Below are 49,003 nucleotides of genomic sequence, written 5' to 3' on the forward strand. Positions count from 1 at the left end.
CACCGCTGTTGATTTCCGCAAAAGGCTTCGCTTTCCTAGGGGCACTGCTGGAGCCTCCTCGGCTACGCCTGCGGGGTCTCCACCTAGCGCTATCTCCCTCAGGAGTCTTCGCCTTTTGCTCCAATCACCAGCTAGGCGTTGCGGGGTCTCAACATTGTCGCTACTCCCATGCATGAGTCTTCGCCTTTTGCTCCAATCACCAGCTAATTACCACTGCAAATTATTTGCATCTTTCAAACTAAAAAACCACCCACATATCTAATGTGAGTGGTTCCCAATTATTTTAAGTTCTCCGGATTTAATCCTTCAAGCTCTGAGATGACAAACTTCCCATCTTTTCTGATTAGAACATCATCAAAGTAGATTTCTCCTCCGCCATATTCAGGACGTTGGATCATTACCATATCCCAATGAATATCGGAATTATTGCCGTTCCAAGCATCTTCATATGCCTGACCAGGTGTGAAATGGAAGCTTCCGTCAATCTTTTCGTCAAATAGGATATCCTGCATCGGATGTTGGATATAAGGATTAACACCGATTGCGAACTCTCCAATAAAACGAGCACCTTCGTCAGTATCAAAGATTTTATTGATACGGTCAGAATCATTTGCTGTTGCTTCTACGATTTTTCCGTCGCGGAAAGTCAATTTCACATTTTCATATGTGAAGCCTTGGTATGGAGATGGTGTATTATACGTAATTGTACCGTTAACAGAATCCTTCACAGGAGCTGTATATACCTCACCATCTGGGATATTCATTTCACCTGCGCATTTGATGGCAGGAATATCTTTAATGGAGAATGTTAGATCTGTACCTTCTCCGGTAATTCGTACCTTGTCTGTTTTATTCATCAACTCAACAAGAGCATCCATCGCTTTGCTCATTTTGCCGTAATCAAGGTTACAAACATCGAAATAGAAGTTCTCAAAACCTTCCGTACTCATTTTTGCAAGTTGCGCCATGCTTGCATTTGGATAACGAAGAACGACCCATTTCGTTTTAGGAACACGGATGTCACGGTGTACTTTCTTTCCTACCGTGCTGCCCTGGATTTTTTGTTTGTCATCAGGTACATCAGACAATTCTGCGATGTTGTCGCCAGATCGAAGTCCGATATACGCATCCATGTTTTTCATGACATTTGCTTCAAAATCTGCTTTCATGCTATATTGTTCTTCTTGAGCTCCCATTAATAGGGCGCGGTCTACCTGGACATCTTTTAATGATACGAATGGATATCCGCCAGCTTTATATGCTTCATCAACAAGTGCTACGACAAGTTCTCTTTGCAGTCCAAAGTTTTCGATTAATACCTTTTCACCTTTTTGAAGACGAACAGAATAGTTAATTAAGTTTTTTGCAAGTGTTTGAATCCGAGGATCCTTCATTGTATTGCCCCCTAAGAAAATGGTTATATAACATCACTATTGTAACCGATTACGCGTATTTTGTTGAATTTTTTGTCTAAAAATATTAGTAATATTTTTTAAATTTTTGAAGGGATTTTCCTTTTGTCCTAGAATAAAACAGAGTATAGAATGTTTAAACTGTAGTAAGTGGGGTAAATAGTAAGTATGTATGTCAGCAGCCAGGAGGTGTCACGTTGAGTGAATTGCTTTACATTAGCGCAATTATTGTAGCTATTGCTTTTTTGATATTAGTTATTTTTGTTTCAAAAACACTTCTTTCCGTGCAAGGCACTTTAAATCAAGTTGCCGGTACATTAGGTGGTATTGAAAAACAGATGCAGGGGATCACATCCGAGACAGAGCAGATATTACATAAAACCAATGTATTAATGGACGACATTCAAGACAAGTCGCAACAACTTAATACGGTTGTAACTGCTGTAAAGGATGTTGGAACTTCCATTCAAGGATTTAATCATTCCGTTTCACGTTTATCTAATAATGTTGCACAACAACTAGATCAAAACCAGGATAAGGTGTCGCAAGTTGTTCAGTGGTCCAATGTAGCAATGGAGCTTGTTGACAAATGGAATGAGAGAAAACAGAAAAACAAAATTAACAAAATTTGAGGAGGAATCGGAAATGAGCGAAGAGAACAAGAAAGAGATGAACACGAACACTGACGGTATTAATACGAAGGACTTTTTAATCGGTACACTTATTGGTGGAATTGTGGGAGCTACAACTGCATTGTTCCTGGCTCCTAAATCCGGTAGAGAGCTTCGTGAAGATATCACGGACCAGGCGACTCAATTAAAAGAAAGAACAGATAACTGGAAGGTTCAAGCTACTGAATATACAACTGAATTAGCTGAAACTGCCAAAGATAAGAAAAACCAGTTGACTAAGGCCATTACTGATCAAACACAACAAGTGATGGATAAGGTAAAACAATTACGAGATAAAAATGGGGATGTATCCATGGAGCTGCAAGAGCAGGTTCAAGATATCATCTCAGAAGCCGCTACTGCTATTGAAACGGAATCTGATGAGATGACGGATGAAGTGAAGAAGCGACTAGAAGATACAAAAGCTGCGTTAGAAGACGTAGAGAAAAAGCTATCTGCAAGCGAAGAGGATAAAGAAGAAAAATAAGCAATCTCATAACTTGAGAATAAAACGGCGAAGTGTTATGATAACTTCGCCGTTTTTAATTTACATAAACATATAGGAAAGGGTGTAATAGTATGAGTAAAACCATCGTGCAATCTGTAGAAGAATTCGATCGAATCGTCCAAGAAAATGAGACTTTCTTATTTTTCAAAAACAGTACAACATGTCCAATCAGTCATGCTGCATTCGAAGAATTCGAGAACTATGTAGCAGATCAAAATCAAGTTCCATGTTTCTATTTGAATGTCCAAGAAGCTAGACCGCTTTCCAATCACATCGCTGAGACATTTGCTATTAAGCATGAATCACCCCAAGCTTTGTTATTTAAAGATGGAAAAGTTGCTTGGAATGCATCTCACTGGAAGATAACTTACTCTTCCCTTCAAGAGAATGTAAAATAAAACGAACGTGCGACTATGCACGTTCGTTTTATTTGGACTAATACATGCTTATTCCTTATCTTTTATGTTGGCTTCTAGAACTTTGCTTTTCCACTCGATGTCTAATTCATCTCCATGATCGATAAAGTCATAGAAGGAGGCTTCCGTTCCATTTTTCTTTAGCTTAAAGGATCCAGCCCCTTGTGGTCTGTCTACGTCTACGAATCGGAACATATCTTGGAAAATGAATGGCTCCTTGCGTCTGACCATCACTTGTAAATGGTCGCCTCTATTTAAAATATCCTCTTCTATAAGCAACTGCCCATTTCGAAAAAATTCAAGCAACACCTTACTCAAAACAATTTTTTTCCCTTTGTAAATTACTGCTATTTCTTGTTTTGTTTCATACTGCTGAACAATCGAAAGCATTTTAACTGTAGGTGTGCTTCCTTTTTCCCATATGATACTGTCATCATTTGAAAAATGATCATTTAAAGACGCTTGTTTCCCATTCTTCTTAACTTGGATAGAAAAGGGTGATAGGTTAGTTTTTTCATCATTTATGAATAGGTAAAACGGCTCTAGATCTTTCTCGGCAATTTCACAGCTTTGTACAAGGAGCTCTCCTATGGTATCCGGATAAGTGTAAGTAACCTTGTCACGGTCTGCGAGTGGTTGTTCTAAAGCAGTAGGTTGACCGTTAAGGAGTATGTTGGGATTGATTGTTTTAGAGTGGCCGTTCACAGTTACTGAAATGGTAGGTAACGCTGAACCTACAACCTCCGTGATAGTTAGAGCGGCTGATTTTCCATCCACGCCTTTTTCCACCAAAATGACATCGCCGTTTTCAATTGGATCGAAGCTTTGAGCAGTTTGTCCGTTTCTTGTTATCTTAGGTGCTTCTCCAAAACTTCCTGGACATGTCATACTCTTTCCATTCACTTCTACCATTAATGCCAATCCTGGCTTTCCAACCAATTTGTTAATGCTGATCCCAGCAGCTAATAGGCTGTCTCCAATGGTCAATTTTTTTACATCAAATAAACGAACGGGAAGCTCATTAACAGTAACAGAAACATATTCTATTGGTTTTTCCTTTGCGGAAATGGCAATCCCTACAGGAGTGATAAACTCAGGTCCTTGTACAGGAATGTCTGTTTGATCCAATTGCTGTATCGCATCTACTCCACGTATCGCCACTCGATTTTCGGGTAAGCCCAGTTTTTCTGCGATGAGAGAAGGCAAGGAAGGGGTTAGGCTTCCTCCTCCCACAAGCATGACTGCCTTGGGTGCTATCTGGTTATTTTGCCTCTTTATTTCCTTTGTGATAGAGGTGGCGAGTTTTTCAATGGATGAGAATATCTGATCTACCATTTCCTGTTTGGATAAAGTTTGTTGAAAGCCAAGTATATCGGTAAAAGTAATTTCCTCATGATGGAGCAAGTCTCGTTTTGCCTGTTCAGCCTGTGGAAAGTCCAATAGAAATGCATCACTCAACCCTTCCGTAATTTCGTCTCCCGCAACAGGGACCATTCCGTATGCAGTGACGGTCCCATCCATAGAGATTGCGACATCTGATGTACCAGCACCAATGTCTACTAAGGCAACATTCAATCTTCTCATAGAAGGAGGAATGAGAGCATTAATAGCCGCAATTGGTTCAAGTGTCAGGGCCTCAAGTTGAAGATTAGAGCGTTGGAGGGCTGAAATCAATGATTCTACTACAATTTTAGGCAAGAAGGTCGAAATGATTTCAACTGATGCTTTTTCCCCTCTTTGATCGAGAAGGCTGCCTATTTCTTCTTCATCTAGATAATAGCGGAGGACCGAATATCCTACACAGAAATATTGATTTGCTGCGTCAATTTCACTTTCTTGGAGTAATTTCCTTTGCGCTTCTTGGACAGCAGAAAGTTCTAATAAGAATATATCGTCTTCCGTAAAAAAGGTCTTTCCTTTAATGTCTTGTATCGCGTAAGCTGTTTGAGTCTTTAATGCTCGTCCTGCTGCTGCGACGCATACTTTTTTTAACGGTCCATGTTTTTCTTCTAACTTTTCTTTCACATATGTAATTACTTTAGAAACTGCCAAAATATCATGTATTTGACCATCTAACATGGCCCGTTCTTCGTGTTCTTTTACTACTATATCCTTGATGCAGAACTTACTCTGATCCTGTTCTAACAGTAGGCCAACTACTGATCTTGTTCCAATATCTAATGCGAAAATCAAAAAAGATTCACCATCCCTATCTAGCATCATATAATACTTTACCGCTTAAAAGCGTTTAATTAATAAAGAAAAAATTCGTGACAATCAGAAAGTCATCGTTTATAATAACTAATTAATAGAAATGTACCATAACTCGGTACTGTTATAAATACAGAAAGGATGAAATTATATGAGTCATAACGAATTAGACGCCTTGCGAAAACAAGTCGAAGAACTAAACTTACAACTATTAGAGGTTATCAACAAGCGCGGTGAGCTTGTCCAAGAGATTGGAAAGCTTAAAGAGGCGCAAGGTGTGAATCGATATGACCCAGTCCGTGAAAGAAAAATGTTAGACTTAATCACGGAACATAACGATGGACCTTTCGAAACATCCACTTTACAGCATATATTCAAAGAAATATTCAAAGCAGGTCTTGAACTGCAAAAAGACGATCACAGAAAAGCTTTGCTCGTTTCTCGTAAGAAAAAACCGGAAGATACGGTTGTTGAAGTAAAAGGAGTTAAAATTGGCGATGGATCTCAAAACTTCATCATTGGCCCTTGCGCCGTTGAAAGTTATGAACAGGTTGCCCAAGTGGCCCAAGCGGCAAAAGCACAAGGAATAAAACTTCTTCGTGGTGGAGCATTTAAGCCAAGAACATCTCCATACGACTTCCAAGGACTTGGATTGGAAGGCTTAAAAATTTTAAAACGTGTTGGTGATGAGTATGATATGGCAATCATCAGTGAAATCATCAACCCAGCTGATATTGAAGTCGCATGCGATTATGTTGACGTCATTCAAATCGGTGCGCGTAATATGCAAAACTTTGAGCTATTGAAAGCAGCTGGTGCAGTGAAAAAGCCGGTTCTTCTAAAAAGAGGACTTGCAGCTACGATCGATGAGTTCATCAATGCAGCTGAGTACATTATCGCTCAAGGTAATGATCAAATCATCTTATGTGAGCGTGGAATTAGAACTTACGAGAAAGCTACACGTAACACATTAGATATCTCTGCTGTACCAATTTTAAAGAAAGAAACTCACTTACCTGTATTCGTGGATGTAACACATTCCACTGGTAGAAAAGATCTTTTATTGCCTACTGCAAAAGCTGCACTTGCAATTGGTGCAGATGGAGTGATGGCTGAAGTTCATCCTGATCCGGCAGTGGCACTTTCCGACGCGGCACAGCAAATGGACATCGATCAGTTCAATGAGTTCATCACGGAATTGCGCAGCCACTACGCATACAAATCATAATAAGATTTCACCAAAGACGAGCGGACAGAACGCTCGTCTTTGTCTGTTTTCATAAGTTTTCATAAAAAATTTACATTTAGCAAAAGATATAAGCAGGAGTATAGTAAATTCATTGCTTGTCTGCTAAGAATAACGTATGATTATTAGATAAATGCGTTATTTTGCCAAATTTATCTTATTGGCTGTGTTATGGAATTTGTTGATGTATCCTAGCTGTTGATTGGAGCAAAAGGCGAAGACGCAAGTGGGAGAGTAGCGGCAATGTTGAGACCCCGCAGGCTTTCCGAGGAGGATCAAGGTCGCCCTCTAGATAAGCGAAGTCATTTGCGGAAATCAAAAGCGGTGTTTTACAAAACATATTATTAAATATTGCCTTACATAGATGCATGTATATAGAAGGAGAGTGTGTGTGAATGAATGTAACAATTTATGATGTTGCCAGAGAAGCGAACGTTTCCATGGCAACGGTTTCCCGAGTAGTAAACGGAAACCCGAACGTAAAACCAACCACAAGAAAAAAAGTATTAGAAGCGATTGAACGACTTGGATATCGTCCAAATGCAGTAGCAAGAGGGCTTGCAAGCAAAAAAACAACAACAGTAGGAGTTATCATCCCTGATATCTCCAATATCTTCTATGCAGAGTTAGCTCGCGGAATTGAAGATATTGCAACGATGTACAAATACAATATCATCCTAAGCAACTCCGACCAAAATGTGGACAAGGAATTACACCTGTTAAACACGATGCTAGGCAAACAAGTAGATGGAATTGTTTTCATGAGTGGGAATATAACAGAAGAGTTGGCAGCTGAATTTGAAAGATCACCAGTTCCAATTGTATTGGCTGCATCCATTGAAAGAGACAATAAGGTGCCATCCGTAACCATTGATTATGTACAAGCCTCATTTGATGCTGTAACCGCATTAATTGAAAAAGGGCATAAACGAGTGGGCTACGTGTCAGGACTTTTTGAAGAACCAATCAATGGAGAGAAAAAACTGACTGGTTATAAACGCGCACTAGAAGATGCGGGTCTTTCTTATGATGAGGAGATTGTTTTAGAAGGTGACTATTCGTACGATTCGGGTATAGAAGCGGTCGAAAAACTTATTGCATTAAAAGACCGCCCAACTGCGATTTTTGTTGGAACGGATGAAATGGCTTTAGGAGTCATTCATGGTGCTCAGGACAACGGATTGAATATCCCGGAAGACATTGAAGTAATTGGATTCGATAACACTAGACTCGCTACAATGGTCCGTCCACAACTCTCTACAGTTGTACAACCGATGTATGACATCGGGGCAGTAGCAATGAGACTATTGACGAAATTCATGAATAAAGAGAAAGTGGAAGACCAAACTGTCGTACTTCCGCATAGAATTGAATTTAGACGCTCAACAAAATAAATAAACTGTCGATATAGATAGTAAAAGAAGAGGACAACCACCAAAAAGTTTGTCCTCTTTCTTTATCTGAAAATGTCAATGAATTGATTAATCCAACTTTCCACAGTTGACTAGAGTGTAAGGTGAAAGACTCTTACGGGGGAGTAACGGTAGCTTGAGACCCCACAGGCGAAGCCGAGGAGGCTCAAGCACCGTCCCGCGGAAAGCGGTCATCTGAAACGAAAGGAAACTGGAAGTTAGTGAGATAAGTCAATAAAATCACAAACAAGAGCGTTTAAGGTCAGGGGAGAAAGTATGAAAAAGTTTGATATGTTAACACCTATAGGTCTCATTCTCGGTTTAGCAATGATATTATACGGCATCATAAGCAACTCTGGTTTCAGCGGTGCAAGCAGCTTCTTACATTTTCCCTCCTTTCTAATCGTAATTGGAGGAACACTAGGAGCGCTACTAATTACCTTTAACCTAAAAGAATTGAAAGTAATGCCAACCGTGATTAAAGCAGCATTTTCCCGACAAGAAAATGAATTGCCAAACTTAATTGAGACATTTGTCCGATTATCAGATCGAGCCAGAAGAGAGGGGCTTTTAGCTCTGGAGGCGGAGCTTGAAGATGTAGAAGATGATTTTATTAAAAAAGGCGTCCTGCTTGCAGTGGATGGTGTGGAACCAGAAGTGATCCATGACATCATGAATGCTGAAATCTCAGCAATGGAAGAAAGACATATGAAGGGAAGAAGCATCCTGGAAAAAGCAGGGGATTATGCTCCTTCATGGGGGATGATCGGAACGTTGATTGGATTGGTCCTAATGTTGAAAAACTTAAACGATCCTACCACCCTTGGTCCAAATATGGCCATTGCTATTCTGACAACGTTGTATGGAACACTTTTAGCAAATCTTGTACTTCTCCCGATGGCTAGTAAACTTGCAAATAAGACAGAAAAAGAAGTGTTTTTAAAACAAATTATTATTGAAGGGGTTATCGGCGTTCAATCTGGACAGAATCCTAAAATTTTGGAGGAAAAACTATCTGCTTTCCTTTCCAATCAAGATCGGGAGAGAAAAGAAGAACCTGTAGCTGAAACTTTGGAGGAGAACTTTCAATGAAGCGCCGTAAAAGAAAGGTGTCTGTGGAAAGTGGTGCACCAAAGTGGATGGTCACGTTTTCCGACCTCTTTATGCTTGTTTTAGTATTTTTCATTTTATTATTTTCCATGTCACAAATAGACTTGGTGAAATTTAAAGCTGTAGCAGAGTCGTTCAAGCAAGTGAACATCTTGGATTATAATCCTTCCGCTGTACCATTTGAGCACCCGACTGATTTCTCTGTAAATACAGAATCGACCAATAACCAAGAAGATGTTTCGAAAAATCAGGAAGAAGCGCAGGAGAATGAAGACAGTTTGCAAGAACTGCTAGTTGAAGTGCAAACATTTTTAGCTGAAAATGACCTCGAGGATGTAGTGGTAGCCAACAGGACAGAGCGTGGGATTGTCCTTGTGCTTGAGGAAAAAGTTTTATACGAGACGGCTGAAGCAAGAATCCTTCCTATTGCGTATCCTTTTCTTGATAAAGTAGGAACATTATTAACAAAAATTCCTAATTTGGTTAAAGTAGAAGGTCATACCGATAACAGGCCGATTTCAACAGAAAAGTTCCCTTCTAACTGGGAATTATCTGCAGCGAGGGCGAGTAGTGTCATTAGATACTTGGTTGACTCACATGACTTGGATCCTGAGCGATTTATTGCCGTAGGTTATGGTGATACAAGGCCGATTGTAGAAAATACGTCAGATGCTAACTACCAGAAGAATAGAAGAGTAGAAATCGTCATTTCCGATCCTCAAAAAGAAGAAAATGTAAACTAAACATGCGAAAAAACCAGCTCTTCACGCTAATCGGCGTAGTGCTGGTTTTTCTTTATCCAATCTGTGAATTATTATCAGTTCGCAGATGACTTATGGGATATAGAGCTTTTGAAAGGAGCTGTTTATTTTTCTCCGTAATTTCCTGTTTTCGTGGAATGGGTTTATACAGATCCTTAGGGTCTTCCCATGTGGAAGGTAACGCAACAGGTGCCTTGTCTTTCCACTCGTTTATCCAATCTTCTGATAATGACCCGTGCATATTATTCTTTTCCATCATCTCTAGCCAAATATGAGACCATGCCCTCGGAACGACTCTCCAAATATCATAGCCGCCTCCTCCAACACCAATCCATCGACCTTTGCAATATTGATGGGCTATTTTATGAGCAAGCTTTGGAATCTCTCGATACACTTTAATAGAAGTGGACAGATGGGTAAGTGGATCATAGTAATGGGCATCAGCACCATTTTGCGTCAAAATGACATCTGGTTTAAAGAAATTGGCCACTTCTGTAAGTGACTGTTCATAAATCTCCAAGAAAGAGTCATCCTCTGTAAAGGCGTCGATGGGAATATTGAATGAATATCCATATCCATCCCCTTGGCCCCGTTCATTCACATTGCCTGTCCCAGGGAATAAATATCGCCCCGTTTCATGGATAGATAGGGTGCAGACATTTGGATCCTCGTAGAAAGCCCACTGCACACCATCGCCATGATGGGCATCCGTATCTACGTAGAGAACTCTTGCTCCATACTTTTCCTGAAGATACTTAATAGCCACAGCAGTGTCGTTATAAATACAAAACCCTGATGCCTTTCCACGGAAACCATGATGCAGCCCGCCACCTAGATTTAAAGCATGTTCGGATTTTCCTGTCATGACTTGATCGACAGCTGTTAACGTTCCACCGACAAGCAGTGCACTTGCCTCGTGCATATTAGGAAATATAGGTGTATCTTCTGTACCGAGCCCATAGTTGTTTGCTTTTTCTTTAGACAATAACCCTTTTCCCGCCAATTTAACAGCCTCAATATAGCGCGGATCATGTATGAGCGCTAATTCCTCATCAGTAGCCATTCTTGGTGGAATAATATCTTGACTAGAGAGCAGGTTGCTCTTTTGTAGCAAGTCATAAGTGAGTTTAACTCTTAGTTGGTTAAATGGATGGTTTTCACTGAACTTATAGGTCTGAAAATCATCCGAATACACAAAGACTGCTTTTTTCATGAGGTTACACCCGGCAAGTTCGGCCACAGCACTTCATAGCCTTCTTCCTGCAGGTCATGAATGACTCCTGTAGGATTCATCGTCTGAACCCGGAAGACAAGAATTTTAAACTGCTCATCTTGATGAGGGTAGACAAGCACACTAAGGATATTTAGTTTTCGTTTCTTTAACATGGAGGTTACTTCTGCAAGCTTCCCGGCAATATTTTCGACTTTTACTTCGAACTGTGATGCTGGCTGATTTGCTCCTGTTAACTGTACAAATGTATAGAGCAGGTCCGTTTCTGTAACAATTCCTACGAGTTTTGATTCTTGTACGATTGGAAGGCAACCAATCTTATATTCATAAAAAGTCGCGGCAACCTCCTCAACGAAATCCAGGGGGTGGCCTGTTAATAGATTTGTTTTCATTACTTTGGAAAGAGGCTGTTGTAGGTCCTCTTGGGCACTATTTTCATATAATGCTGACTGGAGTCCGTTTCGAACATCCCTATCAGATATTATCCCAACCAACTGCTGATTATTATTTACAATAGGAATATGACGGATATTCTTTTCTTCCATAAGATGAAGAGCTTGCTCCACCGTATCTGTGGGCTGTAATATATGAACATCTTTCTTCATAATTCTTTCTACAATCATGGTCTTTCCTCCTTGTAAAACAAGTTACGTTTAACACATTATATGCTAGTACATAAAACGGTTGTGAAAGCGAAGTTGATCGAATCTCTGTACAGATTCCTGGTCAATATTTTTGCCGATTCTGGCCATTAAACAGTTTGCAGGATGGGAACTGATTTCAGGATCGTCGGTTGCATAGTATTCCAAACCACCGGCATTCATCATTTTTTCCATTACTTTTCTATATTCCCAAACATTAAGTCCCGTTCCCTTTAAATCCCAGTGCCAATAATATTCGGTTGTTATCACAATATAGTTTTCCATCATGTCATCCATCATCGAAACTTGAAGCAGGGATTTACCAACAGAACTACCCCGAACTTCCGGCACTACTTCAATGGCGCCAAGTTCAATAAGGTTTTCCATTTTCCCCTCTGACCATCTCTCCATCGGATCAGGATAGAGATAAGTAACATAGCCAACAATGGTATCGTGTGTTCTTGCAATGATGATTCGTCCCTCTGGAAGGCCTGCAATTTCAATCAAGGCCTTACGCTGTTGTTCCGGAGGTCTAAATGCAACAAGGTCTTTATGAAACTCATAGCTTGCCAACTTCTCAGGTGTTACTGGTCCTTCAATGATCAAGCGGCTATTTTTGGTTCTAATTTCTTTAGCATTATACGTTTTTTTGTGCTCCATCTAACTCTCCACCTACTTTTACCTACAAGAATATTAGTAATCTTCTAATGACATTTTCTCATTTTACTAGAAAAATACAAGTGAATAAAACGCTTTCATCTCACTCTACCTCTAGTCTACTAGAAAACTCAAAATTATTCATGCAATACTATTAATTTTTAAAAAATTGAGAAAAAATTCTATCTGTACTATAATAGTATTGTAGAAATATACATAAGGGGTGTTTGTGGATGAAAGTGGAAGCGTTACCAGTTACGAAGGGGAACTACAATCTAGAAGACTATGAACAAACCTACAGAAATTTTGATTGGTCAGAGGTAGAAAAAAACTTCAGTTTTTCTGAAACGGGAAGAGTGAATGTCGCACACGAAGCCATCGACCGTCACGCAGAATCTGCACGAAAAAATAAAGTAGCACTATATTACCGTGATCCAGAACGTGATGAAAAGTATACGTTCAAGGAAATGAAAGATATGTCCAACAAAGCAGGTAACATTTTGAAACAGACTTGCGATGTGGAAAAAGGAGATCGTGTCTTTATTTTCATGCCACGTTCGCCTGAATTATATTTTGCAGCACTTGGCGCAATCAAGCTTGGCGCGATTGTCGGTCCATTGTTTGAGGCATTTATGGAAGGCGCTGTTAAGGACCGATTAGAGGACAGTGAAGCAAAGGTAATCATCACTACACCAGAACTGCTTAATCGTATTCCACTAGATGATCTGCCTGCACTGAAGCATGTTGTACTCGTAGGGGAAAATGTGAAAGAGGAAGGACCTTTCATCGACTTTAACTCCCGTATGAAGGAAGCAAGCAGAAAACTTCAAGTGGAATGGGTGGAAAAGACAGACGGCTTGGTGCTTCATTATACAAGTGGATCCACCGGCAAGCCAAAAGGAGTGCTTCATGTTCATAATGCCATGATTCAGCACTACCAAACAGCTAAGTGGGTATTGGATCTTAAAGAAGAAGATGTATACTGGTGCACCGCTGACCCAGGTTGGGTAACAGGAACGGCATATGGTATATTCGGACCTTGGCTGGTTGGAGCATCCAATGTCATTGTTGGAGGCCGTTTCAGACCGGAAGCATGGTATGAGACAATTGAGGATTATGGCGTATCTGTATGGTACAGCGCACCAACAGCATTCCGTATGTTGATGGGAGCAGGAGACGAAGTAGTGAAAAAGTATGACCTATCTTCTCTTCGTCATATCCTGAGTGTCGGCGAACCGTTAAACCCAGAAGTAATTCGTTGGGGTGTGAAGGTATTTAATCTCCGCGTCCACGATACATGGTGGATGACAGAGACAGGTGCACAATTGATTTGTAACTATCCATCAATGGAAATCAAGCCTGGATCCATGGGTAAGCCTATTCCAGGAGTGGAAGCGGCAATTGTGGACGATCAAGGAAACGAACTTCCGCCATATCGCATGGGCAATCTTGCAATTAAAAAAGGCTGGCCGTCCATGATGCACACTATCTGGAACAACAAAGAAAAGTATGAGTCCTATTTCATGCCAGGTGACTGGTACGTTTCAGGTGATTCGGCTTATATGGATGAAGAAGGCTACTTCTGGTTCCAGGGCCGTATCGATGATGTTATCATGACATCAGGTGAGCGTGTCGGACCATTTGAAGTGGAAAGCAAGCTTGTTGAGCACCCTGCTGTTGCTGAAGCTGGAGTTATCGGTAAACCAGATCCGGTGCGCGGTGAAATCATTAAAGCGTTCGTTGCGCTTCGTGACGGTCATACAGCAAGTGACGAACTCAAAGAGGAGATTCGTCAATTTGTGAAACGCGGTCTTGCAGCACATGCGGCACCGCGTGAAATTGAATTCCGCGACAAACTTCCAAAGACAAGAAGTGGTAAGATCATGCGTCGTGTGTTGAAAGCTTGGGAGCTGGATCTGCCTACGGGTGATTTGTCTACCATGGAAGATTAATAGGTTTTGCTTGGAGACAACAGCCTGCCATTTTTGCGGTGGGCTGTTGTTTTTGATCTGGGGGATTATTTTGGGGAGGTTTGGTTGTGTCGAATTTTGTTGAAAGGTAGAAGGTTGCGTGCAAGTTGTAGAAGGTAATCTGGAAAAGGTAGAAGGTAATCTCGAAAAGGTAGAAGGTCGCACAAAAGTGGTAGAAGCTCCTTCAAAAAAAGATAAAATAAGGAAATATACAATTTTCTGAAATTTCGTATTGCGAAATAAACCCCTACAAGAGTACTATAGATACAGAACATATAGAGAATAGGGGAAACTGTAATGGGAAAACACAAGTTATTTTTATACACAAAGGCATTATCTGATTTCGGTTCATTTATGGATTTGATCGTATTGAATGTAGTCGTATATGCAGCAACTGGGAGTCCTGTCTGGTTGGCTGCAACGATGGCCGCTAGAACAATTGGGGGTGTTCTGGCCAGCTTAGTTAGTGGAGTAGCGGCAGATACATGGAATAGAAAGACCATCATGCTTGTGACGGACATCTTGAGGGCGGGACTGATTCTTTTATTAATCCCCTTTCCTGATCCTGTAATGATTTTGGTGGTATCCGCTTTAATTGGATTTATCAGTAGTTTCTTTATGGTCAGTTTCAGTGCGGAGGTTCCACAAATATTCGGCCAAGATAACATTCTTGAAACGAACTCGCTTATTGCAAGATTGACATCCATCAGTCTTGTTACTGGATTTATTGGTGCAGGGGTTATTACGGAAATTTTAGGATATCAGTATACGTTGATGATTGATGCGGGTACATATTTGTTATCTGGTTTTGTGCTTTGGAAAATGAAGTGGGATGCTACCGCAGCTAAGAAAAACAAGGAGATTGTCAGCGGATTTAGAAATAATATTTTGTCCGTTTTCAGGGATACAAGGGAGGTGTACAGTTACCTTAAGTTAGCACCAATGCTTTTAATGATAAATGTGGTATTTCTGGTGGGTGCTTTTGCAGGTAGCTCGCATAATCTTGGGATTCCTTTATTGGCCGAACAGATTGATGGAGATCGTCAAAGCTTCTATTACGGCATGATTTGGGGTGTCTGGGGAATAGGTTCAGTTCTTGCAACGTATACCATACCCAAACTAAAAATTATAAGAAGTGAAAAAATTTATTCCGTATTTTTCTTATCGGCTATGTTCATGTCACTCGGTTTTATAATTTTTTTATCTAATACAATGGTAAGTGTTATATTAATTTTTGCGTTTTTAACAGGGATTTTTGATGCTTGTTTTACTACTTTACATGCAAGCATTCTTCAGAAATCGGATAATTACATAAGGGGGAGGGTTTTTGCCGTAGGGATGCTGCTGAAGTCACTAGGCTTTGCACTTGGGTTTGTCATTGCACCAATTTTGTTAAAAGGACTTACCATGCCGCAGATGGTACTTATCCTGCACGGAACTCTCATAACGACATCATTAGTTATTCTTATTGTAGCTAGTAACTGGAGTAACAAGAAAAGACAAAACACAGCATTGACATAATGAAAAAGGCACTTACCCATGTGGGTGAGTGCCTTTTAGTTTTATTGCCGAGAAGAATTAATCTTCTCCGTCGTCTCCACTATCATCTGGTGGTGGATCTGTAGAGTTATCGTCGCCGTTACCGCCGTCGTCATTTCCTCCACCATCATTTCCTCCATTATCGTTTCCACCGCCATCTCCATTACCGCCACCACCATTGGAAGGTGGTTTAGGATCTGGCTTTGGCTTTGGCTTAGGTTTTGGTTCTTCTTTTTTATCCGGGTCTCCTAACTTTGCTGAGCTGGATGGAGCAGATTCTTTACCACTGGCATTAACTGCAGTGACATAGAAAAATCCGGATTTTTGAGAGATCTTGGTGCTCATGTTGTTGTCAGCTTGCACGGAAGCAATTCTACGTGCAGAACTTGCGCTGTTTTCTTTATAATAAACGTAATATCCAATTACATCTTTTTGTGAGCTTGCTGCCCACGTTAAAGTGGAACCGGATACGTTCACACCTCCAACTTGTTTCGGTGCCGAACCGTTAGCTGGTAGAGGGTCCTCAGAAAGTACTGTCAATCCATCAAAGAGAGTTTTATCTTTCATGTATTTAGCGAGTTCTTCCAAGCTATTCAGTTGAAGTTTCTTCAAGAAATCTGGTTTAATCATCGGACCTTCTTTAACAAATTCTGATGGGGTTGAACTTAATGGTGCATAAGCAACGTCCCCAATTTGAACATATTTACCTGTTGTTAAGCTATCATCCGTTTTCGTAGGAGCGTATTTTGCATTGAAAATATCTTCTCCAACTAGACCTGCTTTTTGGCAAAGGGTGGATGGTAGTAAACCTGAGAGCTTACAATAGCTGCGGCGAACAATTCCTCCTGGCATTTGGAACTGTCCGGAAGGGCCGATTAGTTCAGGATTGATGTCGTAGGCACCGTTTAGAAGTTGTGCCCATAGTATTTGGCTTCTTTGGGTAGGGGTTCTACCGCTGTTTGCCCTTAATACATGTCTCTCGTCATACCCCATCCAAAGACCAAAGGTGATATTTGGATTAGAGCCCATCATCCATATGTCATGTGTATCTTGTGTGGTACCTGTCTTTCCAGCCCAATCAGAACTGAATTGTATATGGTCTCTTGCTACGTTTGCAGTACCTCTTCTAAAAGTATCACGCATAGTATCTATCATTAAATATGCTGTCTGAGGAGAATAAATCTCGACAGGCTCTACCTTATGCTCATAGATGACTTCCCCATCTTTTGTTTTGATACTTTCAATTAAGTATGGTTCAACGTAATTTCCACCATTTGCAAATGTTACGTAACCTGCTGTATTTTCTTCTACGCTAACCCCGACAGACGGTGACCCAAGAACTGCGGAGATGTTTGCAGCATCGCCTTGGGTTAGTTTTGTAAAGTTTTGTTTGAAAAGGTATTCCATCGGACGTTGAGGAAGAATTTCCATATATCCACGTATAGCCGCTAAGTTATGGGATAGTGCCACAGATTGACGCACAGTTTGAAGACCGTTGAATTGGTTATTCCAGTTGTTCGGTGACCACGGATCTTGCCCTGGAAGGTGCACGGTCAACGGTGTATCCGCAAGTATGCTACCTGGTTGGAGTGTCCCCAATTCATATGCAGGTGCATATCCAAGTAACGGCTTCATAGTAGACCCATTATGACGCCAAGTGTTGGTGGCGAAGTTTAAGTCCTTGATTTTGAAATCTCTTCCTCCTACAAAACTGATTATTGCTCCAGTTTTGTTATTCATCAACAAGGCGCCAACTTGCTCTGCGTTTCTTGCTACAAGTTCTCCTGTTTCAGGATTAGTCTCTTCTTCATAAGAATACACCTTAGTTTCATTGAAGTAAGGAAACTCCTGCGTAATCTGTCTCATCTTAGAATAAATTTCTTTATCTATCGTTGTCTTAATAACATAGCCTTTTTGTCTAAGCGTTGTATCGGCTAATTGTAGATATTCTCTAAGCAATTCTTCGTTGTTATCCAATTCTTCTTTTTCGTAGCCATCGTTTAATGCCAGTTGCTCTGCAATAATTTCCTGCGCACGTTCTTCAATCTCAAATGCTACATACGGGTATTCCTCAATAGCACTGCTAGTAGGATCTGCTAGATCTTTTGTGATGTCATAAGCAAGCGCTTCTTCATACTGATTATCATCAATATGTCCCATTGCGTGCATACGATAAAGTACATATCGCATTCTATCAAGACCCGCTTCCAGTCCTTCAGGGGTTTTAACTTCCGCTGAACGGGTAAAAGGAGTGTAGGCAAATGGACTTTGTGGAAGTCCTGCAATAAAGGCAGCTTGTGGAATGGACAATTCACTGATGTCAACACCAAAAATCCCCTCTGCTGCTGTCTGAGCTCCGGCAATGTTTCTACCGTTTGAATCTCTACCAAAAGGAGAAACATTTAGGTATGCTTCAAGTATTTCTTCTTTAGAGAAGTAATTCTCTAATCGAAGGGCAAGGAGAATTTCCTTTGCTTTTCGATCAAAAGAGACATCATTTGTTAAAATTTGATTCTTGATCAACTGTTGTGTTAACGTACTTCCACCAGTTTGGTTGGCAGAATTTGTTACTTCCTGAACAAGGGCACGAACGATGGCTTTTGGTACGACCCCTTCATGTTCATAGAAGTACTCATCTTCTGTAGAGACAAGTGCGTTAATTAAATGCTCTGATACGTTATCTAGGGACACTTCTTCACGAAGTAGATCTGCTCGATATTTTCCTAAATATACGTCATTGGCAAAATACATTTCTGTAGATTCTTCGTAGTTGTAAATGTTTTTTCTCAAATCTTCATAAGAACGGATTGGTTCTTCTTTGACGAGTGCTGCGAAATATCCCGCACCTGCACCGCCAGCGAACGACGCGCCGATTACTCCGATAACGAGAAAAACAAGAATGAGATTCCACACTACTAAATATGTAATGTTGGCGCCTTTTTTCGTCTTATTATTTATGAAAAATTGAAAAAAGGTCTGTGATTTTTCTTTGAACTTGTCGTAGTTTGACATATTTTATCTACCCCCCGGCAAATCATACTAATTATAGCATATTGAGGTTTTATAGCGACAAACTTTTTGTTTTCTTCCAAAATTTTCTTTATGTTTGTGTTGACATGATACTCTTTTTTATGGTAAAAAGACTTTATATAAATTTTTGATTAGTAATAGAATGTGCTAAGACAGGAATAAGTAGTACAAATAGGCATGCTTAAAGAGAGCTGATGGTTGGTGAGAATCAGTACACCTGTTTGGATGAATTACCTCCTCGAGCATCTTTTGGGAACGGCCTTACTTTGGCTTAGTAGCAGGAGACGGTGAGAACCGTTACATTTTTGAGTGGGAAAGTGGCTTTGTCTGCTTTTCAATTAGGGTGGTACCGCGTATAAACTCGTCCCTTCTTTTACAGGAGGGATGGGTTTTTTTGTGTTCAATTTAAAGAAAAAGGAGATATTACGATGAGTTTATTAGAGGATTTGCAGTTTAGAGGGTTAGTGAATCAGATAACGGATGAAGAGGGATTGACGAAGCTTTTATCGGAAGAAAAGGTGAAGTTGTACTCTGGTTTTGATCCAACAGGAGACAGCTTGCATATTGGTCACTTGCTTCCAATACTTACGTTGAGAAGATTTCAGCAGGCAGGTCATCATCCAATAGCATTAGTTGGTGGCGGTACTGGATTAATAGGAGATCCAAGTGGAAAGAAAGCGGAACGTACATTGAATACGTCTGATATCGTTGTAGAGTGGTCTAATAGAATTAAAGGACAACTTTCTCAGTTCTTGGATTTTGAAGCAACAGAAAATCCTGCAGTAATTGCAAACAATCATGACTGGATTGGGGAAATGAACGTTATTTCTTTCCTTCGAGATGTGGGGAAAAACTTTGGTCTTAATTACATGCTTGCAAAAGATTCCGTACAATCTCGTATTGAATCTGGTATCTCTTACACGGAATTCAGTTACATGATTCTTCAATCCTTGGACTTCTTGCATTTATACAAAGGTCAAAATTGTAAGCTTCAAATTGGTGGAAGCGACCAGTGGGGAAATATCACAGCAGGAATGGAGTTAATCCGTAAATCCGAAGAAAATGCCAAAGCATTTGGTCTGACGATTCCGCTTGTAACAAAAGCAGACGGCACGAAATTTGGTAAAACAGAAGGGGGCGCAATCTGGTTAGACCGAGAGAAGACGTCACCTTACGAGTTCTACCAATTCTGGATCAATACAGATGACCGTGACGTTGTGAAATACTTGAAATTCTTTACGTTCTTGTCGCGCGTTGAGATCTTGGAGCTTGAAAAAGAACTGCAAGAAGCACCGGAAAAACGTTCTGCACATAAACGTCTTGCAGAAGAAGTTACAAAATTGGTGCATGGTGAGGCTGCTTTAGAACAGGCAATCCGCATTTCTAAAGCATTGTTCAGTGGTTCCATCTCTGAACTTTCTGCTGATGAAATTAAACAAGGTTTTGCAGATGTTCCTTCTTTTACAGTGGAAAACGAGGAGCAGCTTGCGTTAGTGGAACTTTTGGTTGCAAGTAAGATTGCACCTTCTAAGCGTCAAGCGCGTGAAGATATTACAAATGGTGCTATCTCCATTAATGGGGAAAAGGTTCAGGATCTTGCTCATGTGCTTGGGGAAAGCGACCGCATTGAAGGGCAATTTACTGTTGTAAGAAGAGGGAAGAAGAAATACTTCCTTATTAAATACTAAAATTTTGTGAGGACTGTCCGTTTGGGCAGTCTTTTTTACACCCGCAAATTGTTAGGTGGTAAACTTGGTAATAAAGAGGAGGGATGGGGAATGTATCGAAAGGAAATATATGTTTTTGATCAAGACAAGCCGTTTAAAGCTGTTATCCGAAATTATCGGGAAAAGGACTTTGTTCAATTAATCCGAGTACAGCAGGAATGTTTTCCGCCACCTTTTCCATCAGAGCTGTGGTGGAACGAGGAACAGCTAAAGAATCATGTAGATTTGTTTCAGGAAGGGGCGTTGTGTGTAGAAATTGCCGGGAAAATTGCTGGCTCGATTACGGGATTGCGTGTGAATTATTCTCCAGGTGACCCTGATCATAGTTGGGAACAAATTACCGATAACGGCTATATTCGTAACCACGAGCCTGAAGGCAACACTTTGTATGTAGTAGATATTAGCGTCAGTCCAACTTACAGAAAGCTTGGACTTGGAAAGTGGCTCATGCAATCCATGTATGAAGTGGTCATTCAACATGGAATGGATCGCTTATTGGGTGGAGGAAGAATGCCGCACTATCATAAGTATGAGGGTGAAATGTCAGCAGAAGGGTATCTAGAAAAAGTAGTTATCGGCGACATCAAAGATCCCGTTATTTCTTTCCTCTTACACTGTGGCCGAACCCCTGTAAAAGTGGTCAAAAACTACCTCGAAGATGAAGACTCACGCAACCATGCCACGTTGATGGAATGGAAAAACCCTTTTAGACCATAAAAAAACAGGACGGAAAATTCCGTCCTGTTTTTTAGGTCATCACTATTATTAACAAGAGTAGAACTCAATTAACTCAAAAACCCTTATTGTATCAGTATTTCAGAGCTCTGTTTTATAAACCAGCCCCAATTTGTTTTAATGCTTGATCAAAAGTTATCACTGATTCTTCTTCGAGACCTTTAAACGAATGACCGTAAAGGCTGGATTTGACGTGACTTTACACATTGTTGATTGTCAGATGAGCATTGATGTGTTTAACGAAGCTCATGAAGGTATTGAATATCAAGTGGACAAAGTTGGATCGGTAAAGGTTAAAGATGGCCAGTTGACATTGGATGATTACGAGGTAGAGGACGAAGAGACCGTTTCGGAGAATGTTCACTATTGGGGTAGAGCAAACGCAAAAAAGGCGGTTAGGCAAAACACTCGTCCGCCGTCAAAAACAGAGTGTAGACAGGGCTTGGAAAACATTTTTGTGAAAGCTGGCGTTTTAAAGTATAAGAGTAGTAAATTCTGCTCCAATAAGGAGGATTTCGGGAAGAATACTATCGAAGGGAAAAAATAAAAGTGCGCATTACGTATGTGTAATTCTTTAATAACCGATAATGCGCAACAACATTATTCAGAATTAAATGATCCAAAAACTATTATTAGTAAGATAAATGAAATTCTAACAAGTCTATCTTTGGTTACCATTTTTAGTAGAGTTAAAAGAACAATACCGGTGATTGGATTATCCTCAACTAATAATATTGTAATTATATCAAGAAGAGGAAGGACTCCTTCATCAATGATATCAATTTCCAAATCAAACACCTCTTGAATATTATATTCAGTATTAATGATTTGGGTATGGACTAATTATAAATTTTTATAATGCTTTAAATAGAAACCAATGCACCACAGAGCTTTTTTAATTATTAACTTATTGATTCTGATGGATTAAATGATGATGCGAAGAGGTGATATCTATGATCGGCAAAGTAACAGATCGGAAAATGACTCGGAAGAATTAGAGACTTATTAGGAAAAACATCCCATCAAGTCTTATATAGATTGGGATTTAGAAAAGTATGTTCGTCCCTTTGTAGCAGCTATCATGATGACAGCATTCCTTGCCTGGAACCTATGTGTAATATAGAAGAACACTATGTCAGCAAGAAAGCTCAACAACTGAAAGAAAACGCATTAAAAGTGCAAGAATTAGTAAAGACGTAGAGCTGCCACTAGTTAACTCTTCTACTTGTTACAGGACACCCCCTGATAACGGAACATGCTTAATTCTCTAAAGGTACTTGTTTATTGTATTGGATATTTTACTATAGTATCTTTAGTCCTATTTTCTAAATTTTCCTTTTATTACAATGAAGTCTCCTGTATACTAAAACCAAATTGAATAAAAATAACTAGGGGAGTCCAATAAGTTGGGCTGAGAAAGAAACACGTTGAAGTTTCTTGACTCTTGGGACCTGATCTGGATCATACCAGCGTGGGGAAGTTAGAGTAATCATCAATGCATCACTACCTCTACATATATTAGCCGGGTCCAACCATTTAAATGGTCCCGGCTTTTTCTATGTACATCTACAAGCTTTTCCACTTGTTATATTCTGTATCTCGTCCTTTATATAAAAAAAGGAGAGATCTATTATGCCAACAACTTCATTAAACGAACAAAACATTTCCATCATGTCTAATTTTCCAAGTAGTAAAAAAGTATATGTAACAGGTTCAAGGCCTGACATAAAAGTACCAATGCGTGAAATTGAGTTAAGCCCGACAACTGGTACATTTGGAGAAGAGGAAAACCCTCCATTACGTGTGTATGATACAAGTGGTCCATATACGGATCAAAATTATTCTGTTGATATTACAAAAGGTCTTCCAGCGATTCGAAGTACATGGATACATGAACGCGAAGATGTTGAGGAATATGAAGGTCGAGAAATTAAGCCTCAAGATAATGGGTATCAGGATGAAGAAGATCCTCGTGCCAATCATAATGTGTTTCCTGGTTTAAAGCGAAAACCATTACGTGCAAAAAAAGGGAAGAATGTCACACAACTTCATTATGCAAGAAAGGGAATTATTACTGCTGAAATGGAATTTATTGCAATAAGGGAAAATATGAAACCTGATTTTGTGCGTGATGAAGTTGCAAAAGGTCGAGCGATTATTCCATCTAATATCAATCATCCAGAATCAGAACCTATGATAATAGGACGTAATTTCCATGTTAAAATTAACGCGAATATTGGTAATTCTGCTGTTTCATCTTCCATTGAAAACGAAGTTGAGAAAATGACATGGGCTACACGCTGGGGTGCTGATAATATTATGGATTTATCAACCGGTAAAAACATTCATACAACACGCGAATGGATAATCCGGAACTCGGCTGTTCCTGTTGGCACCGTGCCAATTTATCAAGCACTTGAGAAAGTAAATGGTGTTGCGGAGAATCTTACGTGGGAGATTTATCGTGATACTTTAATTGAACAAGCAGAACAAGGTGTTGATTACTTCACCATTCATGCTGGTGTTCTTCTACGATATGTCCCATTAACAGCTAAACGATTAACAGGTATTGTATCTCGCGGTGGGTCTATCATGGCACAATGGTGTCTACACCATCACAAAGAAAGCTTTTTATACACTCACTTTGAAGAAATTTGTGAAATCATGAAATCCTATGATGTTGCATTATCTTTAGGGGATGGTTTACGTCCCGGGTCTATTGCAGATGCGAATGATGAAGCACAGTTTGCAGAATTAGAGACTCTTGGAGAGCTAACAAAAATTGCTTGGGAGCATGATGTGCAGGTGATGATTGAAGGGCCAGGGCACGTACCAATGCACCTAATTAAAGAAAATATGGACAAACAACTGGAAGTGTGTCAGGAAGCGCCATTCTACACACTTGGACCTCTTACAACTGATATTGCTCCTGGTTATGATCACATTACATCTGCTATTGGGGCTGCAATGATTGGTTGGTATGGAACAGCGATGCTTTGTTATGTGACACCAAAAGAACATTTAGGTTTACCCAATAAAGATGATGTTCGTGCAGGGGTTGTCACTTATAAAATTGCTGCACATGCTGCGGATTTGGCAAAAGGACATCCAGGAGCACATAAAAGAGATGATGCCTTATCAAAAGCTCGTTTTGAATTCCGTTGGAGGGATCAGTTTAATTTATCTTTAGATCCTGAACGTGCTATCGAATATCATGATGAAACTTTACCAGCTGAAGGTGCAAAAACAGCTCATTTTTGTTCTATGTGTGGACCTAAATTTTGCAGTATGAAAATCTCTCAAGATATTCGTAAATTTGCAAAAGAAAAAGAACTTGATACGAAGGAAGCTATTGAAATAGGTATGAAGGAAAAAGCTGCACAGTTTAAGCAATCTGGTGGTAACATATATCAGTAACTTTCTTAGGGGGATATTAGGGTGAATGTCGAAAAAATGGAAGAGGAAATTAATCAACTCAAGATTCAGCTGGATTTTTTGGAGAAAAGTTTAAAAGAGATTCAACAAAATTGTAATCATCATTTTGAAGGAAATCAACATCATGAAAAATGTATCAAGTGTAATAAAGTAAATGTTTTATATTATTAGAAATAGAAAGCCTCATAAAAAAGACAAGAAGTTCTACAAGATATCCCTTGCCTCCATTATTTAGTTGAGGCAAGGGTGTTTATCTTTCTATTAGGAAAAATATTCCTTTTGAATTAAGGGCTGATTACAATAGAAACTCCCTATGATAACTGATTGGAGAAAGCGTCTGTCCACGATTTTAACCAAGCCCAATCCAGCCCCAAATTAAACAATTATTAAAAGTTGTTTTACTAAGCTGAAAAAATAAAAAATCCCTAAAACCGTTGATTTAACAAGGGTTTTAGGGACTTTGTTTTCGCTATTTACATAGCGAATCACTTAACGAGAGTAGAACTCAACGATTAGTGCTTCATTAATTTCAGCAGCTAATTCAGAGCGCTCAGGTAAACGAGTGAACGTACCTTCTAAAGCGTCAGCAGTGAAAGTTAGGTATTCTGGTACGAAGTTGTTTACTTCTACAGATTCCTTAACAGAGCTTAGGTTGCGAGATTTTTCGCGAACTGCGATTACTTGACCAGGCTTAACGCGGAAAGATGGGATGTCTACGCGAGATCCATCAACCGTGATGTGACCGTGGTTAACTAATTGACGAGCTCCACGACGAGTGCGAGCAAGACCTAAACGGTAAACTAGGTTGTCTAAACGAGATTCTAAAAGAATCATGAAGTTTTCACCGTGCTTACCTTGCATTTTACCAGCAGCATCGAAAATGCTACGGAATTGACGCTCATTTACGCCGTACATGTGACGTAATTTTTGTTTTTCTTGTAATTGTAAGCCGTACTCAGAAAGCTTTTTACGTTGGTTAGGACCGTGTTGTCCTGGTGCGTAAGGACGCTTTTCTAATTCTTTACCTGTACCGCTTAATGAAATGCCTAGACGGCGAGAGAGTTTCCAACTTGGACCTGTATAACGAGCCATGAATGACTCCTCCTTCGTGTTATTATTTGTTGTAAAATAATAACAGATGTGACTCATCTACTTGACCATTTTGTTTTCATGTATCCTCGCTCTGCAGCAAAGAGTTACACGATACACCTCCGTAAAGATGTTACGGGGAACAAAATGAATCAACATAGCATACCACATAGGCTGCAATATTTTACACAAAGGCTATTATATCGGAAAAATGGATAAGAAGTCAAGGATAGTTTAGAAAAGGTTGGGGACATAAAAAAATGCGGACTATTAAATAGGATAAAGTAGCAGATGTTTATGATATAATTTTTTCAGAATTATATCAAGGTGGAATGAAGATGTATAAAGAAACAGGCAAGGAAAAAATGATCCGATTTAGTCTTATTTCAGCAATTGCTGCGGTAACACTCTATTTATTTGTAAGTCAATATACTCCTACTTATGAAGAGGTTTTTGTTCAACCAGAACAAAAACAGGTAGAACAACTAGCTGTCGTTCTTCAAGAATTCAATATACAACATCCTTCTCCAGTGCTAGCCATGGTAAAAGAACATGAAAATCAACCTATGCTCATTATTTATAAAGTAGACATTGAAAACAACTATCGCTTTGAAACTCAATTCGCAGTGAATTTAGAAGAGGCGCCGACAGATATAAAGCGGGATGAAGTCTCTGATGGGGTTTGGTTGAAGACAGACAACACCTGGACCTATTATGATTCACAACTGCAGCAAACGAAAAGGCAAGAACAACATATTAATAAGGAAGAGCCGACATTTTCAGTGGATATAAACAAAGTGGATTCTAAACTGTATGAACTACAGATTCATAATGAAGATGGAACAGTACTAAAAAAGGAACTTGATAAAGAACCAGTTTCCGTTGTTCGACTATCTGACCAGAAAGATCTTTGGTTTGTTTTATTTGAAAAAGACACGATTTTATTAGTTCCATAAAATAATACTAGGAAATTGTTACCTGTTAGCGTTATAATATAGGTAATAAGTAATATAAAAGGTGAAAAAAATGGAATCCAATAACAAGATGCTCGAAATTAAAAGCAGAATATTTGATTTTTTCCTTTCGTCTTCCAATCTTACACAAACTACTTTTCTCACACAGTTACAGCTGTTATTGAAAGAAGAACTCCAAGCAGAACAAGCTATTGTAACGTTAAAAGGGAATCTTCTCTCACAAAACCAATCTATTATTTGTGAACAGGCAACCTCCTATACTATTCATTCAGGTGAAGGTAGTGATGTGGAAAATGTTATCATTCCTCTTTTTGATGAGGAACATGCAATCGGCAAAATTGACCTGCATTTTCAATCTCCTGTACCTCTTCCATTAGATAGCTTCAATCAAATGTCAAAAGAACTCTCAATAATTTTTCAACATTATAATCAATACATACATAAAAGAAATGAAGAAAAACAATATCAAGAATTGTACACCATCACTTCCAAGTTTCATTCGGCCATAAAGGTAGACGGAATCTTATCTGAAGTGATTAAACTATTACAAAGAATGTATGAGGATTTTTCTTACCTTCTCTTACTTACTTCAGATAATGATGATCTAAAGCATCTGCCAATAAAAAAATTGGATTTTGATGACAACAATATCTGTGCTATGAATGCCTATGTGACAGGCGAGGTTCAATATGAAAATTGCATTAAAGATAGAAGAGCGAATATTTATATCCCTATAAAGGGCGGGCAAGGGGTATATGGTGTCATGCAGATCATTTCTTTAGATGCTGCGACCCTTCCTGAATCAGAAATCAAGTTCATTAAACTACTTGCAGATGAAACAGGTGCAGCGCTTGAGAATACACAACTTTATGAACAATCCAAGCAGGTTATATCTGATTTGCAACTTATCAATGAAACCTCCCATCAATTGAATACGAACTTAAGGCTTACCGAAGTGACCTCCTTTATGGTGAAAAAAATTCTTCAGTCCTTTCATGCAAAAGAAGTAGCATTCGTTTTTTATCAAGAAAAAGGCACGGAGATTTTGCCAGGTTCAACAAAATTCTTTAAGCAACATGACATAGAAGAATATCTGCTGCATATGAAGGAGTTTATATTTTCCGATGAGGAACCCCTTTTTATTGGAGATCTTCGTGTACATAAACGTTTATCGGACCTTCCCTTCTGTTCTTGCATGGTGATCCCCATGCTCATACCAAATGGGGGGAGAGGGGCTTGTGTAGTGGCACATCCCTTGCCGTATTTTTTCAGCTTTGAACAATTTAAGCTCTTGCAATCACTTATTCACCATTCGACTTTGGCTTTTAATAACTCCATGCTACGGGAGGAATTGGAGAAATACGTGATAACCGATTATTTGACAAAACTTTATTCTAGAAAATATTTGGATGATAAAATAGAGAAATCAATGAAAAATGATTCCTATGGGACATTCATTCTTTTGGATATCGATGACTTTAAAATTGTAAATGACACGTTTGGCCATCAGGTAGGAGATAAAATCCTCATCCAGGTCGCCGATATTATAAAGGGAAACATCAGAGAGACCGATATCGGAGCAAGATGGGGCGGAGAAGAACTTGCTATTTATTTACCAAAAGTAGATTTGAAATTAGGGGAGAGTATAGTCCTTAGAATTATAGAAAAGATTAGGGAACAGACGAATCCAGGAGTAACGGTTTCATGTGGAATTTCATTTTGGAACAAGAATACTCAGGATTCACCAAGGGACCTCTTTCACAGAGCGGACTATGCCCTTTATAAAGCGAAGGATCAAGGGAAAGACCAATTATTTATAGAGGATTTTTCCGAAACAAGTAAAAAGGTTAAAACCTAATGACACACTCCCTTCATCTGTTACAGATGAAGGGTTTATACATTCTGGAATTAATTTTAGCGACCACCGAAGAAAACGCTTTCATTTTTCTGTTGTTTGCCATATGCTAGTAATGGATGGGAAATTGGAAGGGAGAAATTTTTATGGATAAGCAGAAAAAACAGCAGTTTGAGACGGAAGTTATTCATCATGGATATGATAGTTCCATTTATCAAGGAAGCTTGGCACCGCCAATCTTTCAAACTTCTACTTTTTCCTTTCAAACGGCACAACAAGGGGAAAACAGATTTGCAGGAGAAGAAGAGGGCTACATTTATTCAAGACTTGGAAATCCCACAGTAAAAATGCTAGAAGAGCGGATAGCAGCCCTTGAAAACGGTGAAACAGGTCTTGCATTCGGATCGGGTATGGCAGCAGTGTCCGCTGTATTGATCGCATTAACGAAAAGCAACGACCACATCCTTTGTTCACAAGGGATCTATGGATGCACGTTTGGCCTATTACAATTATTGAAAGATAAATATAATGTGTCACATAGCTTTTGTACGATGCAGACAGAATCGGAAATCAGAGAAGCCATCCAACCAGAGACGACATGCATCTATGTGGAAACACCAATCAATCCGACCATGGCATTAATAGACTTGGAACTTATCGTTTCCATTGCTAAAGAGAAAAATATTAAGGTAGTAGTTGATAACACCTTCTGCTCTCCTTATTTGCAGAAGCCGCTAGATCTAGGCTGTGATATTGTGATTCACAGTGCGACTAAGTACATTGGCGGACATGGGGATGTAATCGCTGGTTTGATTGTCGGTTCTAAAGAGATGATTACAGAAATATCCATGACTACATTAAAAGATATTGGTGGCGTCATGTCTCCGTTTGATGCGTGGCTACTGATTCGTGGCCTGAAGACTTTGCACGTCCGCTTGGACCGCCATTGTGATAATGCCGAATATATTTTTGAACAACTAGAAACACACCCAATTGTCGAGAAGGTTTTTTATCCAGGTGATAAGAAGAGTGAAGCATATCCGATCATGCAAAAACAGATGAAAAAAGGTGGGGGGCTTATTTCTTTTACCATTAAGGGTGGAAAAGAGGAAGCACAAAGACTATTAAATGAATTGAAGCTGATTAAAATTGCAGTAAGTCTAGGAGATGCGGAAACCTTGATACAGCATCCGGCTACGATGACCCATGCGGTTGTACCAAAAGAAAACCGAGAATTGATGGGAATAACAGACAGCCTGCTGCGCCTCTCTGTAGGCCTGGAAGGCAAAGAAGACATATGGCAAGACCTCAAAAAAGCATTAGATAGTTTATAAGAAACATAGAAAAAGCGTCTACCCCTTTTGTTTGAGGTTAGACGCTTTTTTTCATGAGATAAGAAATTATTTAATACGGTTGATTTCCGTTCCAGGCGCTTCGCTTGCCTGCGGGCGGTCCGTGAGCCTCCTCAGGCTTCGCCTTCCGGGGTCTCTCCAGTCCATTCCTCCCGCGGGCGTCTACACGCCTTCCACTCCAATCAACAAGGTGGCTTCATGTATTTGTAGGGTTTTTGAAAAGGTATTACATAGGATTACGTTATTTTTAGCTGTGAATTGGAGCAAATGGCGTAGACTCCAGCGGGGGAGTAACGGTAGCTTGAGACCCCGCAACGAAGTGAGGAGGCTCAAGCACCGTCCCGCGGAAAGCGAAGCCATTTACGGAAAGGAACAGCGGCTATTAACTATTCACTTATGTTCTTTTACTGGATCTTTCTTATGCTCCAGCAAGCAAGATAGATACAAATTTCTCCAGATAGACTTTATCCAGCTCATCAAAACGATCCTTGATTGGGCTATCAATATCAAGAACCCCGATAACCTTCCCATCTACTACCATCGGAACAACAATCTCTGACTGTGACGCTGCATCACAAGCGATATGACCCGGGAAAGCATGCACATCAGCAACAAGTTGTGTTTCCATGGAAGATGCAGCCGTTCCGCATACACCGCGGCCAAATGGAATTCTTACACATGCAGGCAAGCCTTGAAACGGTCCCAACACCAACATGCCTTGTTTAGACTCATCTGTTAAGTAAAAGCCAACCCAATTCACTTCCGTTAAGAATACATTTAACAAAGCGGATGCATTGGAAATGTTGGCAATGAAATTAGGCTCATCGGCAATAAGAGCTTGCAGTTGTTTTAGCACAAGTTCGTAGTTTTCTTCTCTTGTACCTTTATAGTTTTCGACTTGAAACATCATAATCCCCTCGCATTTTCATAGCTAATTGTGGAAAAACAACAACAAAAGTAGAATACCTAATGAAGTTGTCGACATTTAATAAAAGGATATACGTTCATCTTCACGAAATCAATAATTAAGAATCGAAATCACCAGAAAGGGTGAAGAAGATGGAAAAGACAAAGCAAAGAATCATTGATGCAGCAATTATTCTTTTTAATACTAAAGGGTTTGATGGCACCTCTGTACGGGAGCTTGCTAAGAAAGCAAATGTAAACGTGGGGCACATCTCCTATTATTTTAATAATAAAGCAGGTCTGCAAGAACATCTACTATCTAGTTTCTTTGATCAGTATGTTTCCATTTTAGATAAAGTTTACAAAAAAATGTCCTCTTACACTGCAAAGGAATGCCTTTTGGAATGTGTGGAAAAAACCATGCAGTTTCATCGTGAGAATCGTCAATTGGCAAGGTACGTTTACCGGGAGCTTACGTTTGATACTATTCTTGTCAGGGAAATCATGTCTACGTATTTGACGAAGGAGAAGTATTACTATAAAGCAATTTTAGAGAAAGGGCATAAAAAGAAGGAGTTTCATGTTCCGTCTGTTCTGATGGCTGTCATGCAATTGAAGAGTATGATTAGTACGCCGTTTTTGCAGTCTCAGTATTTGGCGGAGGTTTGGCATATAATGCCGTATGAAACGTCTGCGGTGGATCAGTATGAGAAGGTGATTGTTCAGTGGTTAGAGCAGTTTATTTTTGTGGAGCAAGAGCAGTTAGAGAAAATTGCATTATAATATTCCACTTACTGTTGAACTTCGCTGCAGGCGCTTCGCTTTCCGCAGGCGGTCCAGGAGCCTCCTCACAACGCTTCAGGGGTCTCCCCTGTCCCTTCCTCCCGCAGAACAAAGAAGGCTTCGGCAGCGATACATCGCACGAAGAAAATGTGCTAGCATTTTCGAGGAGTCTTCGCGCCCTCCGCTCAGATCAACATGGATATTCTTATAATAACTCTTTATCCATGAATTCATATCCTTGACCTAGTCCCTTTGCTGTGTGTGCGTCGGATCCGTACACGAGAGGGATTTTTCTTTTTTTTGCTTCTTTTGCAATGGATGTTGGTGGATAGGAATCTTTACATAGTGGTTTAACAAATCCTGCACCATTATAGTCCAGTTCATACCCTTTTAGAGCGATTGCATCCAGAATTGGATTGGCATATTCTTGAATAGGTCTAGTGTGTGGAAAGCGTTTTTTGAATTTTTCTACCAAAGTAATATGGCCGATTCTTTTTGGTTTGTATGGGCCTAAATCAGAGTTGATGGATGTTAAGAGAGTGGAAAAATAAGATTCATAAACTGCTGAAAGCCCTCCGAAAACCCCGATAATTCTTTCAAACTCATCCTCACTGAAGTCTAAGCAATAATAGGACTCCTCATTTTTTAAAAAATGAACAGATAATATGCTGTCATCCAAAAGGGGTCCCAGTTCTCCTAAAACTTCACGTGTTTCTTTTTCGTATCCATCAATATAATCCACTTCCAAACCTATGTTAATTTTTATGGCAGATGCATAAAAGGACTTTATTTTCTTCAACTCTTCCATATAAGCAGGAATGCTGTCCCAATCCATGGCACTATCCTTATCAGGGGCTGGATCGGTAAATGATTTGGGTAGTGGGGCGTGCTCTGTAAAGGAAATCTCTTTGTATTTTAGTTGTAAAGCATGTTTAATATACTTTTCTATCGTATCTGTGCTACCATGCGGACAATAGGGGGTATGGACATGTTTGTCGATAATCAAGAAAAACCCTCCGATACTAGAAGAAATATGTAAAAAAATTAAAAATATTGGTCAAAAAATGTCGTTTACATGGTATCATAAAAACATTGAAATATAAATAAAATGGGCGTGGAATATATATTAGCCTATTTAGCTTTTTTATACATATATGAGTAATTGATTGAGATAAAAAAATGTACATAGAAGACAGGAATCACCATCCGGGTAGAAGGGGACTAGGTATGGAGTATATTATTGGGATTTTAGCACTAGTAGTTATTTTTATCAGCATTAGTTTTGTTAGAAGAAAGAAGATTTATCAAGAAGTGGACCGCTTAGAGAACTGGAAAGTATCGATCATGAACAAACCGGTATCAGAGGAACTATCTAAAGTGAAAGATTTAAACATGACCGGTCAGACGGAACAACTTTTTGAGAACTGGCGTTATCAATGGGATAATATCTTATCAACAGAACTAGTAAATATTGAAGAATATCTTTTTGATGCGGAAGATTTCGTTGATAAATATCGTTTCAAAAAAGCAAAAGATGTGTTGTCGTTAGCGGACAGTAAACTTCAGGATATTGAATTGAACATTAAAGCGATATACGATGAATTAGATGAACTGATCGGCAGCCAAGCAAAAAGTGCTGAAGAAAATGAAAAATTGGAAGCGAAATACTCTAATTTTAAAAAGCAACTGCTGAACCAACGCCATCAATACGGAAGCACAACCCCTTTATTGGAGAAAGAACTGGAACAAATTCAACAGCACTTCACAGAATTTCACCAATCTATATCCAATGGAGATTATCTTGTTGCAAGAGAGTTGATTGCGAAAATTGAAAAAGATCTAGAAGTTTTTGAAGCCAAACTAGAACATATTCCAGGGCTGTTAATTGAATGCCAGTCTGTCATTCCTAGTCAACTTGCCGAAGTGGAAACTGGCTATAAGGAAATGCTTGCAGAAGGGTATATCCTAGATCATGTTAACCTGGAAAAAAGCATTGCTAGCCTTCAAGATAAACTTAAGCAGTCTACGAAGTTGCTTATGGAAACAAAGGTATTGGAAGCTAAAGAAGGCATTGAGCTTATTAAAACGGAAATGGATGATCTTTATGATCAGATTGAAAAAGAAGTCTTGGCAAAACACTATGTCGTAAAAGAACTTCCTTCTGTTGAAGCTATTTTAATCGCTTTGTCATCTGCGAGTGAAAAGACAAAGCAAGAAACCTACGTGGTGCAGGAAAGCTATCAGCTACAGCAGGAAGACATTCAAACTCAACAGAAAATAGAAGTATCCATGCATGCACTCAATGACCGTTATGAAAAACTAAGTGGCCACCTTCTTGATCAAACCATTGCCTTCAGCATTTTAAAAGAAGAGTTGGAGGACATCTTTGAACAAATTAACTCTCTTCAGGACATCCATCAACAATATACGGAAAGCTTGATGGCATTGCGGAAAGATGAAATGGCTGCAAGAGAGCAGTTGAACTCTTTAAGAAAAATGCTGTTTGAAGTAAAACGCTCTATAGAAAAAAGTAATATTCCTGGATTACCAAAAAACGTTTTTCAGGAGCTTTCCATGGCGAATGATCAGCTGAAGACTGTAACGGGGAAATTGGAAGAAAAACCGTTAAATATCGTGGAAGTAAATGCTGTGCTATATGAAGCAGTAACAAGTGTTGAGAAATGCCATGAAGAAGCACTTGATATCCTTGATCATGCTTACTTAGCGGAAAGTATTATCCAGTATGGCAATAGATACCGCAGCAAACACCCTACCGTGCATCAAAGCTTAATAGAAGCAGAGCAGTTATTTAGAAATTATGAATATAAGAGTGCGTTGGAAGAAGCGGCTACTTCGCTAGAAAAGGTAGAACCAGGTGTATTGAAGAAAATAGAAAAAGTACTTGAAAAGGAAAACTAACAAGTGAAGTACGCGCAAACTTTACTTGTAGCCATCCTACTCATCAGTGGGACCTTTATATGGTACAGTTTTTATACAACTTTTCAAGAAAAGAGAGACGAGGTTGCACAACCTTCTATTTCTTCTCCTACACAAGAAGAAACAGGTGCCCCTCTTTCTGTAGATCAAGATAGGGATGAGAAAGTTATTATCCCACACATTTATCAAAATGGACTCACTCACCAAATGGTCAATGAGTGGAACATAGAGGACGAACGTATCAGCATCGACCGCCTACTATCTCTACTAGAAAAAAACAAACCATAAAAAAGGCTTGGATTCTCAAATCCAAGCCTTTTTTTAAATAATAAAGAAAGTATAAAATCCAGTTGATTTCCGTTCCATGCGCTTCGCTTGCCTGCGTGCGGTCCGTGAGCCTCCTCACTTCGTTGCGGGGTCTCACCTGTCCATTCCTCCCGCGGGCGTCTACGCGCCTTCCACTTCAATCAACAAGATGGTTTCATTCACCTTATGGTATAAGAAAAAGTATTGATCAGGTTAATTTGATAGTACATTAACTTATTGTTCTCGAAATTTATAGCTGTTGATTGGAGAAAAAGGCGAAGACTCCTCGAAAATGCTACGCATTTTCTTCGTGCGATGTTTCGCTGCCGAAGCTTTCCTTGTCCTGAGCGAGATAGCGCTAGGTGGAGACCCCGCAGGCTTGCCGAAGAGGCTCTCGTCAGCCCCTAGGAAAGCGCAGCCGTTTGCGGAAAACAACAGCGGAGAATAACCAAGCAACTAAAAAAGAACCGGACGGTTTTGCCCGGTTCTTTTTATGGTATTACGCGATACTTTCATTAGACTGCTTTGTAGTTAAAGCACCAACAACGATTCCAATTAGCACACCAATCATTGCAGGAACCAACCAACCTACCCCTTCATTATAAAAAGGAAGTATGCTGAAAATGTCCTGTAAGAAAGTTACCTCGATCTCAGCCATAGCCAATCCATCCACGAAACTTACAATACCAGTGAATAGCAGCGCAAACCCATACACAAACGACTCATTTCTCCAACGATAAAACGAAAGAATAATCAATACAATTGCTAATGGGTAAATCATAATCAATACAGGCAACGAAATCGTGATCAACTGCTCTAGGCCGACATTAGATACGACTAAACTAAAGACGGATAAGATTGCAACAAATACCTTATATGATACGGAAGGCATAATTTTAGAGAAGAATTTGCTTGTCGCAGAAACAAGTCCGACAGATGTCGTTAAGCATGCAAACGTAATGGCAAGTCCTAAAATAACCGCTCCGATAGAACCAAACAGATAATCGGCAGCACCTGATAATATTTGACCGCCATTTCCTGCAGCTCCTACTGCATCGAGACTAGTTGCTCCAAGATAGGATAAACCTGCATAGACGATAGTCAATCCTATGGCAGCAATAAATCCTGCTTTTAAACAAAGGGAAGTAATCGTCTTTCTATCTGTTACACCTTTATCCTTTATTGCAGAAATTACAACAATTCCGAAAACTAAAGCTGCAATGGTGTCCATTGTTAGATACCCTTCAAGGAAGCCCTTAAAGAAAGCGGAACTTTGGTATGCTTCTGTTGGAGCACCTATTGCGCCCATTGGAGTGATAATACTTTTGACAACCAGAATACCAATTACCAGCAACAATATAGGTGTTAAGACTTTCCCGATTCGATCTACAAGTTTTGCTGGATTTAATGCAAGATAATACGTAATAGCAAAGAATACTAATGTAAAGAGAAAAAGTGCTAGGCCTTGTGGATTAACCGATTCAGGTAAGAAAGGTGTTGCAGCAATTTCAAAGGCTACAGTACCTGTACGCGGGATACCAAAGAATGGCCCAATGGCTAAATACATAATGATAGTAAAAACAATTCCGAAAATTGGGTGTACACGATTAGCTAGTGTTTGAAGGTCGCCACCTGTGTATGCAATGGCCATTACTCCAAGGAGTGGTAGGCCAACCCCTGTAATTAAGAAACCTATAACAGAAATTCCTACGTTATCACCGGCTGCTTGCCCAAGTAAAGGAGGGAAGATCATATTTCCGGCACCTAAAAATAAGGCAAACAACATTAGTCCCAATACCAATATATCTTTATTTGTATATACTTTTTTCTGCATGAAAATCCTCCTGATGAGAAAATGAAATGAATACGTTTTCATCCTATCATAATTTTGATGAAATTTGTCGAATAACATAAAAGTTCAACAATTCTATATATTAGAAAAACAATTATTAGTTTAACATGTCTATACATGTTTAGAAAGAAAAAAAGACTATTTCTAATAAATACCTTTCTCTTGGCGCTATAAGGGGAGGCAATTCTTTTCCATAGATATAAAATGTGCTAACATTAATATTCGCTTAGAAGAAAATATTATCTATATTAAATTGATGACTCAAATTCCTCATCATGCTAATGGAGGATGACCATGATCTATTTAGACAATAGCGCTACTACTAGACCATATAAAGAAGTGTTGGATTCTTTCCTTAAAGTGTCCACAGAGTATTTTGGAAATCCATCCTCGCTCCATTCCCTTGGCGGCGAGGCAGAAATGCTACTTAACCGTTCAAGGGAGACAATAGCATCCTTGCTGCATGTCCATCATAAAGAAGTCATTTTCACTTCAGGTGGAACAGAAAGCAACAACTTGGCGATTAAAGGATGTGCCTTAAGCAAAAGAAATATCGGTAATCATATCATCACAACCGCTATCGAACATCCTTCCGTAGCAAATGCGATTAAAGATTTAGAAAAGGAAGGCTTTAAAGTAACGATACTTCCTGTTGATAAAGAAGGAAGAATTACTGTAAAGCAAGTGGAAGATGCGTTAAGGAAAGATACGGTGTTGGTTTCTATCATACATGTGAATAATGAAACTGGAGTAATCCAACCTGTAGAAGAAATAGGAGAAGTTCTTCTAAACTACCCCAATGTCAGCTTCCATGTCGATCATATACAAGGGATCGGGAAAGTTCCATTAAGAATGGCTGTAATAGACCTTTGCTCACTTTCGGCTCATAAGTTTCACGGGCTAAAAGGAAACGGTGTACTTATTGCTAAAAATGGAGTCAAGCTTCACCCCCTTCTTAGTGGAGGAGATCAGGAATGGACGTTACGTTCCGGAACAGAGAATGTGGGGGGGATAGTTGCCATGACCAAAGCTCTCCGAATGACTTTAGAGAATAGTGAAAACTATTTATCAGATTTAACTGCATTGAAACATTATCTTCTTGATGAATTGGTGCAGATAGATGGAGTATTTATTCATACCTCCACAAGTCAAAGCGCACCGCATATTGTCAATTTTTCCGTTCCGGGCATAAAGTCGGAAGTACTGGTACATGCATTAGGAAATAAGGATATTTATGTATCCACCACCTCTGCTTGCTCTTCCAAGCGAAAAGCACCAAGCAAAACCTTAATGGCCATGGGTGTGACGAGACAGCAGGCGGAAAGTGCTATTAGGATAAGTATGACCTACAGTACGACGAAAGAAGAAATACGTTTACTTTTAAAAGAACTAATACAAGCGATAAACACAATAAAAGAAGTAACGAGGTAAAAAACATGAACTATGATCACATATTAATACGATTTGGTGAACTGTCTACAAAAGGAAGAAACCGTAAACAGTTTGTGCAGCGTCTGAGCTTCAATATTTTAGAAAAAATTAAGGACTTCCCAAACGTCACTATTGAAAAAAGCAGAGACAGAATGTTCATCAAATTAAATGGGGAGCCGCATGAACAGATTCTAGATCGACTTCAAAGCATCTTTGGCATTCACTCTTTTAGCTTAGCTGTCAAAACGAAAACTGAACTAGAAGAAATGAAAAAAGGAGCATTATTCGCTCTCGAGGCGTTACCTTACAAAGGAAAAACGTTTAAAGTGACTGCCAAGCGCGCATACAAAAACTTTGAACTTGATACCAATGAATTGAATCATGCAATAGGATCACATCTATTGAGAAATACCGAAGACTTGACAGTGAATGTAAGGCAACCAGATATTAATGTCAGGGTGGAAGTCAGAGAAGAAGCCACCTATATTACGTGTAAGGATATTGCAGGCGCAGGAGGTCTACCTGTCGGGACAAGTGGTACCGGTGTGCTCATGCTATCTGGAGGGATTGACAGCCCGGTAGCAGGTTATTTGGCAATGAAACGTGGCATTAGACTGGAGGTTGTCCACTTCTTCAGCCCTCCGTATACAAGTGAACGTGCGAAACAGAAAGTCGTGGAACTGACAGAAAGACTGACAGATTTCGGACACTCCATTAATTTGCATATTGTTCCTTTTACAGACATTCAAGTAGCAATTCAAAAGCAAGTACCGGAAAACTATACGATGACGTCCACCAGAAGATTCATGTTAAAAATAGCGGACAAAATCTGTGAAAAAGAGCAAGGGCTTGCCATCATTACTGGAGAAAGCTTGGGACAAGTGGCTAGTCAGACGTTGCAAAGCATGTCGACCATAAATGAGGTAACTTCCACTCCAATCATTCGCCCGCTCATTACAATGGACAAAATAGAGATCATGGATATTGCCAGACAAATTGATACGTTGGAAATTTCCAACCGTCCTTATGAAGACTGTTGTACCATTTTCACACCGTATGCACCAAAAACAAAGCCCAAAAAAGAAAAAATCAATTTTTATGAGAGTTTCTTTGATATTGATAAAATGGTGAACGATGCAGTGGAACGTACAGAAAAACTACTAATAACAGGGAAAAAGAAAGAAGAAGACAGTATTATCAACGATTTATTTTAACAGTTTGATACTGTGAAGAATTACCATTTTTAAAATATGAATGATGCCATGTGTTTTTACACATTCTATATTCACAAGGAGGTGAAAACACATGGCAAACAACAGTTCAAACCAACTAGTTGTACCTGGTGTACAACAAGCTCTTGACCAAATGAAATACGAAATCGCTTCTGAATTCGGAGTTCAACTTGGTCCTGATGCAACTGCTCGCGCTAACGGTTCCGTTGGTGGAGAAATCACTAAACGCTTAGTTCAAATGGCTGAACAAAGCTTCGGTGGCGGTTACCAAAAATAATATATAAAATGGCTACGAGGTGGGGGAAACCCCACCTTTCTTCTATTCTAATCTTGGAGGTGCTTTTATATGAAGGAGCAAAATCAAGTGGAAAAACAACAGAAGAAACAGGGAAGAAAACGCCGCAACGAGCCAAAGCATGCGGTAAAATCGAATGAACAGTAAATAATGTTCGGGCACCTTCTTTAGGGAAGGTGTTTTTTTATGTTTTATAAATTATGTGCCGGGAGAATTTCTTGCGTGGTAGATCAGTTTGAACAGCGGGAGGAGTTGGACTAGATGCTTTTAGAAATACGTTATTTTAGGATATTTCATAGAAAATCCTCCAATTCTAGGTGTGGAAATTTGGTTCGGTCAACTTTCAATTTGGTTTGGACAATTTTTGATGGAATATACAGGGAGTTCGGACAATTGGATGATAGGTTTGGTCAAATATCCTAGTAGATTCGGTCATTTAAAAATTTGGTTCGGTCACTTATCGAAAAACTTCGGTCAATTATGCGAAATATTCGGTCAATTTCCAGAAATCTTCGGACAACTTCCCCAAAACTTCGGACATTCTCAAAAGATTTCACATTCCTCCCAAAAAAAAACGAAAAATTCCACAAAATAATTCAAATTATTTAAAAAATTTTGTAATATAGAGGTAGTACTATTACAAAGGGGATGACTTCATATGAAAAGAGAAGAACTTTTAGCACCGCAAAAGTACAATCTGGTTGAAGAAGTGGAAAAGTACGTACAAGACAGCGAAAGGCTCGCACTCATTTGGGAAAGCGAGCAAGGGGAGAAGGAACAAGTAACGTATCAACAATTAATGAAAGCTGCAAATAAAATTGGAAACGCTTTACTTTCGGAAGGACTGCAAAAAGGGGATGTAGTTCTTGTCATGATGCCAAGGCTTATTGAATCGTATCAAGTGTACTTAGGTGCACTCAAAGCCGGTATTGTGGTTATTCCATGCTCTGAAATGTTAAGGGAAAAAGATCTTGCATACCGAATTGAGCACGGAGATGTTAAAGGGATTATTACATATCAACCATTTTTGGAACAGGCAGATAAATTAGAAGAAGTGAGCAACCTGGTAAGATTCAGTGTTGGTGGTTTAGCGGAAAAAGGCTGGACAAACCTGCAGGAAGCGATGGAAAAGCAATCTGACCAACTTGAATTTGCTTCCACTTCAAAAGATGACATGGCTTTTCTATCCTATACATCAGGTACAACGGGCAACCCTAAAGGCGTAGTTCATACGCATGGCTGGGCTTACGCGCATCTTCGTACCACCTCCAAGAACTGGCTTGGTATCGAAGAAAATGATGTAGTTTGGGCGACGGCAAGTCCTGGCTGGCAGAAATGGATTTGGAGTCCGTTCTTATCGACACTTGGTTCTGGTGCAACAGGCTTTGTCTACCATGGAAAATTTGATCCTAACACCTACCTGAAGCTTTTGGAAAAACATGAAGTGAATGTCCTTTGCTGTACACCGACAGAGTATCGTCTGATGGCGAAAGTGGATAACTTGAACGCTTATCAGCTACCACACCTTCACAGTGCAGTATCAGCCGGGGAACCATTAAACCGTGAAGTAATTGACACCTTCCGAAGACATTTCCAAATCGATGTCCGAGACGGCTATGGCCAGACGGAAAACACGCTGTTACTTGGTGTTTTAAAAGGAATGGAAATCAAATCTGGTTCAATGGGAAAACCGACACCTGGCAACCGGGTAACCATCATTAATGAGGATGCCGAAGAGTGTGCGGTGGGGGAAGTTGGGGACATTGCAGTACACGTAGAGACACCTGCCCTTTTCAAGCACTATTACAAAGATCCTGAGCGTACTTCCAGACAATTTAGAGGAGACTATTATATAACTGGAGATAAAGCAAAGAAAGATGATGAAGGATACTTCTGGTTTGAAGGAAGAAGTGATGATATTATCATCAGTTCTGGATATACGATTGGACCATTTGAAGTGGAAGATGCATTAGTAAAGCATCCGTTGGTTCGCGAATGTGCGGTAGTAGCCAGTCCGGATGAAATCAGAGGGAATGTAGTCAAGGCGTTTGTTGTACTTCAGGATGGAGTGGAGCAAGAGGAAGACAAAGTGACTAAACTGCTTCAAGAGCATGTTAAGGAATTGACAGCCCCTTATAAGTACCCTCGCAAAATAGAGTACGTTGCCGAGCTTCCGAAAACTACTTCAGGAAAAATAAGAAGAATAGAACTACGGCAGCAAGAATTGGCTCAAGCGGCACAATCCTGATAAAGATAAATCTACAAAGGAAAGGTAGTAAGGGTGGGGATCAGATTCCTTGACCCCTCCTCTACTGCTTTTTTTAATGCGATTTTTTGTGCCAGACCTTCACAAATGATAATCTAGATGTAATTTTACAAAAAGAAGGAGAAAGATTACCATGGGAGAAATATGGTACGGCGGAACAATCTACACAATGAAAGCAGAATTGGAAACGTTCGAAGCTGTGTATACGGAAGATGGGCTCATTAAAGACATCGGCACTCAAGAAGAGCTCTTCTCTACATACCATAATGCACAAAAGCAAGATTTGAAAGGGGCAGTTATGTACCCTGGCTTTACAGACAGCCATATGCACCTGATTGGGCACGGTGAGAAATTATTACGCCTGGATTTATCAAACTACACATCCCCCCAAGAGGTAAAAAAAGCATTATTGAAAAAAGTCCAAGAAACCCCTGAAGGAGAATGGATCTTTGGAGAAGGATGGAATGAGAATAATTTTGTTGACCGGAAAATTTTCCACAGAAACGAGCTCGACGAAATCACTTCCAATCACCCAATGATTTTATCAAGAGTTTGCCGTCATGCAGTTTTAGTCAACAGCAAAGCATTGGATTTTGCCGGCATTACAAGAGAAACTGAAAATCCTTCAGGTGGAGTGATTGTAAAAGATATTGATGGTGAACCGACTGGGTACTTACTTGACCAAGCGCAGGAATTAGTGAAAAAGAAGATACCAAAAGCGAGTGAAAGTTACTTATACAATGCTTTAAAAACTTCTATTGAAGATTGCTTACGCCTCGGATTGGTAGGCAGTCACAGTGAAGATTTAAGTTATTATGGCAGTTTTACTAAAACATTTGGAGCGTTTGAAAATGTAATTGAACGAGACAAGTTAAAGTATCGTGCCCATTTGTTGGTTCACCATGAGGTAGTGGATGATATGCATGAAGAAGGTCATAAATTTAAAGAAACAACAGGCTTCATTACCCTTGGTGCCATGAAAATATTTGCAGATGGTGCACTGGGAGGCAGGACTGCATTGTTAAGCCGTCCTTATAATGATGCTCCTGAGACATCTGGGGTTGCTATCCACACACAAGAACAACTTAAGAGTCTAGTAAAAAAAGCAAGAGAATATGGAATGACCGTTGCAGTTCATACCATCGGTGACCTTGCATTTGAGTACATGTTAGATGCGATTGAAAACTATCCTGCTCCAGAGGGGGAACGAGATAGACTTATTCATGCTCAAATCTTAACGAAGGACCTGATTGATCGTGCGAAAAAACTACCACTCATTCTAGATATTCAACCGCGTTTTGTGGCAACCGACTTTCCTTGGATTATTGAACGTTTAGGAGAGGAAAGACTCAACTATTCCTATGCCTGGAAAACACTTCTGGATGAAGGTCTCATTTGTGCAGGTGGTTCTGACGCTCCTATTGAACCGGTTGACCCGATTTTGGGAATTCACGCTGCTGTTACAAGGCAAACACCCGGAGACATAGAAAGAACAGTCTATCAACCAGAACAACGTCTTTCCATGTATGAAGCAATCGGTCTCTTTACAAAAGGTAGCGCCCAAGCTATTTCAGAAGAACATATACAAGGAATCATCGATACAGGCTATTACGCAGACTTCACAGTACTCGATACCGATCTATTCAAAGCAACAGACGATGGTATCCTTGAAACAAACGTACTAATGACAATAGTCGACGGTACGATTGTGTACGAGAGAGAGTAAGAATAGTAAGCATAGTATGGAGATATATAGCTGATAATTGGAGCAAAAGGCGTAGACTCCTGCGGGGGAAGTAGCGACATTGTTGAGACCCCGCAACGAAGTGAGGAGGCTCAAGGTCGCCCCGCGGAAAGCGAAGCCATTTGCGGAAATTAACAGCGGAGTTATAGCGTATACAAAAGGACACCGCGTTCATACGGTGCCCTTTGTTGATATAAATGGTGAATTTTATAAAAATGTCCGTTTGACCTTCTCCCAAAACGAATTATCCTTTAACTTCACAGTCTTAATTTTCTTATCTGTAAGCTGAATATCCAACCTCTCCACATGTTTAATGCTAAGTGCCTCATTATCAATGCCGATCGTAGGATAGTCATTCCCATCCTGAATTACTTTTAGAGTCAATTTTCTGGCACCTGCCAAGATAAACGGCGATCCAAGGGTGCGATAGCTGTTATTGTTAATAGAAGCAAGCTCACTTACCTGAAAACAAGGGAGCATCGGGTCTACTACAGCACCATGGACTGATTTATTGTAAGCAGTGCTGCCAGTAGGGGTGGATACAATCATCCCATCACCACGGAACGTTTCAAAGTGCAGCTCATCTATGTAGACATCAATGGCAAAAGTCTTTATGATGGCAGAGCGGATGGAGCATTCATTTAAACATAGAAAAGAAGATGTACCATCAATTGTTACTTCAATAGTAGGATACTTTCTAACCTCAATTTGTTCAAATGCCATGGCCTCTACCATTTTTTCAGTATCATCGATATGGAAGTCACAATAAAAACTAGAAGTTTCCCCAGTATTGATACCAGCATAAAGGCAATCATCCTTGAACCCTGTTTTTTGAACGGCTTGAAGGAAGGTTCCGTCTCCTCCTACGGCTACGATAATGTTCGCATTGTGGTAATCACTTAGTATTTCAAAGTTATTTTGTACCGCTAATTGTTCAAGCTTTTCAACCTTTGCAACTAGCTCTTCTTCCCTTTTATAAAAGAAAAATATTTTACGGCGTTCTGTCATTGTTTTTCCTCCTCTTTATAATAAAAAATGGAACTTAAACAAAAAATATCCAAAAACATTATCCTTTTGGAAAAAATTTTAGTACAATTCTATATTGTGATAAGTTTACCATTTTGATGAAACTTTTTGAAACGATTTAACGTATAGGTACTGTACGTACAACTAGGAGGTTTAAATATGAGCGGAAAGCGTTGGGCCGCATTAGGTATTGCGGCATTATTATTTTTTGTGTCAATTATCACGAGTTTTGCAACACAACCTGCGGAAAGCTCCAAATCTGATTCTTTTTCAGATCTTTTCGGAGGGGAAGAAGAGTTTATTGAGGAAGTAATAGAAGACGGAAGTCCAAACCGCAAAATTCTTGTTCTAGAAGTTAATGGTGTTATCCAAGATACAGGAAGCGACGTGACATCTGTATTCCAAACTCCAGGATATAACCACCGTCAATTTTTAAGAATGCTTGATCAAGCCAAAGAAGATGATTCAGTTCAAGGAATTATCGTACGCGTCAATACACCGGGTGGCGGCGTTTCTGAAAGTGCAGAGATACATAAAAGATTGGTAGAGATTAAAGAAGAAACAGAGAAGCCAATTTATATTTCTATGGGCGCCATGGCAGCTTCAGGTGGATACTATATTGCTGCACCTGCCAACAAAATTTTCGCTTCGCCTGAGACCATTACAGGTTCTATCGGTGTTATCATGCAAGGCATTAATTACAAAGAACTTGCTGAAAAATATGGTGTGAAATTTGACACCATCAAGAGTGGGCCATACAAAGATATTATGTCACCAACAAAAGATATGTCTGAGGAAGAGCGTCAAATTCTTCAATCAATGGTAGACAATATGTACGATCAATTTGTAGATGTTATTGTGGAAGGCCGAGGAATGAGTGATTCGGAAGTAAGAAGAATTGCTGACGGAAGAATCTATGATGGCCAACAAGCGAAAGATATCAACATAGTCGATGAGCTTGGCTATTTTGAAGATGTTATTGAGGCAATGAAGCAAGACCATGATATGGGGAACGTCCAAGTTGTTCAATACACAGAAAACCTAGGCTTAGGTTCCTTATTCGCTATGAACGCTCAAGCTCTATTAAAGACAGAGTCTGAAATGCAGATGTTAGCGAAGCTTATCAATCAACCTAATTCTCCAAGACTAATGTACTTGTATGCAGAGTAGGAGGAAGAAGAAATGAGAGATGAGCAAAATAATGAATATACAAACGAGAGTGTAATACATGAAGACGTGAATATAGGCGAAGAAAGAACCAGCAATAACGCGATGCCTGCGAACGAAGTAGCTGTCACGGAATATCGCTATGCAGGGTTTTGGATGAGACTTTGGGCATTTCTGTTAGATCTATTAATCATTTGGAGCATCGGAGCGATTGTGATATTCCCGATTTTCAGACTACTAGGGATATCGACTAGTCAAAGCTTCATGTTCTCCCCTGCAACGATTGCCACTACTATCGTGCTATATGGATATTTCATTCTTATGACAAAGTATTTTAAACAGACGTTAGGAAAAATGGTGTTTGGTTTACGGGTGGTCGATCTAAAAGCCAATGACCTTTCATGGAGAACCATTTTCTTTAGAGAAGGTGTAGGACGTTATATCGCTTTAGTCTATGCACCTATCACCTACATCGTATTTCTTGTGGCAGCTTTTACAAGCAAAAAACAAGGTGTCCACGACTTTATTGCAGACACGACAGTCGTTCATGAAAAATAACCAATAAACCTGAAGTCCATCGTGACTTTAGGTTTATTTTTTTTATGCTAGGAGATAATGGAAGAGGGAGGAAAGGGTGTGAAAGTGTGATTTGGGCCATAATAATCCTTGCCATCATCATTCTTCTTTTAATCATGGTTCTCGTCACTAAAATTACCATCCAATTTTACTACCATCATCAACAAGATAATGATCAGATGACAGTGAAACTAAGTGCATGGTACGGGTTGTTGCGATACACCATTGATGTGCCTTTAATCAGTGTGGATAAAGAAACAGCATCCATTCATGTCGAGGAAAAAACCAAAGTTGGAGGCGGAGATCCTTCTCAAGGAAAACAAAAAGAGAAAGATTTTTCTCCAAAAGAGATATGGCAGAGCTTTGAAGATACATATGAACTGGTGCGCCACGTTGTGGGGATGCATGAGATAGTAAGAAGAATGCTTTCAAGAGTGGAAGTGAATCACTTGGAATGGCATAGTAACGTTGGATTAGGAGATGCAGCCCATACCGGAATGATTGTTGGGGCAGGTTGGACGATTAAAGGTGGAATTGTTGGATTTTTAAGCAATTATACAGACTTCCGAGCTCGACCGATACTCTCCATCACTCCATATTTCCAGTATGTTGTTTCTCAGACAATGTTTAAGTGTATGATTCGGTTTCGAATCGGGCATGCTATGTTGGCAGGAATAAGAATCGTTAAATATTGGAAGGGCGGTAGACCAAAGTTTAAAACCCGTCCTTTATCCGTGTTGTCCAAAGAGGAAAATCACAAATCCATGTAACAGCAATAAGGAGGATCAATATGTCTGAACATCCAATTAAGAGTCTTATGACAACAGCGATGGAAAATTTAAAAGATATGATTGATGTCAATACCATCATCGGTGACCCGGTAGAAACGCCCGATGGAAGTGTCATTTTGACTGTTTCCAAAGTCGGATTCGGGTTCGCAGCAGGAGGAAGTGAGTTCCAAGGTGGGGGCTCTTCAGGACCTGAAAAACACGATGGCGGTGGCAATCAACAAAGCCAAGGTCACAAGCTTCCATTTGGCGGAGGTAGTGGGGGTGGCGTGTCCATCACTCCAATCGCTTTCTTGATTGTAAATTCGCAAGGAGTGAAAATGCTTCACCTTGATGAGAGCACAAGTATCTATGAGAGATTACTGGATCTGGCTCCACAGGCAGTTGAGAAAGTTCAACAAATGTTGAATAACAATAAACATAACAGTGGAAATCACTCTGACCATTCCTACAACAATCATAAACAAGATTTAGACTTCTAAAAATGCCGGCTGCACAGCAGTTGGCTTTTTATTTGGTTGCTGGGGAAGGATGAATGGGAGGGTATCAAGGGATTTCGGGGGGATATTGAGAATTTTCAGGGTATATCAAGAAACTGCTGCGGATATCAAGAAAACTAGGGTAGATATCAATAAATTTCGGAGTATATCAAGAAAACTAGGGTAGATATCAATAAATTTCGGAGTATATCAAGAAAACTAGGACGGATATCAAGAAAACTAGGACGGATATCAAGAAAACTCAAGATATATCAATAAATCTACACATTTCGACAAACTTAGAGCCCTTATAAAAACCAACACCCTCCCTCCTCACAAACAAAGATTGATTAATTGCAAAACTTAAAAAACATAGCTATTATTACAAGTGTACATACAATTTGAGGAGGGAATTTAACATGGCAAACGTAACATTCAAAGGCAACCCAATGACACTAGTCGGAAGCGAAGTGAAAGTGGGCGACCAGGCTCCAAACTTCTCCGTTCTTGCAAACGACTTATCTCCAGTAACATTGGAAAACTACAAAGGATTCAAGAAACTGATCAGCGTAGTACCTTCCATTGATACAGGAGTATGTGATCAACAAACCCGCAAATTTAACGAAGAGGCAGCAAAGCTTGATAACGTAAAAGTTATTACAGTTAGCATGGACTTGCCATTCGCTCAAAAACGCTGGTGTGCAGCTAGTGGGCTTGACAATGTTGAGGTAGTATCCGACCACCGCGATGCTTCTTTCGGTGAAGCATACGGCGTACTAATGCAAGAGCTACGTCTACTTGCCCGCTCCACGTTTGTTGTGGACTCCAATGACAAAGTAACATACGTTGAATACGTAGGGGAAGGTACAGACCACCCTAACTACGAAGCGGCAATCGAAGCAGTTAAATCTGCAGAATAATACCCTACTCAAAACCATTGCACCAAGACGAGCAGACTGTGATAATAGCAGTCTGCTTTATTTTTGTCCAATCTCCATGTAAAATAGGAATACTGAAAATTTGATTGGGAGTAGCCCACCTGTTGAATGGAGTGCAAGGTGTGACACTCCTGATGGAGATAGCGGTAGGTTGAGACCCCACAGGCGAAGCCGAGTTATCATGAACGAAACTAGCTCCTTACTCGTAAAATCGTAGGTTAATTTGGTTAGAATGTTTACTGGAAAAACCAAACCAAATCAGAGCTACATTACGGAAGGAGCTAGTTATTATGAA

General features: G+C 39.7%; 42 protein-coding genes, 1 riboswitch and 1 other annotated feature. Of the genes, 30 read left to right on the top strand and 12 right to left on the bottom strand.

The genetic code is table 11. From position 1 onward, the window contains the following. Positions 1 to 278: 278 nt before the first annotated feature. Entirely contained in the window at positions 279 to 1,394 is a 1,116-nt protein-coding gene (locus HF078_RS01405; protein ID WP_169289540.1) for an aminopeptidase, read from the bottom strand. 215 nt (positions 1,395 to 1,609) lie between these two features. Between HF078_RS01405 and HF078_RS01410 the strand changes: the two genes are divergently transcribed. The 3 genes from HF078_RS01410 (at position 1,610) to ytxJ (ending at position 2,989) form a co-directional block, all read left to right on the top strand. Beyond that, positions 1,610 to 2,044 carry a DUF948 domain-containing protein gene (locus HF078_RS01410; protein WP_060664737.1) on the top strand — a complete coding sequence of 145 codons (435 nt, stop codon included), beginning with the start codon at positions 1,610 to 1,612 and terminating at the stop codon, positions 2,042 to 2,044. 13 nt (positions 2,045 to 2,057) lie between these two features. After that, the gene (locus tag HF078_RS01415) at positions 2,058 to 2,570 is read left to right on the top strand and encodes a YtxH domain-containing protein (protein WP_148987927.1); all 513 of its coding nucleotides are present in this window, start codon (positions 2,058 to 2,060) and stop codon (positions 2,568 to 2,570) included. A 92-nt stretch (positions 2,571 to 2,662) separates the two neighbouring features. Continuing rightward, on the top strand, positions 2,663 to 2,989 hold the full coding sequence (gene ytxJ, locus HF078_RS01420) for a bacillithiol system redox-active protein YtxJ (protein WP_169289541.1): 327 nt from the start codon (positions 2,663 to 2,665) through the stop codon (positions 2,987 to 2,989). A 48-nt stretch (positions 2,990 to 3,037) separates the two neighbouring features. Here the strand turns inward: ytxJ and HF078_RS01425 are convergent, their stop codons facing one another. Then, positions 3,038 to 5,230: a cell division protein FtsA gene (locus tag HF078_RS01425; protein ID WP_169289542.1), complete on the bottom strand. Its 2,193-nt coding sequence runs from the start codon at positions 5,228 to 5,230 to the stop codon at positions 3,038 to 3,040. Between the two features lie 139 nt (positions 5,231 to 5,369). Here HF078_RS01425 and HF078_RS01430 point away from each other — a divergent pair, with 139 nt between their 5' ends. The 4 genes from HF078_RS01430 to motS all read left to right on the top strand — a co-directional run bounded on the left by HF078_RS01430 (position 5,370) and on the right by motS (position 9,729). Further along, a complete protein-coding gene (locus tag HF078_RS01430; protein ID WP_169289543.1) occupies positions 5,370 to 6,446 on the top strand; it encodes a bifunctional 3-deoxy-7-phosphoheptulonate synthase/chorismate mutase in 1,077 nt (358 codons plus the stop codon). A 413-nt stretch (positions 6,447 to 6,859) separates the two neighbouring features. Then, positions 6,860 to 7,858 carry a catabolite control protein A gene (gene ccpA, locus HF078_RS01435; RefSeq protein WP_148987922.1) on the top strand — a complete coding sequence of 333 codons (999 nt, stop codon included), beginning with the start codon at positions 6,860 to 6,862 and terminating at the stop codon, positions 7,856 to 7,858. A gap of 294 nt (positions 7,859 to 8,152) precedes the next feature. Continuing rightward, positions 8,153 to 8,968, top strand: coding sequence for a flagellar motor protein MotP (gene motP, locus HF078_RS01440; protein ID WP_169289544.1), 816 nt, complete (start codon positions 8,153 to 8,155; stop codon positions 8,966 to 8,968). After that, a complete protein-coding gene (gene motS / locus HF078_RS01445) occupies positions 8,965 to 9,729 on the top strand; it encodes a flagellar motor protein MotS (RefSeq protein WP_169289545.1) in 765 nt (254 codons plus the stop codon). The genes motP and motS overlap by 4 nt, the downstream gene beginning before the upstream one ends. Positions 9,730 to 9,781: 52 nt before the next feature. Here the strand turns inward: motS and HF078_RS01450 are convergent, their stop codons facing one another. The 3 genes from HF078_RS01450 to HF078_RS01460 are packed head-to-tail and all read right to left on the bottom strand — an operon-like array spanning position 9,782 to position 12,279. Beyond that, the gene (locus tag HF078_RS01450; RefSeq protein ID WP_169289546.1) at positions 9,782 to 10,960 is read right to left on the bottom strand and encodes an acetoin utilization protein AcuC; all 1,179 of its coding nucleotides are present in this window, start codon (positions 10,958 to 10,960) and stop codon (positions 9,782 to 9,784) included. Beyond that, positions 10,957 to 11,601, bottom strand: coding sequence for an acetoin utilization AcuB family protein (locus HF078_RS01455; protein ID WP_169289547.1), 645 nt, complete (start codon positions 11,599 to 11,601; stop codon positions 10,957 to 10,959). Before HF078_RS01455 ends, HF078_RS01450 begins: the two co-directional genes overlap by 4 nt. Before the next feature lie 45 nt (positions 11,602 to 11,646). Next, a complete protein-coding gene (locus HF078_RS01460; protein ID WP_169289548.1) occupies positions 11,647 to 12,279 on the bottom strand; it encodes a GNAT family N-acetyltransferase in 633 nt (210 codons plus the stop codon). Between the two features lie 230 nt (positions 12,280 to 12,509). Here HF078_RS01460 and acsA point away from each other — a divergent pair, with 230 nt between their 5' ends. Further along, positions 12,510 to 14,228, top strand: a complete 1,719-nt coding sequence (gene acsA / locus HF078_RS01465) for an acetate--CoA ligase (RefSeq protein WP_169289549.1) — start codon at positions 12,510 to 12,512, stop codon at positions 14,226 to 14,228. Positions 14,229 to 14,543: 315 nt separating this feature from the next. Then, positions 14,544 to 15,767: an MFS transporter gene (locus HF078_RS01470; protein WP_169289550.1), complete on the top strand. Its 1,224-nt coding sequence runs from the start codon at positions 14,544 to 14,546 to the stop codon at positions 15,765 to 15,767. Between the two features lie 57 nt (positions 15,768 to 15,824). On the opposite strand, the gene HF078_RS01475 is transcribed toward HF078_RS01470, so the two are convergent. Then, positions 15,825 to 18,797, bottom strand: coding sequence for a transglycosylase domain-containing protein (locus HF078_RS01475; RefSeq protein ID WP_169289551.1), 2,973 nt, complete (start codon positions 18,795 to 18,797; stop codon positions 15,825 to 15,827). 158 nt (positions 18,798 to 18,955) lie between these two features. Then, positions 18,956 to 19,187, top strand: a binding site (T-box leader). A 56-nt stretch (positions 19,188 to 19,243) separates the two neighbouring features. Between HF078_RS01475 and tyrS the strand changes: the two genes are divergently transcribed. From tyrS to HF078_RS01490, 3 genes are all read left to right on the top strand, one after another. Continuing rightward, the gene (tyrS, locus tag HF078_RS01480; protein ID WP_169289552.1) at positions 19,244 to 20,503 is read left to right on the top strand and encodes a tyrosine--tRNA ligase; all 1,260 of its coding nucleotides are present in this window, start codon (positions 19,244 to 19,246) and stop codon (positions 20,501 to 20,503) included. Between the two features lie 90 nt (positions 20,504 to 20,593). Beyond that, entirely contained in the window at positions 20,594 to 21,259 is a 666-nt protein-coding gene (locus HF078_RS01485) for a GNAT family N-acetyltransferase (RefSeq protein ID WP_169289553.1), read from the top strand. Between the two features lie 211 nt (positions 21,260 to 21,470). Continuing rightward, positions 21,471 to 21,824 carry a hypothetical protein gene (locus tag HF078_RS01490; protein ID WP_169289554.1) on the top strand — a complete coding sequence of 118 codons (354 nt, stop codon included), beginning with the start codon at positions 21,471 to 21,473 and terminating at the stop codon, positions 21,822 to 21,824. A 53-nt stretch (positions 21,825 to 21,877) separates the two neighbouring features. Here the strand turns inward: HF078_RS01490 and HF078_RS01495 are convergent, their stop codons facing one another. Continuing rightward, positions 21,878 to 22,066 carry a hypothetical protein gene (locus tag HF078_RS01495; protein WP_169289555.1) on the bottom strand — a complete coding sequence of 63 codons (189 nt, stop codon included), beginning with the start codon at positions 22,064 to 22,066 and terminating at the stop codon, positions 21,878 to 21,880. 591 nt (positions 22,067 to 22,657) lie between these two features. Continuing rightward, positions 22,658 to 22,772: riboswitch (TPP riboswitch) on the top strand. A gap of 137 nt (positions 22,773 to 22,909) precedes the next feature. Between HF078_RS01495 and thiC the strand changes: the two genes are divergently transcribed. Continuing rightward, positions 22,910 to 24,694, top strand: a complete 1,785-nt coding sequence (thiC, locus tag HF078_RS01500) for a phosphomethylpyrimidine synthase ThiC (protein ID WP_169289556.1) — start codon at positions 22,910 to 22,912, stop codon at positions 24,692 to 24,694. Between the two features lie 21 nt (positions 24,695 to 24,715). Continuing rightward, a complete protein-coding gene (locus tag HF078_RS01505; RefSeq protein ID WP_169289557.1) occupies positions 24,716 to 24,883 on the top strand; it encodes a serine protease in 168 nt (55 codons plus the stop codon). 318 nt (positions 24,884 to 25,201) lie between these two features. Here HF078_RS01505 and rpsD read toward each other — a convergent pair whose 3' ends face one another. Continuing rightward, positions 25,202 to 25,804 (bottom strand): 30S ribosomal protein S4, encoded by a 603-nt coding sequence (rpsD, locus tag HF078_RS01510; protein ID WP_148987911.1) that lies wholly within the window; start codon positions 25,802 to 25,804, stop codon positions 25,202 to 25,204. Positions 25,805 to 26,139: 335 nt separating this feature from the next. Here rpsD and HF078_RS01515 point away from each other — a divergent pair, with 335 nt between their 5' ends. The 3 genes from HF078_RS01515 (at position 26,140) to megL (ending at position 29,964) form a co-directional block, all read left to right on the top strand. Further along, positions 26,140 to 26,757: a hypothetical protein gene (locus tag HF078_RS01515; protein WP_169289558.1), complete on the top strand. Its 618-nt coding sequence runs from the start codon at positions 26,140 to 26,142 to the stop codon at positions 26,755 to 26,757. 70 nt (positions 26,758 to 26,827) lie between these two features. Then, positions 26,828 to 28,633, top strand: a complete 1,806-nt coding sequence (locus tag HF078_RS01520; RefSeq protein ID WP_169289559.1) for a sensor domain-containing diguanylate cyclase — start codon at positions 26,828 to 26,830, stop codon at positions 28,631 to 28,633. Positions 28,634 to 28,776: 143 nt separating this feature from the next. Then, positions 28,777 to 29,964, top strand: a complete 1,188-nt coding sequence (megL, locus tag HF078_RS01525) for a methionine gamma-lyase (protein ID WP_169289560.1) — start codon at positions 28,777 to 28,779, stop codon at positions 29,962 to 29,964. Between the two features lie 436 nt (positions 29,965 to 30,400). Here the strand turns inward: megL and HF078_RS01530 are convergent, their stop codons facing one another. Then, positions 30,401 to 30,889: a GAF domain-containing protein gene (locus tag HF078_RS01530; RefSeq protein ID WP_169289575.1), complete on the bottom strand. Its 489-nt coding sequence runs from the start codon at positions 30,887 to 30,889 to the stop codon at positions 30,401 to 30,403. Between the two features lie 152 nt (positions 30,890 to 31,041). Between HF078_RS01530 and refZ the strand changes: the two genes are divergently transcribed. Beyond that, positions 31,042 to 31,671 carry a forespore capture DNA-binding protein RefZ gene (gene refZ, locus HF078_RS01535; protein WP_169289561.1) on the top strand — a complete coding sequence of 210 codons (630 nt, stop codon included), beginning with the start codon at positions 31,042 to 31,044 and terminating at the stop codon, positions 31,669 to 31,671. 205 nt (positions 31,672 to 31,876) lie between these two features. Here the strand turns inward: refZ and hisJ are convergent, their stop codons facing one another. Beyond that, on the bottom strand, positions 31,877 to 32,677 hold the full coding sequence (gene hisJ, locus HF078_RS01540) for a histidinol-phosphatase HisJ (RefSeq protein WP_169289562.1): 801 nt from the start codon (positions 32,675 to 32,677) through the stop codon (positions 31,877 to 31,879). A gap of 221 nt (positions 32,678 to 32,898) precedes the next feature. Between hisJ and ezrA the strand changes: the two genes are divergently transcribed. Continuing rightward, complete coding sequence (gene ezrA / locus HF078_RS01545) at positions 32,899 to 34,590, top strand: septation ring formation regulator EzrA (protein ID WP_169289563.1); 1,692 nt, start codon at positions 32,899 to 32,901, stop codon at positions 34,588 to 34,590. Positions 34,591 to 34,593: 3 nt separating this feature from the next. Then, entirely contained in the window at positions 34,594 to 34,896 is a 303-nt protein-coding gene (locus HF078_RS01550) for a hypothetical protein (RefSeq protein WP_169289564.1), read from the top strand. A gap of 517 nt (positions 34,897 to 35,413) precedes the next feature. Here HF078_RS01550 and brnQ read toward each other — a convergent pair. Continuing rightward, positions 35,414 to 36,748: a branched-chain amino acid transport system II carrier protein gene (gene brnQ / locus HF078_RS01555; RefSeq protein WP_169289565.1), complete on the bottom strand. Its 1,335-nt coding sequence runs from the start codon at positions 36,746 to 36,748 to the stop codon at positions 35,414 to 35,416. A gap of 312 nt (positions 36,749 to 37,060) precedes the next feature. Between brnQ and HF078_RS01560 the strand changes: the two genes are divergently transcribed. The 5 genes from HF078_RS01560 (at position 37,061) to HF078_RS01580 (ending at position 43,716) form a co-directional block, all read left to right on the top strand. Continuing rightward, positions 37,061 to 38,197 (top strand): cysteine desulfurase family protein, encoded by a 1,137-nt coding sequence (locus HF078_RS01560; RefSeq protein WP_169289566.1) that lies wholly within the window; start codon positions 37,061 to 37,063, stop codon positions 38,195 to 38,197. Between the two features lie 5 nt (positions 38,198 to 38,202). Continuing rightward, positions 38,203 to 39,411 (top strand): tRNA uracil 4-sulfurtransferase ThiI, encoded by a 1,209-nt coding sequence (thiI, locus tag HF078_RS01565; protein ID WP_169289567.1) that lies wholly within the window; start codon positions 38,203 to 38,205, stop codon positions 39,409 to 39,411. 91 nt (positions 39,412 to 39,502) lie between these two features. Beyond that, positions 39,503 to 39,706 carry an alpha/beta-type small acid-soluble spore protein gene (locus tag HF078_RS01570; protein WP_047972144.1) on the top strand — a complete coding sequence of 68 codons (204 nt, stop codon included), beginning with the start codon at positions 39,503 to 39,505 and terminating at the stop codon, positions 39,704 to 39,706. Between the two features lie 676 nt (positions 39,707 to 40,382). Beyond that, on the top strand, positions 40,383 to 41,972 hold the full coding sequence (mbcS, locus tag HF078_RS01575) for an acyl-CoA synthetase MbcS (protein WP_169289568.1): 1,590 nt from the start codon (positions 40,383 to 40,385) through the stop codon (positions 41,970 to 41,972). 151 nt (positions 41,973 to 42,123) lie between these two features. Then, a complete protein-coding gene (locus HF078_RS01580; RefSeq protein ID WP_169289569.1) occupies positions 42,124 to 43,716 on the top strand; it encodes an amidohydrolase in 1,593 nt (530 codons plus the stop codon). A gap of 225 nt (positions 43,717 to 43,941) precedes the next feature. Here HF078_RS01580 and HF078_RS01585 read toward each other — a convergent pair whose 3' ends face one another. Continuing rightward, entirely contained in the window at positions 43,942 to 44,742 is an 801-nt protein-coding gene (locus HF078_RS01585) for an NAD kinase (RefSeq protein WP_169289570.1), read from the bottom strand. Between the two features lie 177 nt (positions 44,743 to 44,919). Between HF078_RS01585 and sppA the strand changes: the two genes are divergently transcribed. The 5 genes from sppA to tpx all read left to right on the top strand — a co-directional run bounded on the left by sppA (position 44,920) and on the right by tpx (position 48,690). Continuing rightward, on the top strand, positions 44,920 to 45,930 hold the full coding sequence (sppA, locus tag HF078_RS01590) for a signal peptide peptidase SppA (RefSeq protein WP_169289571.1): 1,011 nt from the start codon (positions 44,920 to 44,922) through the stop codon (positions 45,928 to 45,930). Between the two features lie 12 nt (positions 45,931 to 45,942). Next, positions 45,943 to 46,485 (top strand): RDD family protein, encoded by a 543-nt coding sequence (locus tag HF078_RS01595; protein ID WP_169289572.1) that lies wholly within the window; start codon positions 45,943 to 45,945, stop codon positions 46,483 to 46,485. An 86-nt stretch (positions 46,486 to 46,571) separates the two neighbouring features. Then, entirely contained in the window at positions 46,572 to 47,273 is a 702-nt protein-coding gene (locus HF078_RS01600) for a DUF2953 domain-containing protein (protein WP_346775300.1), read from the top strand. Positions 47,274 to 47,293: 20 nt separating this feature from the next. Next, the gene (gene ytfJ / locus HF078_RS01605) at positions 47,294 to 47,773 is read left to right on the top strand and encodes a GerW family sporulation protein (protein WP_169289574.1); all 480 of its coding nucleotides are present in this window, start codon (positions 47,294 to 47,296) and stop codon (positions 47,771 to 47,773) included. A gap of 416 nt (positions 47,774 to 48,189) precedes the next feature. Beyond that, entirely contained in the window at positions 48,190 to 48,690 is a 501-nt protein-coding gene (gene tpx, locus HF078_RS01610) for a thiol peroxidase (protein WP_060664772.1), read from the top strand. The last annotated feature ends 313 nt before the right edge of the window (positions 48,691 to 49,003 follow it).

Source organism: Bacillus sp. RO2, from assembly GCF_012911845.1.
Classification (GTDB): Bacteria; Bacillota; Bacilli; order Bacillales; family Bacillaceae_I; genus Sutcliffiella_A.

What these genes read in the sequence shown, in the direction of transcription:
- HF078_RS01405 (WP_169289540.1), bottom strand. Translation starts at nt 1,394, where the DNA reads ATGAAGGATCCTCGGATTCAAACACTTGCAAAAAACTTAATTAACTAT.
- HF078_RS01415 (WP_148987927.1), top strand. Translation starts at nt 2,058, where the DNA reads ATGAGCGAAGAGAACAAGAAAGAGATGAACACGAACACTGACGGTATT.
- ytxJ (WP_169289541.1), top strand. Translation starts at nt 2,663, where the DNA reads ATGAGTAAAACCATCGTGCAATCTGTAGAAGAATTCGATCGAATCGTC.
- HF078_RS01425 (WP_169289542.1), bottom strand. Translation starts at nt 5,230, where the DNA reads ATGATGCTAGATAGGGATGGTGAATCTTTTTTGATTTTCGCATTAGAT.
- HF078_RS01430 (WP_169289543.1), top strand. Translation starts at nt 5,370, where the DNA reads ATGAGTCATAACGAATTAGACGCCTTGCGAAAACAAGTCGAAGAACTA.
- ccpA (WP_148987922.1), top strand. Translation starts at nt 6,860, where the DNA reads ATGAATGTAACAATTTATGATGTTGCCAGAGAAGCGAACGTTTCCATG.
- motP (WP_169289544.1), top strand. Translation starts at nt 8,153, where the DNA reads ATGAAAAAGTTTGATATGTTAACACCTATAGGTCTCATTCTCGGTTTA.
- motS (WP_169289545.1), top strand. Translation starts at nt 8,965, where the DNA reads ATGAAGCGCCGTAAAAGAAAGGTGTCTGTGGAAAGTGGTGCACCAAAG.
- HF078_RS01450 (WP_169289546.1), bottom strand. Translation starts at nt 10,960, where the DNA reads ATGAAAAAAGCAGTCTTTGTGTATTCGGATGATTTTCAGACCTATAAG.
- HF078_RS01455 (WP_169289547.1), bottom strand. Translation starts at nt 11,601, where the DNA reads ATGATTGTAGAAAGAATTATGAAGAAAGATGTTCATATATTACAGCCC.
- HF078_RS01460 (WP_169289548.1), bottom strand. Translation starts at nt 12,279, where the DNA reads ATGGAGCACAAAAAAACGTATAATGCTAAAGAAATTAGAACCAAAAAT.
- acsA (WP_169289549.1), top strand. Translation starts at nt 12,510, where the DNA reads ATGAAAGTGGAAGCGTTACCAGTTACGAAGGGGAACTACAATCTAGAA.
- HF078_RS01470 (WP_169289550.1), top strand. Translation starts at nt 14,544, where the DNA reads ATGGGAAAACACAAGTTATTTTTATACACAAAGGCATTATCTGATTTC.
- HF078_RS01475 (WP_169289551.1), bottom strand. Translation starts at nt 18,797, where the DNA reads ATGTCAAACTACGACAAGTTCAAAGAAAAATCACAGACCTTTTTTCAA.
- tyrS (WP_169289552.1), top strand. Translation starts at nt 19,244, where the DNA reads ATGAGTTTATTAGAGGATTTGCAGTTTAGAGGGTTAGTGAATCAGATA.
- HF078_RS01485 (WP_169289553.1), top strand. Translation starts at nt 20,594, where the DNA reads ATGTATCGAAAGGAAATATATGTTTTTGATCAAGACAAGCCGTTTAAA.
- thiC (WP_169289556.1), top strand. Translation starts at nt 22,910, where the DNA reads ATGCCAACAACTTCATTAAACGAACAAAACATTTCCATCATGTCTAAT.
- rpsD (WP_148987911.1), bottom strand. Translation starts at nt 25,804, where the DNA reads ATGGCTCGTTATACAGGTCCAAGTTGGAAACTCTCTCGCCGTCTAGGC.
- HF078_RS01515 (WP_169289558.1), top strand. Translation starts at nt 26,140, where the DNA reads ATGTATAAAGAAACAGGCAAGGAAAAAATGATCCGATTTAGTCTTATT.
- HF078_RS01520 (WP_169289559.1), top strand. Translation starts at nt 26,828, where the DNA reads ATGGAATCCAATAACAAGATGCTCGAAATTAAAAGCAGAATATTTGAT.
- megL (WP_169289560.1), top strand. Translation starts at nt 28,777, where the DNA reads ATGGATAAGCAGAAAAAACAGCAGTTTGAGACGGAAGTTATTCATCAT.
- HF078_RS01530 (WP_169289575.1), bottom strand. Translation starts at nt 30,889, where the DNA reads ATGTTTCAAGTCGAAAACTATAAAGGTACAAGAGAAGAAAACTACGAA.
- refZ (WP_169289561.1), top strand. Translation starts at nt 31,042, where the DNA reads ATGGAAAAGACAAAGCAAAGAATCATTGATGCAGCAATTATTCTTTTT.
- ezrA (WP_169289563.1), top strand. Translation starts at nt 32,899, where the DNA reads ATGGAGTATATTATTGGGATTTTAGCACTAGTAGTTATTTTTATCAGC.
- brnQ (WP_169289565.1), bottom strand. Translation starts at nt 36,748, where the DNA reads ATGCAGAAAAAAGTATATACAAATAAAGATATATTGGTATTGGGACTA.
- HF078_RS01560 (WP_169289566.1), top strand. Translation starts at nt 37,061, where the DNA reads ATGATCTATTTAGACAATAGCGCTACTACTAGACCATATAAAGAAGTG.
- thiI (WP_169289567.1), top strand. Translation starts at nt 38,203, where the DNA reads ATGAACTATGATCACATATTAATACGATTTGGTGAACTGTCTACAAAA.
- HF078_RS01570 (WP_047972144.1), top strand. Translation starts at nt 39,503, where the DNA reads ATGGCAAACAACAGTTCAAACCAACTAGTTGTACCTGGTGTACAACAA.
- mbcS (WP_169289568.1), top strand. Translation starts at nt 40,383, where the DNA reads ATGAAAAGAGAAGAACTTTTAGCACCGCAAAAGTACAATCTGGTTGAA.
- HF078_RS01580 (WP_169289569.1), top strand. Translation starts at nt 42,124, where the DNA reads ATGGGAGAAATATGGTACGGCGGAACAATCTACACAATGAAAGCAGAA.
- HF078_RS01585 (WP_169289570.1), bottom strand. Translation starts at nt 44,742, where the DNA reads ATGACAGAACGCCGTAAAATATTTTTCTTTTATAAAAGGGAAGAAGAG.
- sppA (WP_169289571.1), top strand. Translation starts at nt 44,920, where the DNA reads ATGAGCGGAAAGCGTTGGGCCGCATTAGGTATTGCGGCATTATTATTT.
- HF078_RS01595 (WP_169289572.1), top strand. Translation starts at nt 45,943, where the DNA reads ATGAGAGATGAGCAAAATAATGAATATACAAACGAGAGTGTAATACAT.
- ytfJ (WP_169289574.1), top strand. Translation starts at nt 47,294, where the DNA reads ATGTCTGAACATCCAATTAAGAGTCTTATGACAACAGCGATGGAAAAT.
- tpx (WP_060664772.1), top strand. Translation starts at nt 48,190, where the DNA reads ATGGCAAACGTAACATTCAAAGGCAACCCAATGACACTAGTCGGAAGC.